Here is a 57,671-nt window from a genome sequence, read left to right on the forward strand (position 1 = left end):
GAATTTGTAATAAATTTTCAAACAAACTGTTGTGCTTCGTGATTCGTTTAGCCTATCTAAAAAGCGTTGCTTTTCAAGTAGTTAAAAGAACCACCTCAACCTGTGTCAGTGACCGTTTCCGATGGCTGTCTCAAGCGAGGAAGCGCATTCTACACTGGGGGCGCTGGGAGTCAACAGGGAGGCACGAAAATAGTGGAATTTTTATGAAAAAGTCCGAATTTCGAGGGGGCACCCCGCTTAACGCGCCTTACCGCTTGCAGGGCCTTCTATATAGCTATGTGAAAGCGCTCTTCGTAAGCGCGCATTAGTACTTTCTCTTTAAACAATAAAACCGCCTGACGGCGGTTTTATTGTTTAAGCATCGTTTAGTAGTAAGGCTTACTTTTCGCTCCTCTGCTTAATTCATCTAAAAACGAATGCTCCCGCCTCCACATCGATACCGATCTCAGTACCGGGCTCATATCTACCCGCAAGAATCTCCTGCGCCAGCGGGTTTTCTATCCACTGCTGTATCGCCCTCTTCAAAGGACGAGCGCCGTAGACCGGCTCGAAGCCAACATCCACCAGCTTATCTAATGCTGTTTGCGTCAATGTTAGTGATAATTCACGCTCATGCAGTCGTTTTCTTAATCGATTCAGCTGTATCTCCGCTATTCCGCGAACCTGCTCTTTACGCAGACTATGGAAAACCACTACTTCATCTATACGGTTGATAACCTCAGGACGAAAGTGCGTACCTACCACTTCCATCACTGCGCTACGCATTAGCTCATAGTCGTCGTCATCGCTAAAGTTCTGAATCAGATCAGAACCCAGATTTGAGGTCATCACTACAATCGTATTACGGAAGTCTACCGTACGACCCTGACCATCGGTCAGCCGGCCATCCTCCAGCACCTGCAGAAGAATATTAAAGACATCAGGGTGTGCCTTTTCCACTTCATCCAGCAGCAATACCGAATAGGGTTTGCGGCGAACCGCTTCTGTCAGGTATCCACCCTCTTCGTAGCCTACATAACCAGGAGGAGCACCTATCAACCGAGCGACGGAATGCTTCTCCATAAACTCTGACATATCTATCCGCACCATCGCCTCTTCTGTATCAAACAGAAAACCAGCCAGCGCTTTACAGAGTTCTGTTTTACCGACACCCGTTGGGCCAAGAAACAGGAAAGAACCATTCGGTCTATTTGGATCTGCCAGGCCTGCACGGGAACGTCGCACTGCATTCGATACAGCCAGTACAGCCTCATCCTGACCAATAACCTGCTTATGCAATGCATCTTCCATACGTAGCAATTTTTCCCGCTCACCTTCCAACATTTTAGATACAGGAATGCCGGTCCAGCGAGACACCACTTCTGCCACTTCTTCTTCACCCACACGATTTCTTAACAGCTGATTTTGTTGTGGCTGATCTTCTGCTTCCGATGCGGCTTGTAGTTGCTTTTCTAGCTCTGGAATTACACCATATTGAAGCTCAGACATTTTACTCAGATCACCGGAGCGCGTTGCCTGATCTAACTCTGTCCGGGCCTGATCCAGATTTTCTTTAACTTGTTGCGACCCTTGCAAAGCCACCTTTTCTGCTTTCCAGATCTCTTCCAAATCTGAATACTCTTTCTCTACTTCGCTTATATGCGCTTCTAACTCTTGCAAACGCTTTATCGCTGCCGGGTCTTTCTCTTTCTTTAGCGCTTCACCTTCCATCTTTAACTGAATTAAGCGCCGCTCCAATCGATCCATGTTTTCAGGTTTAGAATCGATCTCCATGCGAATACGACTACCCGCCTCATCAATCAGGTCGATCGCCTTATCGGGCAATTGTCGATCGGTGATATAACGTTGCGATAATTTAGAAGCAGCGATAATCGCAGAGTCCGTAATATCTACACCGTGATGAATCTCGTAACGCTCTTTCAGGCCGCGCAGTATCGCAACGGTATCTTCTTCACTAGGCTCATCCACCAGCACTTTCTGAAAACGCCGCTCAAGTGCTGCATCCTTTTCAACATATTGTCGATATTCATCTAAAGTGGTGGCGCCTACGCAATGCAGTTCACCCCGGGCCAAAGCAGGCTTAAGCATATTACCGGCATCCATCGAGCCTTCACCTTTACCTGCACCCACCATCGTATGAAGCTCATCGATAAACAGAATGATCTGACCTTCCTGTTTCGACAACTCATTGAGAACCGCCTTAAGCCGTTCTTCAAACTCACCTCTGAATTTTGCCCCCGCAATAAGAGCACCCATATCCAAGGACAAAACCTTCTTATTTTTAATGCCTTCAGGGACTTCACCATTGACTATTCGCTGCGCTAAACCCTCTACTATCGCGGTTTTACCCACACCCGGCTCACCGATTAAAACCGGGTTATTCTTAGTCCGGCGCTGTAACACCTGAATAGTTCGGCGAATTTCATCATCACGGCCAATCACTGGATCCAGCTTGCCTGATTCAGCCTGTTCGGTCAGGTCAACGGTATATTTATCCAACGCCTGACGTGCTTCTTCTGCATTAGGATCCGTCACACCTTCGCCTCCACGCATCTGAGTAATTGCCTGCTCCAGTGATTGCTTAGTCACCGCCGCCTGCTTTAAAAGTTTACCTACACCACTACGGTCATCCAGCATCGCCAATACAAATAATTCGCTGGCGATATATTGATCACCCCGTTGCTGCGCCAACTTATCGGTAACATTAAACAGCTTGCCCATGTTTGGTGAGAAGCGCAGGTCACCCTCGCTGTTTTGCACCTGAGGCAGATCATCCATCAATTGCTGCGCCTGACTGCGCAATAGATTCACATTTGCACCGGTTTGCGCCAACAGCGGCTTAACCGAGCCCCCCTGCTGATCCAGCAAAGCGATTATCAGATGGACCGGCTCAATGTAGTTGTGATCTTTACCTACGGCTAATGACTGAGCATCACCTAGAGCGGATTGTAATTTACTGGTAAACTTTTCGGGTTGCATAGACCCCTCCTGAAACGGTTGCATACTCAAACCAGCCGATGATGGATTATGCTTAGAAACCCGGACGGCGGTGAGTGAATTTCGCTTTCAGTAAATTAGATAGGGGTGAATTGAGTGTTTTTCAAGATATACATTAGAACAGAATGATATAGCGCAGTGTTTTAAGCGATGCTTAGTCTGGCCTTCCTCCTTTGCTACAACCATTGCAACTATGGCAGCCGGAACCAGGGCATTTAGCACTGAAAGTCCGGGCAATATAGCGCCACAGCCACCAACCTAGCGACGCTAGAATCAATAAGAGAACCGTCAGATCAAAGGTTGTCATATCACCTCCTTAAATCCAGATAGATGCCAGATTAAAAACAATCCAGGCACCGATCCACGCCAGTACTAACCCCATCAGAATAGAAACACCAACCCATCGCCAGCTGCCAGTCTCTCGCTGGATAGTCGCGATAGTTGCCAGACAGGGCATATATAGCAGGGTAAATACCATCAACGCCAGACCCGACGCAGGGGCAAGTGATTCACCCATTGCCGCCTGCAAACCGGCCATATCACTCATTCCAGTTTGATACACCACCACCAATGAGGCGGCAATAACCTCTTTGGCAATGAAACCCGACAGCAATGCAACGGTTTCTTGCCAACCAAACCCCATAGGCGCAAACAATGGTGCGACAAAATGACCAAGCTGCTCCAGCCAGGGCGTTCCATTCTGCGGGAAACTCTGTAACAACCAGATCAACACTGAGCCCACCAGAATCACGCCACCAATCTTACGTAGAAAGTCACCAGCTTTATCCCATACATGCAGTAACAATGAGCGAATCGAGGGCATCCGCCAGGGTGGCAACTCCATAATAAATGTTTCGTCATGTTGCTCAGGAATAGTCCTGGCCAATACTGCAGCGACACCAAATGCCACCAGAATACCCAGCATATATAACGCGAAAAGCACTGTTCCGGCTTGTTCAGCAAAGAAAATGCCTGCCAACAAGACATAAACAGGTAACCGGGCAGAACAACTCATAAACGGATTGATCAGAATAGTAATAAGCCGGGCTCTGGGCTCTTCAATTGTACGGGCCGACATTATCGCAGGCACATTACAACCAAACCCCATTACTAGTGGCACAAACGCTTTACCATGCAGCCCTACCTTACTCATCAGATTATCAGTCAGGAATGCAGCACGAGCCATATAGCCACTTTGCTCTAGTAGTGCGATAAAGAGAAATAACAAAACCACATTTGGAAGAAACACTAATACGCCACCGACACCTGCAATCAAGCCATCGACCAACAGGCTCTTCAATAGCGATTCCGGCATTAAAGACGCAACCTGTTCACCCACCCAGCTAACAGAAGTATCGATCCAGTCTGCGGGGTAGCCTCCTAAGGTAAATGTAGCCTCAAACATCAACCACAACAGCCCCAGAAAAACAGGAATCCCTAACCAGCGATTGAGGGCTATGCTATCTAACCAGTGATCTGCTGAAGACTGATCCCGATGTTCACTACTACTTTTATGCAGCAAGCCGTGAATGTATCCATATCGACCTTGCGCCACCATTTCGGCTGGATCTTCATCATGACGACTCCCCAACAGGGCTAAAGCACTCTGCGCTGCGCTTAGCTGGTTCGCATCAAAATTAAAATCATTTTCACCACTGGACTCCAGCCAACGCACCGCCATCCAACGTACTATCCCTAAAGCTTCAAGTTCGGATATAGCCTGTTCAAGATGGGGCTCATATTCAATATGAAGCCCTTGCTCAGCACATTGCTCCGTTCGACAGACGACTAACAGCTGCTCCAGTAACTCAGGCAGATACTTCTTCGACCGGCCATCACTGGCCAAAACAGGTAATCCAAGGCTCTCACTTAATGAGCCCAGGGCAACACTATGCCCCTGTTTCTCCAGCTCATCAAGCATATTCAACGCCAGCACGACGGGCAAGCCCTGCTCCATTAGCTGAGTAGTTAAGGCCAGGTTTCGTGCCAAATTGCTGGCATCTAAGACATTTAGAATCAGATCTGGAGGGCTATCAATCAGATAATCCCGCGCCACCTTTTCTTCGACCCGACTGTTTGAGAGAGAGTAAACACCCGGAAGATCAATAAAATGAAATTCAACACCCCGCCATTCACAGTTACCTTCTCTGCTAGTGACAGTAACACCAGCCATATTGCCGGTACGCTGCCGGGCTCCGGTGAGTTGATTAAATAGCGAGGTTTTACCACAGTTTGGATTACCAATAAGCGCAATCGTAAAGGCGCTATTATCAGAAGAGCTCAGATCAGTTCCATCAGAAAAGCTCAGAGCTGCGCTTTCATCAGGACTCATGCCTGCAACTCAACATGAATATAACCGGCTTCTTTGCTGCGCAAACAAACCTGCTGCTTACCAACAGAGTAAGTACGCGGACTGCCAAACAATGATGTCGCTGCTACAGAGATGGTATGACCTTTAAGCACGCCCAATGCAACCAAGCGCTGCCGCAATGCCACCGGGCCGGTAATAGAAATGATGCGGGCAGTCTGTCGGGAATTCAGCTGTGCAAGGGTCATATGATCACCAAATATCAATGAGAACCATTGTCATCTGATAATCAGAATCAATACATGACTTGAGTCAACCGGAAAGGAAACACCGTGCGCATAGGGGGGAGATAATAACGGAGCACTGGTAAAGCTTATTTTATCCAGATAATACTCGCCATCCGGCCGGTAATGCCATCACGACGATAAGAGAAAAACTCTTCTGACTGGCTGTATGTGCAATACTCACCGCCAGAAATACTGCTAACACCTGCTTTCAATAACCTTAATCGTGCCAGCAGGTAAATATCCGCAAGCCATTTTCCAGAATTAGCTGAAGGCTTAAAGGCTTGTTGTGATTCTGTCAGATGATTACAGAACTGCTGCTTCACCTCGTCACCCACTTCAAATGCCTCGGGTCCAATTGCAGGACCAAACCAGACAATGACATCGGCTGGATTTTCAAACACTGCGAGAGTCTGTTCAAGCACTCCATCTGCTAAGCCACGCCAACCGGCATGTGCAACCGCCACTTTACTGCCTGCGCTATCAGTAAAAAAAACAGGCAAACAATCGGCCGTCATGACAATGCAAGCCTGACCTGCGGTATCACTCCAACAGGCATCTGCCTCTGTTATACGACCGTTATCACAGGCTTTTATCGCGTCTGTACCATGTACCTGAGTCAACCACTGGGGTGGTTTAACCAACCCCAACTCATTCATCAGTAACTGTCGATTTTCCAGCACCTTTTCAGCACTGTCTCCAACATGGTTACCCAGATTAAGCCCAGCATAGGGCGCTTCACTTACGCCCCCTTGCCGGGTTGTGACAATCGCACCTATATGATCAGGAGCGGACCAGTCAGCACTGATCAGTTTCACTGTTCGATCTCATGCCTTACAGCATCACGCTGCAATCCATCTAATAACTTTTGCAGATCTTCAGGCAGATCAACTTCCCAGGCCATCAGCTCACCCGTTGCAGGATGAAACAATTCTAATCGCTTGGCATGCAACGCCTGACGCTGCAAATCACGTAACTGCCCCTGCAACTGTGTACTGATACCTTTAGGTAACCGGAAACGCCCGCCGTATAGCTGATCACCAACCAGAGGGTAGTTAATATAAGCCATATGAACACGTATCTGGTGGGTACGACCTGTTTCCAGCTTCAAACGGATGTGAGTATGAGCTCGAAAGCGCTTCAATACACGATAGTGAGTAGTCGCTTCTTTGCCTACCCCGACCACCGCCATCTTCTGACGATTGCGGGAGTGACGCCCCAAAGGCTCCTCAACCGTTCCACCACCGGTCATCACACCATTCACAACCGCTTCATATTCACGGCCCATGGTCCGTTCTTGCAGCTGAGAAACCAGCTCAGTTTGTGCCTGCAGGTTTTTAGCGACCACCATCAAACCGGTGGTATCCATATCAAGGCGATGCACGATACCGGCTCTTGGCACCTGGGCAATCTCAGGACAGTAATGTAATAAACCATTCAGCAGCGTGTCATCCCAATGACCCACCGCAGGGTGCACTACCAGCCCGGCAGGCTTATTGATAATCATAATATCGTCATCTTCATAAACGATATTCAGCGGCATCTCGACCGCCTTATATTGATCGATCACATCCAGAGCAGCATCAATGGCGACCAACTCACCGCCCATCAGCTTATCCCTCGGACGTTTAACCTCACCATCCACCGTCAGGCAGCCATCTTTAATCCAGGCAGTCAGACGGGATCGTGAATATTCGGGGAAAAGTTCAGCCACCGCCTGATCAAGGCGTTTACTAATCAATTCATCGGGCACTGTGGCACTTAATTGAACCTGCTCAGTCATTCTCGGTATCGATCTCAGATAAATAGATAGAAAATATGGGTAAAATGGCAAGAAAATGCTCAGACGCTTTGGCTTGCCTTTCGGTTATGTTTAAATAGGCCGAAATAAATTTTGCATAGTATACCCGAAACTAATTGCTACCGCTGTTATCAAACGGGATACCTTCATTTATAGCAGGAAAATTATTTATGCGTTTGGCCCGGTTGCTCGCTATTTTTTCTATCGCGTTATTTGCTTCAGGCTGCTCATGGTTTGGTGGTGACGAAGTTGAAGCGCCCGATGTTCCTGAACAGGAGCTATATGAATCTGCTCTATCCGCGATGGAGATCGATAACTTCGCGCTGTCTATCGAAAAGTTCCAGCTGTTGGAAGCCCGCTATCCGTTCGGTCGTTACTCTGAGCAGGCACAGTTGGAACTGATATACGCATACCATAAAAACTTTGAGCCGGAAGCGGCACGAGCAACGGCAGATCGTTTTATTCGTCTGAACCCGAATCATGAAAACATCGATTATGCGCTGTATCTGAAGGGTCTGACTGCTTTTGAAAAAGACCGTACTTTTTTCGAAAAATACCTGCCAATCGATGAAACCCAGCGCGATCCTGGCAGCGCCCTGGAGTCATTCCAGAGCTTTCATCAACTGGTATCGCGCTTCCCTAACAGCGAATATGCACCCGACGCGCAAAAGCGGATGACCTACCTGAAAAACCGTCTGGCAACTTATGAGATGCATGTAGCCCGCTATTATGTAAAAAGGGAAGCGTGGGTAGCAGCAGCCAATCGAGGCCGTTACGTACTTGAAAACTATCAGGAAACCCCTGCTACTCCCGATGCGCTCTCGGTTATGGTTCTGGCATATAATGAGTTAGGCATGACTGATCTGGCGGCTGATTCTCAGGCAGTTCTGGATGCAAACTTCCCCGGTTATCAGTCAAATATCGAGTTAGCCAAAAAAGAATCTCTGCTGAACTCAGCAACCTTCGGCCTGCTGGGGAGCAGCGAAGAACAGCCAGCAGTCACGACTACTCGTACGCAAACAGAAACCAAACAAAAGCGTTCCTGGTTTAGCCGGTTAACCTTTGGCGTATTTGATGACGACGAAGAGCAGGCTGAGTAACTGCTCCATAAATAAACAAGGCGCCTGATGGCGCCTTTTTTATTCCATTTTTTGCACAATTTTAGTGCAGGAAAACAGCAAACAAAAAAGAACTTCACAGCCTATCTTTCAGGCCATAGAATATTCCTGCACAGAGCCAACAACCATGAGACCTATAATGGACAGAGCCACGATAATCGCAGCGATGCGGGTTAAACCAGAGATCGATATCACCGCTGAGATCAATCAACGGATAAACTTTATAAAACGCGCACTCAAGCAAAGCGGCTGCAAAAATCTGGTTCTGGGTATCAGCGGAGGCGTTGATTCAACCACCTGTGGCCGTCTGGCGCAACTGGCGGTTGAACAACTCAACCAGGAACAGGCCACCAACGACTATAAATTTATCGCGGTTCGCCTGCCATATAACACCCAGCATGATGAGCACGATGCCCAAGCCTCTTTGCAGTTTATCCAGCCCAGCGAGAACATCTCTGTTAACATCCACGCCGGTGCCGATGGTCTGCACAACGCCACTCTCAACGCATTAAAGCAGCAAGGTTTAAAACCCGATAGCGCTGACGCAATCGATTTCGTTAAAGGCAACGTTAAAGCCCGGGCCCGGATGGTAGTTCAATATGAAGTTGCCGGACTGGTTGGCGGTCTGGTGCTGGGTACTGATCATTCAGCGGAGAATATTACCGGCTTTTATACTAAGTGGGGCGATGGCGCCTGCGATCTGGCACCACTATTTGGCCTGAGTAAACGCCAGGTTCGTTTGCTGGCCAAAGAATTAGGCGCACCGGAACAGCTGGTTGAAAAAGTCCCAACGGCAGATCTTGAGTGCGATGCGCCGCAGAAAGCAGATGAAGCGGCTTTAGGTCTGACTTATGACCAAATCGATGATTTCCTTGAAGGCAGACCTGTTTCAGCAGAGGTCGAAAATAAGCTGATTTCTATCTACAAGCGTACTGAGCATAAGCGCCAGCCCATTCCGACGTTATACGATTAAAAAGTATAATTAAGTCAGCGGTTTGAAATACATTTAAAAAAGGCCTCTTTACGAGGCCTTTTTTATACCCGGCCCTGTAACTGATAAGGCTGCGGATCAATAACCGGCGTCCGCTCTAACAGCAGGTCGGCCAATAACCGGGTAGACGCTGGCGCCAACACCAGGCCATTACGATATTGCCCCGCATTCAGGTACAAATTCTCAATACCTGGCACCGCGCCAATATAAGGAACGCCTTCAGGAGAACCCGGCCGCAGACCCGCCCAATGATGCTCCAGCTCAATATCTTTTAATGCCGGACAGATATCCAGTGCCGTTTTTCGCAACGATTCTTTGGCATCATCGGTGATCTGCTTATCAAACCCCACCCGTTCCAGTGTACTACCCACCAGAATCCGACCATCATTACGGGGAATCAGATAGCGCCCCCCCATCAACACCACCCGACTAATCAGGCCCGGCGGTGCTTTAAACAGCATCATCTGCCCTTTTACCGGCTCAACGGGCAACTCAATACCTAGCGAACCAAGTAATTCACCACTCCATGCACCTGCGGCAATAATCAGTTTCTCAGCCCTTAACTCAGCATCTGATAACTTCACGCCCACTGCCCGACCATTTTCAACGATCAGGTTGTCGACTTTGCTTTGCTCAACCAGTCGAATATTAGGTGTAATCTCCATACTACGACGCAGTGAACGCCCCAGTCGTGGATTACGAATACTGGCTACCTCAGGCATCCACAGCGCAGACTCGCAACCGGCGACCAGATTCGGTTCTTTCTGATATAAGAAATCAGCATTTACCCGCTCCATAGGACGATGGAATTTTCGCCCCCAGGCCAAGGCTTCTTCTTCATCATCAACCCCGACCATGAACATCCCTTTCAGGCGCAACTCCGGGTCGATACCGGTTTCTTCCAGAAGCAGCTGCGCCAGATGGATGTAACTGGTCTGCGACCAACTGGCCAGCGCCGTCACCGGCTCAGAATAACGCCATGGGTACAGTGGCGAAACGATACCGCCACCCGCCCAGGATGACTCCTGCGCGCAGTTGTTCATATCCACCAGCGAGACATCAGCACCCGACTGAGCCAGCTCTCTGGCAGTCAGCATTCCAATTACACCAGCACCGATAATCAGGTAGTCAGACATCTAAGGGCCTTAGTTTTATTTTCAAAGAGTCGAGTATATAAAAAAACGCGCCAGAGGCGCGCTTTATTAGACATAAATATGAGGTTTACCAATCTTCTTCACCTGCATCAGGAATACTATCAGCATCGGCATCCAGTTTTCGATTACCTCTGGAGTCAATTAGCAGATTAAGATCTCCCGCTTGAGCGCCTGTGGCAGCCGCAACCCCAACAAAGCAGTTAGGCAAAGTACAACCAGCCCCACTGACTATAGAAAGATTATAAAAACCCTCAGGAGATTGAGCAGGCGCACTAAGCCCGGCTATTGATGCAGCATAAGTTCGTTGATCATAGAAAAAGCGTTCTTGCCGTGCAGCCAGGTCCATCAATGCTGCCTGTCCATCTGCACGTCGAGAGTCCTGTAACATCGACAAATACGATGGATATGCGACTCCTGCAATAATGCCAACAATAGCAACGGCAATCATCAGTTCAAGCAAGGAAAAACCTTTTTCGTTATTCATAAATTTACTCACCAAACAACTTACGCCAGCTCATTTCACCACTGTAAATCGAACCTTCATTATCCTGTTCAATACGTACAGTTTTACCATCCGCGGTATTAACAAAAGCACTGGTACCATCACCATCTGCATCGTCGTAACCATCACCACGATGCAAACTTGGAGTTACCGCAGGCGAACTACCCACCTCAACTACCGATTGAACGTATTCGGTTGAGCTTTCGGTGTAAGTGCCTATTATCGGTTTAGCATTAGCGGTACCGGTTATATAATTCAACACATACAGGCGTGATGCTCCTTTATAGTTACAAGCGGCAGGTACTGGCTCATAGCCTGTATAGGTCAGAGTACCGCCAAGTAGGGCCGGACCTCCTATTACCTTATTTCCTGCACCAATGTCTTTCTTCCAGCCATGATAATAACCCAGGGCCGCGGTATCAGTTTTATATTGAGAAAGTATGGTTTCTAACTTTTTCTGATTATCGCCGCTACTTAAACCATCAACACTACTAACGCCGGTCAAAGATGAATTACCGGCCTGTACTTTCGCATTACTCACATCCACCAGGTCATCAGCAACCGTCCAGGTCAGATCTCCACTGCCACTACCCGTACCCACAACCCGGGGCTCCTTAATACCATAGTAAGTATGGACGGTAGTATCGGTAGCATCGGAACGATTGAAGAACCGACCTGTACCAGCATAGATCCAACGATTCTCCCTATAATCCAACCCTACACCTGGTTTGGAAGAAATAGGTTTACCTATCGGACTAAGTAAAGAAACAGCCCAGTTGGCAACAGACCGGTAACCACCGGATACGCCATTATCTTCGATTTGAATCCGATACATATCACCGGCCCAACTGCCAGTCTCTCCAGTCACTGAACCGAAATATACCGCATCGGCAACTTCATCAAGCTCATAGTCGACAACCACCGGTTCACTAATAAAGCTCTTACTGTTATCTATTGTGCTGCTGTTGTAGGACACATCAGGAAGGCTCATTTTCCCATTGGTACCAAAATCAGTTTCCAGCGAAATCTGGCCATCTGTATATTCCAGATCCAACAGATATAGCTTCGCACGATTAGTACTTTTCACATGCAAAAAGCCAGATGGGTCATTGGTAGGCCCTGAAGTAAGCATCAAATACCACTTATCAGTAGTCGAATTATACTTTACCCGCAACGGGTGAGGCCGAGCCACTGTAAAGCCAAGGTCGGCATCGGTAAATTCCAACATTAACTCAGGTGCACTCTCAGGGTCGGTTACATCAAAGATAAAGTAAGAGGATGTTATTCTTCGGTCAGCGGTCGCCGGATTATTATCATGATCCACTTCAACTCCGCCCCCACCCAGTCGCATTCCACCGACAAGTACGGTTCCCCAGCCATTCGGGTGTTCGGTATCAGGAGTAAAGATTTGCGCATCAAAAACCCGGGGAGTCATATCTACACCATAGATATGATCCCCCTTCACAGCACCATAGCTCTTGGCCGCCAAATATTTCAAGTGCGGCAGCATTGCCTGAGGAATATATGCCCACATCTCGGAACCTAGTTCATAGGTACTGTCATCACCATCTGAAGCTGAACCCGTTGGTGGGCCTTTATAGAATTTTTTATCGCTAGAATTATACCAGCCAGCGTTAAAAGCGTGCAGCATGCCATCATTGCCGCCAACATAAAGTACATTTCGACGATTCTTCCACTTCTTGCTATAGGCCAAATAACTAGAGTCATTGTGTAAAAGATCAAGTGCTTCAGCAGGAGTGCCGACCACAGTAGGAACTGAATAAATAATGTCTCCCAGGCGAAGAGTTTCTCCATCAAATGCCCGGCTGCGGTAAGCTGAGCTATCTTTACCTCGTACCCAGTTAACAAGATCAGCAACATCTGTGGAAGCAACACCCAATAGATTTTCATATCCGCTAAAGCTAGTCGGCATAAAATCAACCGCTTCAGAGTTATGAATCATCAGATTATCTGTCGTCCGATCACTATCGATCCCGGTAATAATGTAGCGCTGCTTACTAGTACTACCATAGCTTCGCTGTACTATAGCATTGGCATCGGTCATGCTATTTAGCCAGCTAGCCCCCTGCCATAGGTACTTATTATTATCCTCAAGTGATTGAAGGGTTTCATTAAAGACCCCCACATCGCAACTGACAGACTGCGCATTTGTTGGCTGCAACGACTTACTAGTAGATAACTTGACCCTTACAATCTCCTCACCATCATCAAAACACATATCTACAATCGGATCGTTGGCATAGCCATCCAATACCCGGTCACTATCACCATCAACCCGCATAAAGCCGGAGTTGTCCACCATCATGCCGTAAACGTTACCCACCCAGGCAACCTCTTCATTACCTTTAATGCGGGAGTCCTGGAACAAAGCAGTATAAATTGCACCTTCACCCGAGGTGGAGGAAGCTACAACCGACGCTGCACCACCGGACGATGATCTACGTAAAATTGAAGCAAGTGCGGCGTTAAGTTCAGCCACTAGCGCCTCACCGTCATCCGCCATAAAGAAAGTATCAGGGTTACAATCACCATCCTGATCCCACTCGGTTATATCGCACTCGAAAGTTGGATCATCAATCTTTTGCTGAAAATAAGTTTGAAAATTTGCCGGATGTTTAGGGGTAGGAATATGATCACCTTCACCTGTTTTATCCCCACCTACACCTTTATCAAAGAAACCACCATTTGCTGCAGCTTCTCGCATCCGGGTAGTTGAACCGTTATTCAGTTCCCCTTCGCCTAATGCCGCATAAACATAATATGATACGATTTCCTGATGCTCTTGCATTCCGGTATCAGTACGACAATCGTACTTACGCATATTCCAGGCAACATCATCAAGCATATCATTCTGGCCTGTCGCACCTACGCCATCGGTTTCAATCGAAGGGTGACCCGTTCCATTCCAATCGGTATAAGGGGCACCATCATTAAAATGAAGTACGAAGGATTTAGCACATTCCAGCTTTACACCATAATCAGCATAGTAATATGGATCCCAGTCAGAATTCACTTCATAGGCTGGTTTCGGACTTTGTGAGTTATAATAAGCACTACTGCCGGGCCTAGCGGGCGCACTCGAAGAGATACTACCCTGACCATAGTAACCCCAAATATCGTATAAGGTTTCAGCAATCGGTGTAGTACCCCAAATTAATGGATGCTCTTCAATCACCTTTACAATATTGCTCTCATTACCATACAGGCCATCGGGATCTTCATCGGTATAACGTATATCAGTACGGACACAGATATCTGTGGTAGTCCGTGCGGAAGGGGTCTTCGAGGTGTCCGGATAACATGGCCAGAAGGTACTGCCATGCACTGAGTTGCCGTTATACAGATTAGTTGGTGTTTTAGTATTATGGTTGTAATTATAAACAGCCAGACCAAAGCGCATAGTCTGAGCGTTATCCTGAATGACTCCTGTTGGCTCTTCATCAAGAGCTACCCGAATTCGAAAACCAGCAGAACCAGTCACAGCGATATAACCTACAGTTTCATCCGCATGCCCTGTTTCAGTATCTTCAGACTCTTCTTCATCAATCTGAATATCGATAATTGAAGTTGTCGGAGTAGAATCACCATATCTGATATTAGCAGGATCAGAGCCGCCGACTGTCTGCATCGCAGCACCAAAGAAAGGCACCGTAGAAAAACTATTCGCACTCAGATCTACATCTTTCCAACTATGAGTGACATTATTGATACTATTTATATTCAGCTTTACCCCAGTTGACAAAGTCGCTCCTGCGCTGATGGGGTCAATTGCTATATAGTGGATTTTTTCATTTTCTGGATGATTATTCGTATAGTCTTCTTCATTTTGTAAAATGGTATCAAAAGAACCAGCACTTATATTTTTTGTTCTAACGTGAACAGCACGGTTACTCCCATCTGAAGAAATACCCGTAAACACAACAGGCGTACCAGAAAAACCTGATAAGCTAACCGTTTCATAAGCATCACCATCATTCAATGTTTGCTTAGTTTCCCGTTCCCCGGCATATACATTAATCGTACTACTATCAGATAAAGTGAGAGTATGATTACCCTCTTCAGCTACCAAATAGACAATATTCTCTGTTGTATGATTCCCATCTTTGTAATCATACTCCTGCAAGCGTATTTTGAAGCCACTCGTCGTGACATCTTTAACCCTTGAAACAGTAGGATCTCCACCGTTATAGGATACTGAAAGCGCTACAACTATTGGTGGATCATCATAAGTATTCTGATAACTAATCGATTTCCAATTGTCTCCATTGGACCAATCCATTGTGACCTGGCCAATCTCCATATTGTTACCCAGGGGAGTTGCAGTAACCGCATTTCCAGCGCTAACACTTATAGAGCCTTCATTCATCAAGAACTCTGTATTATCCGGAAATACTGAAGGGGTGAACTCAGAAGAGTTACTATAGGCTTTGCGAAAACTATAGTCATAGGGCTCATGTTGACCGAGTAATACATAGCGTTTTTGGCCATCAATAGCATAAAGGTCAGCCGAAACCCGGCTTTCAACTTTACCACCGACCATCACTTTACGAATAACATCTATTCGGCGCATCGCCATCCAGTTAAGGAAGTTACCGTTCCACTCATCAGCGCCGAGAACCCCCTGAATATTACCAGCACCCGTCAGATCACCCGATGCAAGAAAGACCCCTGAGGCCAGATTATATTGGTACTTTTTCTCACTATCAAAGTAACCGTAATAACGTCGCGTTGGATTAAAATCATCGTGCAATCCGGTCCTCCAGTTTCCTGCTGGTACATCTCGATAGGCAACAGCTTTCATGGAGCCTGAAATATCCATGGCGATGACAACATTTGGTTCGCCCGATTCTGCAGCTAAGAACGGTGGTATGCCCGTGTAATTTGCAGAGGTATCTACCGCAGATACAGATGATGACAACGTGGCCAGGACTACCAGCCCACCAGCAAAGACTGCAGTCTTAATTTTATTGAGAATACACATTGATACTCTCCTGTCCTGTTTAGTTAACATAGCGATAATCCGTTGAAGTTGTTGCTGCTGCATTGGCAGCTGAACGCCCCTGACTCATAAGCATAAAGAAGTTATAAGTACCGCCACCAGCAGCCCCTTTTCCATCACCTTCATAGCCTGATAGTTGCGCTGTATTAGCACCTTCTGCAGCCCGGGTATCAGTTTTAATCACCATAATATTGGCAACCGCATCGACACCATCATTGGTATCACCATCAGCATTTCCGTCCAGAGCATACTGCAAGTCAGTGGTCAGAGTCGTCAGGTCTCCATAGATACCTGTTCTCAGATCTGCTGTTGATTCTTCATTACCCATGAACAACTCTCGGTTTGTATCTTCGACAGTAACACCCGCCGGAATAGTAAAACCAAAACCACTCCAGCCACGGTTTTTAATATATTGAAACAGCAATTCAGAGCCTGCAGTTTGGCGAGCAGTCTCAGCATTCTCAAAAGCGTCAACATGAAATGCAGTATTACTACTGATCTTATAATCCACAGTACTCAGATTCATTGAAGCTACTCCAACCAGAGTTATTACCAGCAAAAACAATAAGCCGGTCACAAGAATGTAACCAGTTTGAGCTCCTGAAAAACGCACGAAACGATTCTTGCTACTCATTTTCGGCTCCGGTTTCGTATTTGAATAACCCGACTGTACTGCTTACGATGGAACGTTTGTTGAGCTGAAGCGATAGTGGTACTGGCAGCACCACTCACCATATATCCATCATGGATATAGCTTCGGGTATCAGAAAAATTAGCATCTTCATCAGGTGTCCTGGCTAATATTGAAAAACGCACTGTCTGAACTTCGGTCCAGTCGGGAACGCTGGCTGCTGTATCAAATCGATCAACATCGCCATTACCATCAGAATCGCTGCCATATTGAAACTGAAGCGTTTCTATATTTTCGACTAACGGTTCTAAATTTAACTGTGTCGCATTTTGTGATGTCTTATGGATAGTCTGTCTGATCAGGGTAGGAATGCCATCATCACAAGCCCCCCCAATATTACTGCAAGGACTAACAAAGTAAGTTTCGATTACAAAGGGATAAATAACCCAGCCATCGGTTATCGGGTATGTGGCTGATACATCACTATCCCCCTTAAACATCGTCGCACCACTTCCTGTTCTGGAACGAATATACAATCGATTTAAATCATCACCTCCAGAATGATCATCCGCCATTCCGCTGGTTCCTGCATATTTAAGCGTTAACAAATCAGTACCCGGTTGATATTGTGCAACACTAATACAGCCGTTAGGAAAGTCTGGCACCAAGGCTATAGTGTTCGCTCCTTCATAACCACGTACACTATCACTCAAATCAGTAATCCAGGCACCATCACAACTACCCGTAGATGATACAAGCCCAGAGGCCATATCGACTTCACTACGCTCTACACCACCCCAGTGATCTGCCATAGTTATGCTCTGGGCCAGAAAATCAGTAGCAAAACGGCCGTTCTCCTGCATTGCCCCGATATTCGAAACCATCCGATTAGCCGTCTGACTAGAAACAACTACGCCGATGAGGCCCGCCATTAAAAACAATCCCATAGCCATAGAGACCATAAGCTCAATCATTGACAAGCCCAACTGACTACTGGCTTTTCTCTTGGAACTGCGTATCAAAGGCTTCATCTCAGCTCCTTACGGTTCAATACGAATGGCATAGAATTTAGCGACAGTATCACCGGCAGTATCCTGGTTCTTCTCGTTCCATCTAACAGTAATATTAAACGCATCACCGGTTCTGGCGATTGCCGCAGCACCATTGGATAAATTTTGAACAGCTATCTGCCAGTCATTCAGGTCCTTTGCAGCGATTTCTGCTGAGGTGCAGCCAGTACTACAATCTTTATCGGCAGCATTTCCAATACTATCGTAGGTCGATGCGGCAAGAGCATGGCGTCGATTCGCTCTGATTCTTTCGGCCATATCTTCAGCGAGAAACACTGCATCTGACAGTTGGCCAGAGCCACTAAGGCCCTGCATACTGCTATTTTGCATCAGAGCGAGTCCTAACAAACTGACTGAAAAAACTACCAGAGCTATTAATACCTCCAACATACTAAAGCCATATGCAGCTTTTCGGGAATAAGTTGATTTATGGGCAAACAAAGACATCGGTCGAAACCCTCCCCGTTAGGCTAATAGAAACCTGCCGCCCCTCTTCTCCAGTTCTGGAGTCACAGAACTGCAAAGTGCCTGCTGCAGTTGTTATCATTCCCCGAGAGGTATAACGAACATTGGCAAGCCCAGTAGTAATAGCAACATCAGATTGTTTATTGAACGTCATCACATTAACGCCACCCGAAACAGTTTCATCCACCGTCCAACCATTATTCCAATTGCCAGATATTGGCTGAAGAACAATTGATTGCCCAGTTTTAAGCGCTTCGCTTCGTGAGGCATGAATCGCGGCAACAAAGTGATTCACATCTGCAGTGATACGATTATTTCGAATCATCTCTTGAAAGCCGGGTGCCACAACTCCTGCTAGAATGCCCGCAACAGCAACGACCACCATCAGCTCAATCAGAGTAAAGCCCTGCTGAAATCTTTTGCGCAAAAAGTTCACCTATGCCATATCGTCCATTAGCGACAAATAAATAACAGCACAAATCCTTTTGCACAGACTACTGACTAATTTTTAAACAGTTTATTATTTTAAACAGCGTATTCCGGGTTACTAGCACAGGTGTACCCAAAACAGTTAGTGAAGTTAAAACAATTGTACGAAGTTGGCTAAGACTAAACCATAATGACGCGCACTTGAACTAATATCAGGTTTATCTTAGATGGGATGTTTAGCGGAGTAAGAAGAATGAGTGATTCATAATAAAACACCCACACTTCCGACAGTAATAATTAACTCAATCAGTGTAAAACTATTTTACTTTATATAACGCTCATACTAATGGGGCCTTATTAACTAATTATTTACCTAATCTCAATATCCTGACCAGTCAGATCTGAAGTCACACCTGAGCCGCTATAATCCGGGTAGGTGTTAGTGATTCGGAAACCTGACGGAAGATTAATCAGTGTAATCTGGCCATTAAAGCCGTCACTGACCACACAGCTATATTCAGCAGTATTCTCACCGTCCCGAGCTGAGGACAGAGTACCCAGAGAGCCTGGGCATTCGATGACATCTCCCCCCGACTCAGCCTGCACCGATGTTGAGCTCAGATCTGCACTGTTATTCTGATCCAGGTTTCTTACCACTCCGGTAATAGTAAACTGGGAGCTGCTGCATGATTCTTCGTTGCTCACTTCAAAATCAAACACGTCGGAGCTTCCCCCAGACAGTTCCACGAGGTTATAGCTGCTTACGGTACAGATTTGTAAATTCTCAGACGAACTGGTTAGCGCAATATTACCGCTCCATGTACCGGCCATATAGATACTACAGTCCCAGTCGGCTGTCGCCGCACCTGTATCATAATTATCAATCAAACAGTCTTCACCCTGGGATGTGGTCATAGCAAGGCTGTTCAACAGTGTTTCAGACAGATTGTCGCCTTGTAAACTGATAGTCCCTGTTAACGTATATCCGGTAGCGGCAACCGCTTCTCCAAGAGACGTTGGTAATATATCCGGACAATTGGTCTCGTCCTGAGCATCCACAATACAGACAAAATCACCGTTATTACTATAAAACTCATCCTTTGCCGGATCAGTGTTTCCTGTTAAGGAGCTCTCATGGGCAGAGCCTTCCAACGGTTCCAGACAATCACTGTCGGATACTGTTCCTGTAATGCTCGTCAGCAGGAAGTCGTGGGTACCATTATCATCGGAATCACCTGTGGTATCGCCGTACAGGGCTGCAGCCACCATACCGGCAGAAAGGTAGAGTCGATTGCCATCTGCATCCACCGCAGGTGTTGAATCAAGATTGACCTGTTTGGTATATCCGCGATAGGTTCTGGTAGCCATTAATTGCGGATGCCGGCTAGCGTCCGTACCATCATCAACCGCCACCGGGTCGCCGCCACAGATCCGGTCATTTGTATTAGGGTTATCGTCGCGAATAACACCAATGTTGCCATACCAGCCGGTACCGAAATAGCAGGTATAACTGAAGTAATCATACAGGTGAGTTACAGTGCCCGTGGCGCCGGAAGTAGTATTAGTGAGCGTATCAGCATCAACATCGAAATAGACCGATGTCATTGCTGTCGGAAAACCATCCGTATCAGTCAACGTTTTACGACATACCCCGGTATCGGAAGGTACAATCAGTATATCGGCTTCATCAACACTAAAACCGGAATCGATATAGACCCGGCCCACAACCCGGGTAAATGAATCACTGTTCTTTAGTAAAACCTTATCATCTTCTGAACTGGTCAGAATATACTCATCGCCATCATGATAGATCTTAGTCCCGATAGGCGTGTCGCTATCAGAAACTTCATTGTCCCCTTCATCGTCATTCTCATCGTACGTCTCTATGCCATCGCCATAGGTAGCCGAACCATCCGGTGGATCAATCAGCCCTCCACCTTCAAGACTACCGGCGACCAATCCACCAAGAGCATCGCTGTCCGACACCGCGATCAGACTGTTAAGACTGACTGACTGATCTCCTTGTTTATCCGTCCAGCTCACCGCAACTGAAATAGCTGCATGATCAGGGTCAGTGACAAATGCGATCGTAGAAACCAGATTGTAGCTGGCATTCACACCGGGGATAGTCCGCCCAGTTTCTTCGGTTATTGTGGTCAATCCATCGCTTTCAGCATCTTCTCGCAGAATTTCCAGCTCTTGCTGCGCCAACTGTAAAGCTTCGGTTTTTGCTTTAACCTGTCCGGAATCGGAAAACAGGCCATTACCAAACATTGCCAGGGCAACCAGTCCAAACCCCATAATAAAGAGCCCTATGACCACCTCGATAAGGGCAATACCGGTCTGGTGTCTAAGCAGTTTCATATTTTCACCCCATTATTCTGTTGTTACCCTCAGATAGCCGTTAGCACTCACGTAAAGTCATTACTGGCGCCAGCTCAGATCAATAATTCAGGCTTCGCCAATAATATCTGAGTCAGTTCCATACAAAGCTGGGAAAATCAGTCCAGGTTCCGGGTAACCCGACCCCCTTCCCCGCAGTATTAAGATTCCCCAACAGGCTACTGTCATAAAAAACATCCAGACTACCGGTACCGTTTACATCCCCGCGCACCACCGCAGCACCATTAATATCCAGACTACCTGTTCCGGTCCAGTTTCCGGTCACAAACAGAATGCCATTGATGGTAACGTTACCCGCACCGAACATATTGCCATCTACTATCAGCACTACCGGCTCATCTGCGGTACCAATTTCAGGACTGCCGGTAAAACTTGCATCACCATCAACCCAGATGACTGTGGCTTTCTCACCATCCAGAGTTGATAAGCTGGTTTCAACGGGATCAATTACGATACCCGCCGCTGACGATCGGTAGTTGCTTTCACTCAGCCCGAAAAAGTTCTGAAAGTAGTCAGTATCTGACAACGTGGACAAGCTGGTATCGTTATCGACTATATCGATGCCTTTATTACTGGCGTTACTCGCCTCGATACCACCACCTGAACTCGGATGCTTAATAATCGTGTTCGCCGCCATCGCGGTGAAATCAACCTGCTCGCCACTCCAGATAGTTGTATTTGATTCCAGGTTGGTAATAGTCCCGCTGCCCTGAAGATCGATAAATCCCCTCGCAGTCAGCGGATTAGACGGCGGCAATGCTAGCGCAGGAGAACCCGATGCTATGATAGAAAGAGACTTAACCGCGGACTGATCATCACTGCGCCCCTGAGCCTCGATGGTTAAAACTTTGAGATCACCCATCTCCACATCATCATTAAACCGAACCCGAAAAGAGGGGCCTGCAGCACTCGCAACATCGGTCCAGCTACTGAAGCCACCCGGAAGATCATAATAATCCCCTGAGCTGTTCGTCGTACCACCAGCACCATTGTTCGCCTGAAAATAGCCAAGCCCGTAACTCAAGCCTGCCGAAGCGGCCTCAAAGGCTTGCTTAGCCCGCAGTTCGTTCGCGATAATCCGCTGCTCGGTAACTACCGTCTGTGCCGAAACCAGTACGATCAGGGTAACGGACATCAACATAACGATTGATACCATCAGGGTTGCCATACCCCGCTGTCTAGCTGCTGATTTCAGATACTTGTTCATTATCACTATTCCCTTATCAGGCTATTGCCCAACTTAACCGAGGTCGTCAGGGTCTTACGCACCGAACTGTCATTGGACAGCTCCGCCGTTAACTGAATTTCCACCTGCATAGTTTCGACGAACAAATCGGTACCATCGGACGCAGTTATTGTATTCACGGCCCCACTAACCAGGTCAAAACTCAAACCGGTTACATTAATCACATCTATATCGGAAAGCGCGGCCCAGCTTCCGGTGTCACAAGTAAAGGCTGATTCACCATTTACCGGCCCTGTTCGCATCTGTACTTCACCGTTTTGCAGGCGATAACCAAACATCTCCATATTGTCGTAATCATAAATAGCCGCATCATTGAATGGCGCTGTTGCAAAGCCACAACTGGCACAATAACCGATACGGGCATCATCAGAGGCACCGTCAACAATCGCTTCCACATCGCCCTTGTTGCCATCTAAGTTGTAACTGTACAGAGCACAACTATCGGTCAAACCACTCGCCGCCGAACTCACCGTTTCGCCTATGCTGATACCGGGAATACCTACGACGTTATCAACGTTTTCAGTAAATGGATTCCGATCGCCGTTACCCCAGTCAGCTTCAAACCCCTCTGCACCCCAGTAGCCCGCACGGCGGATATCATTACTCATCCAGTGCAGCATACTGTTCAGATCATTTTCCAGACGCGCCTGACTAAGCAGCTCCCGACTACCAACCAACGTAGAGACAAAAACCTGCAGAACCCCTGCGGTAATAATCAAACCGACGGTCATCGCGATCATCAGCTCAATCAGGCTTAATCCCGTCTGCTGCCTATTCTTGTTAAAATTATCAGCATTCATTTTTATCACCTAGCATCCCGGATATTGATCCAAATCATCAGAGCAGATTTCAATCCGCCCCAGCACCGTCATACTGACCTTCGCATCGTCGCCGGTCACAGAAGTTAGCGTAACCTCCCCGGCATCACTTACGTTGCCACGCGGATATAAGAACGACGTTTCCTCACTGGTAAAAGAGGTGGTAATTGATATATCGGGAAAATCAGACGCTTGCAGCATTGCCTGAGGCATACCTGTTAAAGTGCATTGCGCTCCTGTCACACAATTACAGAGCGCATCCTCACTGATCGCCATGCACCATGATCCGCCTTCTGCAAAATCAATGCTTATGGTCTGATTCCTTGCCAGGGATACACTTCGGGCCAGCTGCATCTGGGTGTATATCGCTTCAGTAGCAGATACCAGACGAGCCCCCTTCCAGTAGGACGACATATTAGGCACAGCTATAGCTAGCAACACTGCAACAATTGCAAGCGTTACCAGCAGTTCGATCAGGGTGAACCCACGCTGCGGCTTAAGCATCGAATCAGCGATTCCAACAATCTGCATCGGCATACCCCGCTGTATGATTAGCCCCGCCTTGATCCACAGCGAAGGTTCCGCAGCCATCCCCAATCTGATTACCTGCGGGTGTTGCTGTAACAATAAAACTATTTGCCGCTGAGCTGGCCACGGCGATAGAATAAAAACTGTCCGGTGAGGTTGTTGATACGCCTAACGAAGCTGCAGTAGATGCATAAGTAATATTGTTGGCCCGGAATTTCTCCTGCTCCAGTTGAGCTGTAAGCAGAGTAGACATAGCATCTGTGCGTCGGGCCTCTCTGACAAATTCCAGATAAGAAGGGTACGCAATAGCAGCCATAACCCCCACAACCGCTACCACGATCATCAATTCAATCAGTGTAAAACCATCAGATCTTTTAACCACTGGAACCTCCTCCTACTTTCCTTGTCGTTAACTGACAAAAAACGTATAGCAAATTCCTTTTTAATGTTTGATTAAAATTTAGACAGTAAAAAACCGGTCTCCCAGTCAGGAGTACCCAAAATAGTTATCTGAGGTGAAACGAGCGTATGAATAGGCTTATGAGTAAACTACATTAGAAATGTAGTAAAATAGCTTAGTTTGAGACCAGACTAAAAAAATAGCCATTCTGCCTCAATAACTTATGTCCATTAATTTGGAAAAGTGCAGTTAAGTTATTATTTCTTTATTGTTGCGCGACCAATGGATGAGATGGTCAATTTAAATGGGTTAGATCCATCGGCCTTTTTGAGGGTAAAACTACCCGCTCCTGTACCGCCCTCAGAATTAATTGTCATCAAATAAGTATTTTTCTTCCAATCCAGAGTGATATTCTCTGGAAAAAGAACAAACTTCAATTTTTCATCTCCAGACTGAAACTTACTGCCTCCTGCTTTATTTATATAAATCAGAACGCCTTCTGACCAGTTGTTTGTACATTGAGTTGGTTTAATACGCTTAATCGGGCAGATACTAACCCCCTTCCCCCTATGAACAGCTTCCTGCCTGGCAAAGGTGTAGGCACTTATCAGTTTAGAAAAAGCTGTTTTTTGCTGGGTATCATGTACAAAGTCACCTAATGCAGGGGCTCCAACGGTTACCAATATTCCCATTACTGCCAGAGTAACCATCAACTCAATTAGAGTAAAACCTTTGCCATGAAGGTAGTCTTTAATACTCTTTTTCATAACTCCCCATCCTTGGGTTTAGTCATATCTCAGTTCCAACAACCAGCCTTAACCGGCCGTTTATCGCCCTGTTGATCAACTGAAATCTGCCCACAATCATCATTCAGTTGACCGTTCAACGGAGTTGCCTCAACAGCAAAGCTTGCAGCACCACCTACGACCAACGCAGGATTAAATGCAAACCGGTATCTGCCTGACATCCCTCCTTCTGAAACACAACCAGCTTCCAATAGATCATCGACTTTATTTCCATCGCTATCTATTAGCAGATATGAAAACGAGGTGCTATAGCGTTGCTCCATCTGTTGAGATACTTCCAGCAAACACATTTGAGCAGTATTACGCCAACTTTCAGTTACATACTGCGTATAAGCTGGATATGCTATCGCAGCAAGCACGCCTACAATTGCAACACTGATCATCAACTCTATCAGGCTGAAACCCCGCTTATTTTCAAAAATACTTTGCATCCATGCTTACCTTAACTGCTGCCAGCTCTTACGGCCTTTAATAATAGTTCCAGGTTTATCGACCATGTACTCCTGCTCAAGAGTTGATGTTATCAAACTCACATCTACATCTTCTTCACTATCATCTTCGTCATCTTTTGGTTGTTCCAATATAGCAACACCAGTATCAATCCCTTTAATCCCACTTAAACCACCGTCAACATTACCTTCACTATCTGGCTCCAGAACATCATCAGTAGCATTGACCCTGCCATCACGGTTTGTATCAAAATATCGGTAATTAATACGACTACCACTTGCTGTATCCAGAATCATTAACCAACCATCTAAGTCATACTTATCCTCATCACAGTAGCCACCATCTCCGACAGGATTATATATTCGCGTCGGAAAAATAACCCTATCCCGCCAAATGATTGACTGAGTCACTACCCGCTCCCCCGTGGCTTCCTTATTGTAGGCAATATCTAAATACCAGCCCTGATGATGAAGCTGCATTGGTTTTTTCGATGAGATTCTTACTTCTCGAATCAGGTCACCATTGGTATAAGTAGTTTCGTCTTCAATGGCTTGCTGCAATAGAGATGTCTTTGCTACTTGCGTTCCGACATCGTAAATCCCGTAAAAACTCTGAATCGACATATCTTCAGGATCATTTTTTTCAAAATCTTTGCCTGTACCAAAGAGAATAAGTCTGTGATTATTTACATCAGTAATTGTGACTGCAGTGGAAATGGGCTGATAGCTACTTTCTATACAATCATTGTCCGCATCTGATTTATAGCAGGCCTGAAAAAGTTTAATAACTCCATGGCCATTCCATTCATCAGGATCACTAGAACTAACATCTATTCGCCACAAGTTTCCTTTAAGGTCTCCACCATAGATAAAATCCGCTTTTCCATCACTCTCACTATCATAGGACGTCAGTGTCGATAGCCCCGCCTGGCCATTTTTAATTGGGATCTTCTTTGCCTCAGCGGTAGCTATATCGACAAGGTATACAAAATCATGCCCCTTGCCTGTAGTCGGACCATCTTCCGCAGACAGATAACCACTACCGAATGCCGCATACCATCTACCATCATTTAACTGAACTATCTTTGGTTGACTAAATGTATGACCGAGATCTGAATCCTCAAACTCCCAGAGAAAAATATCTGATGCATTTTTTTTACTAAATAAAGCGGGCTTCGTAATATCTAAAGCATAAACGGACCTGCCGCCAGAATTTAACCCACCTACCAATATTTTTCTGGGCTTATCATTGATGAGAACCTCTTTAATAACGGGTGTAGCATCAACATAAAACTGATGTTCGTACTTATAATCAGTTAGCAAAGGCAATTTAGATAACAAGGAACCTGGAACATACGCTAGCTTTTCAACACCATACCTGGCATCAAACCCATGCAGCATGCCATCATTAGATCCGATATAGACCATTCCGTCGTTTTCATCCGACACAAAGACCGCAGTGGAATGGATAATATCCCCTAACTTATGCTTGCCCCACGCTCTGAAAGCGGTGCCGCTTAGCTCTTCTCCACGGATAAACCTAACGACGTTTTTACTGTTGATTGCTCCTTTTACCTTGTCATACTCAAACGGCACGGCGGAGGCTTTACTCATATTGGTAATTATCACTCTCTCTTCGGGAGAGGGTAATTTCAGACTTGCTTGCCAACTTGCTGTTTGATTTATCTGACCGTATGTTGGACTGCTTTCATCACCATCAATATTGTAAGCTGCTAATTCACCGGTCCAGGCACCTTCTTTATAACTACTACTGAATAGCTGCAATCCTTGCCGCAGCTCTCCTGCTGACAGAGAAACAGGGCTAGTTCCTATAACATCACGCGAAAGTATATCTGTCAGAATATCTCTAAAGCCTGAGGTTAACTGTTCGCTGGTAACTGATTTAAACGAAATGCCATCACCGTTTTCTGCAGCTTTGTCCATCATGCTTATAGCAGCATGACTAAAATTACCAAAGGAAATAGTATAAGTACTCAACGACTGCTGATCTTTATAATCATCACTCAAATCTATCTGGGCACCGAATAGTGCTAAATCATCCAGGTAAAAAGAACTATAGTTGTTGACGACACCGGCCTCATCATTGTCCTTTTTATCCCAGTTAGGAATATTACTTCCAGCGAGCGCGTCAATACTGCTATTTATCGCTTTCCCTTCAAACATATCCTCTCTAGGAGCACCATCTGAGAGTACGACCACATAGTTCTTCTGACACTGATGAGTTATCGGGCTAGAGTATTGAGTACCAAGAGCAAAAAAACCATTCATGCCTCTGAAATAACGTGTTATTTCATAATAGGTTTCTGCAAGAGGTGTATTCCCTCCTGCCGACATCTTATTCAATACGCCTTCAAGGGCTTTTTTCGTAGAGCCGCAGCTTGCCTCAATACTGCCGCCATTATCACCCTGAAAACGAGACAACCCCAGTCGACTTTGAGACATAATCACCGGGTCATTGAGTAGCGCTTGCACCGCAGTTTTAGCTGCTTCAAATTTCGAAGTCCGATCGGTATCTGAAACTTGTCTATTCATACTTCCAGACGTATCCAGCAGTAGCATTACATTAGGCTTTTCTCCCACCAGCCCCTTCGTAGTCGGAGGATAATTATTCAGATCCCAGCCATCTGATAATACTGGTACGCTAAACATTATCAGCAACACAGATGAGCAAGTTATAATATTTCTTTTAGCAAACATGCACACTCCCTGTGCTTTCTATTTAACTACCACCGACCTCAGAATTACTTCAGTATTTCCCGATGCCCCACTGCTATATGCCAGAATTAAATACTCAGAAGGTGATAACAGCTCAACGGTCACCTTAACCTGCTGATCCAATAGATCATTACCTGCTAATTCACTAAAATCTGTTGCATCGTAGGCATGTGCTAACCAGTTAACAAACTGAGTACTATCTAAAATATCTTGTTCAGTAAGAGGCTTTTTACCTTTCTCTGCATTAGCGATGCCATCATATGCAGATAGAACTGCCGGTCTTTTTTTTGTATAAACTGCCGTCGCTGCGCTGTTGTTAAGAATCCAGTTTTCAACAACAATTAGAGCGTCTTCCGCGGCATGAAAAGCAATACTTTTATCCTGCATATTGCCAGCCATTCGCTCCTGCAACGTAATATTCTGAAGCGCTGATGCCGCAGTAATACCCATTGCCAAAACAATAACCAGCGCAATCATTAAAACTGTTCCCCGCTGCTCAGGCGATTGAGATGCTAGCGCAGTTATCTTGTTTACCCCGCTCATAACACCTTATTCCGTAGCACAACAGTTGTCGTAAAAATCCGGTACAACGCACGATCATTGATAACAAAAGGATCTGGAAGCGTTTGTTTCTTCTTCAGTACCTGCTCCGTGCTAGAGACTAAAAAGCTAACTCTTACCGCTACAACCCTGGTCCAGTCTTTAACATCGCTTACCAATTCAAAGCTATCGACAATCTGATCACTATTGCCATCAACGCCATATTCAAGGGCTATCTGGCGGACACCGGATACTATCGCCTGAGGCTTGTTTTTATGAAACTCTGGGTCATAACGATACAAAGAGTCGCCAACACCAAGGTTCGCGATATAATAAGCAATATCACCACCTTCATCATGAACAGGGATATAAAGCACAGGACTTGAAATCTTGTCTTTTTTAGCCAGCAATACATCTTTTGCATTACTATCAGCATACGCAGCATCAGCATTAACAAACCCAACAACTGCAATTTCATCAGCTGTAGTACCCAGGCCCGCATTTCGCAGATCATAGGCTGCTTGATTCAGGACAAACCGACCAATTTCCTGTACTTCAGACATCGCTTCCTGCATCCGATAATTCATGCTATTAGCCACATATGCTGTCAACAGGGCACTGATCATCATCAATCCTATAACGGTAGATATCATTAACTCTATCAGAGTAAAACCAGACTGATCTGCTCGACTAGCGAAACTCATAGAAGGATCCTTAACAGATAGCTCTCACTGCAACTATTGTTACGATCTTTAGTCCAGCAGATAGTAATAGACGCCTGACGATTAACGGCATCGACAGATATAGCACCATCCCCTTCTGGCAACAGCGTTGATACCGAGTTAATCCAACCAGAGAGGTCCTGACTTGCAATAGAAGAGCCTGCAACAGGGTCTGCTTTTAAATTTAGCGTATAGCTGCCATCAATGACTGCCTGTGTGTTCAAACGCATACGCTCAGCCATATCATAAGCAAGACTAACTGCCTGAGAGCGACTGTAAGCATGGAGGTTTTGTTGCGCTACCCGAGCCTGAACGCTAAGCGTTCCCAGAACGGAAATTGATACAAGAACAAGTGAAACTAATACTTCTATCAGGGTAAATCCCTGAGAAGAAAGGGAATAGCTGTGGGTTACCCGTCGGTTCAAATACCGACCAGATAATAAGCTTGGAATATATCTTCTTAGACTCATTTCACAACATCCTTGTTGTTGAAGCGAGTAGAGTCTAGTTATAAAAACAGAATCTGGCCAGATTCTGTTATAAAATCAGCTGGAAAGTTAGACCATCAATTAACATCAATAATTTTTACTTCAAACTTAAGATTTTTACCCGCCAATGGGTGATTAAAATCTACCATCACTTTGCTGTCATTAAATTCAGCAATAACACCCGGCAGCTCACCGTTACCAGCATCGGCAAAGGAAATAACCAAACCCGGTTCCAGCGCCATATCACCGAACTGTTCCCGGTTAATACGTTGCATATTGTTAGGATTCGGCATCCCAAACCCCTGTTCAGGGGCGATATCATAAATAGCTTCTTCACCGGCTTTCATACCCAGCAATGCTGTTTCAAAGCCAGGTAATAGCTGACCATCACCCACGACAAAGGTTGCTGCAGGGCCTTCAAAGTTGGAATCGACTACCGAACCATCTTCCAGCTTAATCGCGAAGTGAAGCGTAACTTTTGAATCTGCAGCGATCTGTTGTTGCGACATTATGCAGCACCTTTGGTTGAATTCTTATCCGGCTCAGAAAACCAGATCATATCGATAATCAGCATACCTGCGCCAATAGTTATAGCAATATCTGCCAGGTTAAAGGCGGGAAAGTAATACTGATCATAATGTAACGAAATAAAGTCGATCACATAGCCATGCACGATGCGGTCATAGAGGTTACCCAATGCGCCGCCGAGCACAGATGCAAGACCACAGCCCAGCCAACGCTGTTGTCGAGGGGTTCGGGCCAGCCACACGACCAGCACCCCGCTCATAACGATAGCGATAGTAGCAAAGAACCAGCGCTGCCAACCGCCTGCATCAGACAGAAAACTAAACGCAGCGCCTTTGTTATAGAGCAATGTCAGATCAAATATCGCCAGCTGCGGGTGCGCAACACCATAAGGTAGCTGCGCATTAGCCAGATATTTGGTCAGCAGATCAGCCACTACAATCAGAACAACCAGCCACAGCCAGATCAACGCATTACGTTGCTTTGCCATCAAATAGTCCTTATTCAAAAGCGCTTAAACAGGTGCTTTTATGCATAAGCCCGCTGTTCACCGGCACCGGCAACGTTCTCAACACAACGATTACACAGTTCTTCATGCTCAGAAGTGCTACCCACATCTTCACGGTGATGCCAGCAACGGCCACACTTCGCTTCGGTCGTTTTAACAACCTGAACCGACAGCCCTTCCAGCTCAGTTGCAACGGCATCGGTCGCCTCGCTCGCCGGGCGTACTGCCGCCTGCGAAGTGATTAACACGAAACGCAATTCATCTTTCAGCTTATCCAGCTGAGCCTGTAACTCAGGAGAACAATACAGAGTCACTTCCGCTTCCAGGCTGCCACCGATATCGCCGGCATTACGCTGATTTTCCAGCTCTTTATTGACCGCAGTTTTAACTTCCAGAATCTGCTGCCAGTAATCACGGCCCAGCTCTGCGCTATCATCCATCTTGCTCAGGCCTGTATACCAGGTTGATAACTGAACAGACTCAGCCCGCTCGCCCGGCAACTCTTTCCAAATCTCATCCGCAGTAAAGCTCAGAATTGGCGCTATCCAACGCACCAGCGCTTCTACAATATGGAACAATGCCGTCTGACAAGAACGACGCGCGGTAGAATCTTCTTTGGCGGTATACTGACGATCTTTGATGATATCCAGATAAAAACCACCCAGATCCAGCGAACAGAAATGGGAGATTTTCTGGTACACCTGCAGCATCTGATACTGATCGTAATGACCTTCCAGCTCATCCTGCAAAGATGCAGCACGATCAACGGCCCAGCGATCCAGCGCCACCATATCTTCCGGAGCTACCATATCGGTAGCCGGATCAAAACCGTTCAGGTTGGACAACAGAAAACGCGCAGTATTTCGAATTCGACGGTAAGCATCGGACGTACGCTTCAGAATCTCATCGGATACGGTCATCTCAGAGCTGAAATCGGTCGACGCAACCCACAGACGCAGAACATCTGCGCCGTATTTATTCATCACTTCCTGCGGCGATACCACGTTACCGACGGACTTAGACATCTTACGGCCGTCACCATCAACGGTGAAACCATGAGTCAGTACTTGCTTATATGGTGCGCAACCGTTGATAGCAATACTGGTTTTCAGGGATGACTGGAACCAACCACGGTGCTGATCGGAGCCTTCCAGATAGAGATCCGCCGGGAACTCCAGTCCTTCGGTAGGGCGCAGAACAGAATGATGGGTTACACCGGAATCAAACCATACATCCAGAGTATCCAGCACTTTCTCATACTGATCAGCCTCACTACCCAGTAGCTCTTCAGCGTCAAGATCAAACCAGGCATCGATACCGGTCTGCTCAACTTTCAGCGCTACCTGTTCGATCAGGTCCGCAGTTTGCGGATGCAGATCACCCGTAACCTTATGTACGAACAGGGCGATAGGTACACCCCAGGTACGCTGGCGGGAAACACACCAGTCCGGGCTCTGCTCAACCATACCTTCGATACGGTTCTGGCCCCAGGCAGGGAACCATTCAACCTGCTTGATAGCATTCAGAGCATCGGCTTTAAGACCTTTCTCTTCCATGCTGATGAACCACTGCGGTGTTGCGCGGTAAATCAATGGCGTTTTAGTACGCCAGCAATGTGGATAACTATGACTGAACTTATTCTTCAGAATTAACCGGTTATTAGCTTCCAGCGCCGCAACGATACTGTCTTCAACTTTATAAACATGCTGACCGGCAAACTCACCCGCCGCTTCAGTGAAAACACCGTTACCGGCCACTAAGTTCAGCGTGCCGATACCGTAAGCACGACCGACATTGAAATCTTCCACACCGTGATCCGGTGCGGTGTGTACTGCACCGGTACCCGCATCGGTGGTTACATGTTCACCCAGAATGACGGGCAGCGGCTTATCGTAGAAAGGATGCTGTACCTGCTGGTTCTCCAACGCAGCGCCCTTACAACGACCAACAATGCTGTAATCTTCAACACCGTAACGCTGCATGGCATCTTCCACCAGCGCTTCAACCAACAACAGACGTTCAACACCGGTGCCGGTATCACACTGTACCAGCACGTAATCCAGTTCAGCATTCAAAGATACCGCCTGGCTGGATGGCAACGTCCATGGCGTTGTTGTCCAGATTACAACCGATGCGGCACCTTCCCCTGAAACGTCGTCAAACGCATTAAGGAATGCAGCTTCGTCAACCGGCGCATAACGCACATCTATCGCCAGTGAGAACTTATCCTGATACTCGACTTCCGCTTCAGCCAGCGCCGATCCGCCTACAACACTCCAGTAAACCGGCTTATAACCTTTAACCAGATGGCCATTTTCAGCGATACGGCCCAGAGCACGGATAATATTTGCTTCGGTATCGAAATTCATCGTCAGGTATGGGTTTTCCCAGTCACCCTGGACACCCAGACGGATAAAATCTTTCTTCTGCCCCGCAACCTGACGCGCGGCGTATTCGCGGCATTTCTTACGGAAATCACCGAAAGAAAGTTTTACGCCCGCTTTACCGGCCTTTTTCTCAACGTTGTGCTCGATCGGCAGACCATGACAGTCCCAACCAGGAACGTAAGGCGCATCAAAACCCGCCAGCGTACGTGACTTAACGATAATATCTTTCAGAATTTTGTTTACTGCGTGACCGATATGGATGTCACCATTAGCGTATGGAGGGCCATCATGCAGAATATATTTTTCACGACCTGCGCTGACTTCACGAATCTTTTTATACAGATCCATTTTCTGCCACTGTTTCAGCATCTGAGGCTCTTTCTGAGCCAGATTGCCGCGCATAGGGAACTTAGTATTAGGTAAGTTCAGAGTCGGTTTGTAATCGGTCATTTTCGTATCGCTTCTGGATCTTTTTTAGTTGGCCTTAGCGGCACCTGCCAGGAAGTATTCCCTGACCTCTCGAATATCAGTTTCTATCTGCTGTTTGAGTTTTTCCAACCCGTCGAACTTTTGTTCCGGACGGATAAAGGCTTTAAACTCTACCGCCAACAGCTGGCCGTAGATATCACCATCAAAATCAAATAAGTGGGCTTCCAGTACAGGTAACGTGCCATTAACGGTCGGGCGCATTCCCACATTAGCAACACCTTCTGCCTGAAGCCCTTCGCCGGTCAATGTAACGGCATAAACCCCGGTCAGTGGACAAGGAAAACGATGCATTCGAACATTAGCTGTTGGCACGCCAATAGTACGACCCAGCTTCTGGCCATGCATTACTCTTCCGGTTACCCGGTAAGGCCTGCCTAACAATTTTTCAGCCAAAGCCAGCTGGTTACTCTGCAACGCCCGTCGGATTCGGCTACTGCTCACCCGTTCGTCGTCGACATCATAGGTTTCGGTATTAACCACACTGAAGCCATAATGCCTGCCACTACGCTTTAACATGCAGTAATCGCCGCTGCGGTCACAACCAAAGCGGAAGTCATCGCCAACGACAAAGTGCTGCACTGCCAAACCCTTGAGCAACAACTCATCAACAAACTGATCGGCAGTCATAGAGCGTAAGCGTTCATTAAACGTAAGACATAACACCCGGTCTACACCCTGAGCTTCCAGCAACCGTACCTTTTCATCAAAGCGCGTTAAGCGGGGTGGTGCATCATGGCCAGAAAAAAACTCACGAGGCTGTGGCTCGAAAATGATAACAACCGTCGGCAAACCTAACTCTTTGCCTTTTTGCATCACCTGAGCAAGCACCTGCTGATGACCCAGATGTACACCATCAAAGTTGCCGATCGTCGCTACACAGCCTTTATGCTTGTCGCGCAGATTATGCAAACCCCGAATTAATTCCATGTCACCCAGTTCTCATCAACAAATAAAAATAAGCGCGAAATTATACCCTAATTACAGGCCTCATAGCCATTAATCTGGATGATCTATAACCTAAGGAACCTGCGAACAATTCCCTAACGCCTCAGGCTTACAGAGCGTTTCAGATTCGAGGCAACGATTGCAGGCATGCTGGTTGCCGTCGAGAATCGTTAACAAAGGAACTGGGGCACTCTGTAAGCCCCGAAGGGTGGGCATTAAATCGACTTTCTGCTTTGCCAGGTAACTTGGAAAGGACTTGTCATTCCGCTGCGCTACCTTTCTTACATTAAGTCAATTTACTGCCCACTGAGAAAGTATTGGACTTATTCGCAGGCTCCCTAATTCAATGTCGCAGATCTTTTGCCCGCATACCCAGCAGAGCCAAAACGATTAAATAGACTGCAGCACCACCCAGAACCAGTATCGCCATCTGCGCTACACGCTGCCAAAGATCATAGGCAAGCCACTGATCAGGCGTACCCGCCAACCACACTAACAGGCCAATCATCGACGCATTTGCCAATAGCAGCTTGAGCAGAAACGCCCCCCAACCCTTCTGCCAGACAAACACACCCTCTTTCAGCAACCCACGTAACAACAAACCGGCATTCAGGAAAGCCGACAAGGTTGTGGCTAACGCCAGACCCACATGAGCCAACGGTCCGATCAGCGCAAGGTTAAGCGCCATATTCACAACCATAGCGATAATACCGACCTTAACCGGCGTTTTAGTATCCTGACGCGAGAAATAACCCGGCGCTAACACTTTGATCAACATAAAGGCCAGCAAACCACAGGCATAAGCCCGCAAACTCATCGCCGCCATAGTGACATCACTATCGGTCATCGCTCCGTAATGGAATAACGTTGCCAATAAAGGCTCTGCCAATACCAGTAAAGCCATCGCAGCCGGAAAACCTATCAGCAACACCATCCGCATCGCCCAATCCAGCGTTCTGGCAAATGTCTCAGTATTTTTCTCAGCATGCTTACGGGATAAGCTTGGCAGTATCACGGTCGCTATCGCTATACCAAACACGCCTAACGGCAGCTCAGCTAAGCGATCAGAATAATACAGCCATGAAACACTACCGACCTGCAGAAAAGAGGCCAGCAGGGTATCCAGCAACAGGTTAATCTGACTCACAGACACGCCAAATAGCGCCGGCACCATCAACCTCATTATCCGACTAACGCCCTCATCCCGGAAACCCAACCGCGGACGGGGTAACAACTGCAATCGCCACAAGAATGGCAGCTGAAACAACAGCTGCACTGAACCGGCTATCAATACACCTAAGGCCAACGCCATCACCGGCTGATCAAATACAGGCTGCAGCCAGATCGCCGCACCGATAAGCGACAGGTTAAGCAACACCGGCGTAAATGCCGGCACCGCAAACCGCTCATAACTATTCAACACACTACCCGCCAGGGCAGTTAGAGATATGAGTAACAGATAAGGGAAAGTAAATCGCAGCATATCCACTGCCAACTCATATCGCAGCGGATCATTCAAATAAAAACCCGGCGCAAAAACGGCCGCCAGAACCGGCGCACCCAACACCCCGATACCGGTGACAAAGACCAACACTAAACCAAGACTACCGGTTACCCGGTCAATCAGCGCTTTTACTGCCTGTAGATCCTTAAGACTGCGATACTCAGACAAAACCGGTACAAAAGCCTGTGCAAAAGCACCCTCAGCAAACAGGCGCCGCAGAAAGTTAGGGATTTTAAACGCAACAAAAAACGCATCAGCGCTACTGCCGGCACCAAAGAAATTTGCAACCACCACATCCCTTACCAACCCCAACACCCGGGACAGCATCGTCATCACACCAACCACTGCACTTGATCGAAGCAGACTACGCCCCTTACCGGCTTCAGGTTGCTGCGGGTTATCTGGTGTTGATTCTGACTTACTCAATGGCCCATTCCTGTTGCCGTTATCGGTTTGCCGAAGATAATACCGGTTAAAATGCAAAAATGCTTGCACAGCCTCTCATCACAAACGCACCAGGGAGAACCAACTCCCCACTATTTATTAGTATTTATATGTTGACAGCTGCGCCGCAAACATGAATAATCTCGCGTCTTAAATTTCGATGATCGGACTGCTTAAAATAAGCATCTGATACATCTTATTAACAATTAATCTTTCCAAATTTAGAGGAGTCGGATTGTGGCTAATTCCGCAGGATCCCGTAAACGCGCTCGCCAATCTGAGAAGCGCCGTCAAAACAACGCGAGCCTGCGTTCCATGGTTCGTACCTACGTTAAAAAAGTAGCTGCTGCTATCGAGTCTGGTGACTACGCTGCTGCAACTGCAGCTTTCGTTGCAGCTCAGCCTGTAATGGATGGCGCTGTAAGCAAAGGCATCTACAACAAAAATCAGGTTGCTCGCAAGAAGAGCCGCATGAACGCTGAGATCAAAAAACTGGCTGCATAATCCAGTTTCTCGCAATAAAAAAACCGGCTTATGCCGGTTTTTTTGTGTCTGAGACAAATTCAGTTTAAAAAGCCTTTTAACTCTTTGAGAGCAAGGCTTTTGGCATCTAACAAACGGAGTCATCGTACCCCTGCGGTATTACTCGTGTAAATGAGTATTGATAGATACAAAGTAACGCAACTATCGGTAACTTAACTCTCGGTAACACAACCCTCGAAAAGACAGACAACTGTTAGGCTAGCACCAGGTTATCACGGTGAACCAACTCAGCCTCGCCCACAAACCCCAGCAATGACTCAATACGCTTACTCGGATTACCGATAATCTTCTGCGCATCTTCGATGCCGTAGTTTACCAACCCCCGGGCAATAACTTTGCCGTGCTCATCCGAGAGAACCACCATTTCACCACGAGAAAACGAACCCGTTACCGCACGAACTCCCGCCGGCAATAAACTCTTGCCTCGCTCAACCAGCGCAGCAACCGCCCCCGCATCCAGCGTCAGCGTACCACGCGCCTGCAGGTGACCCGCAATCCACTGCTTACGCGCTGCCATAGGTGACTGCTCAGGCACCAACAGTGTACCCAACTGCATACCTTCACGCAGTTTTAGTAAAACTTCATCTTCACGACCGCTGGCAATAACCGTTACCGCACCAGAACGTGCCGCCAGCTTAGCCGCACGCACTTTAGTCGCCATTCCACCCTGACCCAGCACACCACCGTCACCCGCCATCGCATCCAACGCCGCATCACCGGCCTTAGCCTCACTAATCAGAGTAGCATCGGGATTACTGCGAGGGTCTGCAGTACAGAGACCATCCTGGTCAGTCAATAGAATCAACGCATCGGCCTCGATCAGGTTAGCAACCAAAGCCCCCAACGTATCATTATCACCAAAGCGGATCTCTTTGGTTACTACCGTATCATTCTCATTAACAACCGGCACAACACCCACTGACATCAGGGTTTTCAGTGTCGCCTGAGCATTCAGATAACGCTTTCGGTTTGAGTGATCTTCATGGGTAAGAAGGATTTGGGCGGTATGGGTTTTATGGCGCTGAAAATTAGTCTCATAAGCCTGCACCAACCCCATCTGACCTACCGCCGCTGCGGCCTGAAGCTTATAAATCTCATGGGGACGGGTCTTCCAACCCAGCCGGACTATCCCTTCTGCGATAGAGCCCGATGAAACCAACACGATCTCAACACCCTCGCGGCGCAAATGAGCCAGCTGATCTACCCAGCGACTAATTGCCGCCAGATCCAGGCCTTCACCATCATTTGTAAGTAACGCACTACCGATCTTTACTACCCAACGACGGGATGTTTTCAGTTTATTTCGCGCTTCGCTCACTGCTGATCACTCTCTCAAGGGGCTATCGGCTTTTACAGATCGCCCTAATGCTTTACGTATTCCACTTCAACGTCATAATCATCATCGTCGAAGTCATCAAAATCATCGTCTTCGCCACGGCGCTTAGCACGCACTTCTTCACGCATCTGCTCGATTCGCTCACGACCTTCACGGTCAATTGCCCGGCGTAACGCGGCCTCTTCCTCAATCAGATCGGGATTCTCAGCAAGCTGCTCAGCCAACTGATCCAGGAAGCCCTGAATATCCTGCACCAACTTCTGGGTACCCATCTTATTGATAGCCGAAATCCGATACACAGGACCTTCCCAGCCCAACGCATCAACGACCGCCTGACAACGCTCTTCCTGCTCGTCTTCAGGCACCATATCCAGCTTATTCATGACCAACCAACGCGGCTGAGCCGCCAGGGTAGGACTGAATTTTTCAAGCTCTCTAACGATGACCTGAGCAGATTCAGCAGGGGTAACATCATCCCAGGGCGCCATATCAACCAAGTGCAAAAGAATACGATTTCGCGCCAGATGCTTAAGGAAGCGAATACCCAGACCCGCACCTTCAGCAGCGCCTTCAATAATGCCGGGAATATCGGCAATCACGAAGCTACGATGCTTCTCGGTACGTACCACACCCAGATTAGGGACCAGCGTAGTAAAAGGATAGTTTGCCACTTTAGGTGTTGCCGCAGATACCGAGCGAATAAACGTCGATTTACCCGCATTAGGCAGCCCCAGCAAACCAACATCCGCCAGCACCTTCAGCTCTAACTTAACATTACGGGTCTCACCCATACTGCCATTCGTTGTCTGACGCGGCGCACGATTCACGCTGCTTTTAAAACGCGTATTACCCAGACCATGAAAACCACCCTGAGCAATCTTCTCGATCTGACCAATCTTAGTCATATCTGCCAACACTTCATCAGTATCAACATCAACCACCGTGGTACCCACAGGCACCTTCATGATCAGATCTTCACCTTTCGCACCGGTACAGTTACGGCTCTGACCACCCTTACCGTTTTCTGCACGATAGCGCGGCTGAAAGCGATAATCGATCAGGGTATTCAGCGAATCATCCGCTTCTACGAATACCGAACCACCGTCTCCGCCATCTCCGCCATCGGGACCACCTTTGGCTACATATTTTTCTCGACGGAAACTCAGGGTACCATTACCCCCTTTTCCGGCTTCGACAGTTATCGTCGCTTCATCTACAAATTTCACAATTCACCTCCAGACTTACTGGACTCAGGTGCAACACATATGCCATTCAAACCAGCTGTTGAAAACACACCCCTTCTTCAAGGATAGACTTTCAACAACAAGCTTAATCAGCTACCAGAAACAAAAAAAGCCCCGCAACCGCGGAGCTTTTTTAATATTAAAGCCGAATTAAGCGGATTCTACAGTGATGTATTTACGCTTTTGCGGGCCTTTAACAACAAACTTAACAACACCGTCTGCCTTAGCAAACAAAGTGTGGTCTTTGCCGATACCTACGTTTTCACCAGCGTGGAACTTAGTACCGCGCTGACGAACCAGGATGTTACCTGCAAGAACTGCCTGACCACCGAAGCGCTTAACACCTAAGCGTTTCGACTCGGAATCGCGACCGTTACGCGTACTACCTGCTGCCTTCTTATGAGCCATTTTTCACTCTCCTATCAAACAGTCTTAGGCGTTGATGCCTGTGATTTTAACTTCGGTGTAATGCTGACGGTGACCCATCTGCTTCATGTGGTGCTTACGACGCTTGAACTTCATGATATGAACTTTCTTAGCGCGACCATGGCTAACAACCTCAGCTGTAACCTTGGCACCTTCAACTACTGGCGCGCCGATTTTAACATCATCGCCATTAGCTACCAGCAAAACACGATCAAACTCAACGTTAGAACCAGCTTCTACAGCCAGCTTTTCCAGTTTTAGCGTATGACCTTCCTGAACTCGGTATTGCTTACCGCCGCTCACAATTACTGCGTACATTTTAATCTCCAGTTTAAAACCCAGCCTGCTACTAAGAATAAGACGCCTACTTTTAATGGTTGAACCATATGGTAGGGAGCGAATTTGGATGGGTTAGGGCGCGAGATTATATAGAAACAGTTGTCCTGACTCAAGTACAAACACAGATATAGTTCTACTTTCTTGACACCCGGATACGCACCCCCTAGCATGCGCCATACATTTTCAGAGAGACAGTACTCAGTTCCCATGCTGCCACATCAGTTAAATCCAATCATCGAGCCGCAATTTGAAGCGGTAAACGACTATATAATCAACCACTTACACTCAGGTGTACCTTTGGTTGAAAAAATCGGTCATTACATCGTCGAAAGTGGCGGCAAACGTATCCGTCCTTTATTAGTATTACTGGCGGCTAATGCAGCAGGCTATAAAGGCGAGCATCATATCTCGCTGGCAGCGGTTATTGAGTTTATTCATACCGCAACCCTGCTACATGATGACGTTGTGGATAACTCCGACCTGCGGCGCGGCAACGATACCGCCAACGCAAAATGGGGCAACGCCCCCAGCGTCCTGGTGGGTGACTTCCTATATTCCCGTGCGTTTCAGATCATGGTTGAAATTCGCAACATGGAGATTATGGAAGTTATCTCCAATGCAACCAACATCATCGCTGAAGGCGAAGTACTGCAGTTGCTGAATGCCAAAAACCCGGACACCACAGAAGATGCTTACATGCAGGTAATTCTGGGGAAAACAGCAATGCTGTTTGAAGCCGCCACCGAAGCCGGCGCTATTTTGTCCGGTGCAGAAAAAGAACAGCAAGAAGCCCTGCGTCTTTATGGCCGCCACATAGGTATCGCTTTCCAGATCATTGATGATGTGATGGATTACCTGAGCACAGCAGAAGAGATGGGCAAGAATGTTGGCGATGACCTTGCCGAAGGCAAAGCAACCCTGCCATTGATCCATGCGATGCGTGAAGGCAATGAAGAACAACGCCAGCTGATTCGCCAGGCTATTCGCAAAGGCGGCCTGGAAGACCTGCAACCCATTATGGATATCGTTCACGCAACAGGCTCTATCGATTACTCTCGCAACACTGCATATGCAGAAGCGGATAAAGCCATTAAAGTACTGGATGCACTGCCCGACTCATCCTTTAAAACCACACTGATTCAGCTAGCAGATCTGGCCGTTAAGCGTAAAAGCTAAACAGCTGACAGCAGCAATAAAAAACGCGCCCTGATCATGGCGCGTTTTTTTTGTACGCTTAGTCATTAATTAGCGCTGAATTTAACGATCGCGCAACAGATACACGCTTTCAATTTCCTGGCGCCCACCACGACCTTCCATCTGCTCAGCCGCCAGCCGCTTAACGCTAAAGCGACCTTCATAAAGCGCTCGTACCTCGGTTTCAGATACCGAGAACGGTGGCCCTTCAGCCGATTCAAACTCCAGGGTTACCAACAACACTGACACCCCTGTTGGTAATTTCAGCTTTAACTCAGCCGCATATTGCTGACGCATCTCTGCAGGCAAAGCGATCAGTGCAGCACGGTCATAAACCCAGTTCACATTGTCATAACAACTCTCGGGCAACTTAAAAAAATCACCACACCAAAGCGCTAACCCATCAACTTCACGCACCGAGAAGTCAGCATTGCAGGCAACTGATACATCGACCCCTTGCGCACTAAAGAACTCATTACAGGCCAGTTCACTCAACTCCACCCCTATCACGTCATGACCCTGTTCACGCAACCAAAGCATATCGAGACTCTTACCACATAGCGGCACCAACACCTGCCCCTTTCCAGAGGTTGTCATTTGTGACCAGTAATTTTGTAAAAAAGGATTAACCCGATCAAGGTGAAAACCGATACGCCCGGTCTGCCAGCGCTCATGCCAAAATTCACTCTGCATTGCTAAGAATCTCCGAAAAAATGCTGTTATCTACCGGAATTTTCCGTTTTTGATGACAGAAGTCGTGATACTGGCCGACTAACCCGGTATAATTGCCTGATATTTTGGCTAAAAAAACAGTGGATATACAGCTCAAATGACAAAACCTTCCTCATTTAATCGAGAAGAACTTCTTCAGTGCGGTAACGGCGAAATGTTTGGCGAGGGCAATGCCCGTCTGCCAGTTGGCAATATGCTGATGATGGACCGTATAACAATGATCACCGGCGAAGGCGGTAAATATGGCAAAGGCTATATTGAAGCTGAGTTGGATATCCATCCTGACTTGTGGTTCTTCGACTGCCACTTCCCAACTGACCCGGTTATGCCTGGTTGTCTGGGACTTGACGCTATGTGGCAGATCGTAGGCTTCTATTTGGGCTGGCGTGGCAACAAAGGCCGCGGTCGTGCTCTGGGATCAGGCGAAGTTAAATTCACCGGTCAGATTCTGCCTACCGCAAAGAAAGTAACATACCGCATCGACCTGTCACGCGTTATCGAACGCAAACTGGTAATGGGCATCGCTGATGGCTCCGTTTCCGTTGACGGCCGCGAGATCTACACTGCTAAAGATCTGCGTGTTGGTCTGTTCGTATCTACCGATAGCTTCTGATCGAGTGCTGCCTGCCAGTCAGGCAGCTGATCAGCTGTACCGATCAAATAATTTTTAAAGAGGGCATCCTATGAGACGTGTCGTTGTTACCGGAATGGGCATCGTATCTTGCCTGGGCACAGACAAAGAAACCGTTTTGGATTCACTGCAACAGGGCCGTTCAGGCATCAAGTTTCAGGAAGAATACAAAGAAATGGGCTTTCGCAGCCAGGTAGCTGGTAGCGTTGATCTGGATTACACCAGCCTGATCGATCGTAAACTGGTTCGCTTTATGGGTGATGCTGCTGCATACGCTTACCTGTCTATGGATCAGGCGATCAAAGATGCTGGTCTGACAGAAGATCAGGTTTCCAATGTACGCACCGGCCTGATTGCAGGTTCTGGCGGCGCATCATCTGCTGATATCGTTGAAACAGCCGATATCCTGCGCACCAAAGGCGTACGTCGCGTAGGACCTTACCGCGTAACCCGCACTATGGGTAGTACGGTATCCGCTTGTCTGGCAACCCCTTTTAAGATCAAAGGCGTTAACTATTCCATCACCTCTGCCTGCGCTACCAGCGCCCACTGTATCGGCAATGCGATGGAACAGATTCAGCTAGGTAAACAGGACATCGTCTTTGCCGGCGGCGGCGAAGAACTACACTGGTCCCTGAGCGTCATGTTTGATGCGATGGGTGCTCTGTCCAGCAAATATAACGACACACCTGAAAAAGCATCCCGCGCTTACGATGCAAACCGTGACGGTTTCGTTATCGCTGGCGGCGGTGGCATGTTGGTACTGGAAGATCTGGAACACGCTCAGGCGCGTGGTGCCAAGATTTACGGTGAGCTGGTTGGCTACGGTGCTACATCAGATGGCTACGACATGGTTGCTCCATCAGGCGAAGGCGCGCTGCGCTGCATGAAACAGGCGATGAGCACTGTTGATGGCAACATTGATTACATCAACTCTCACGGCACATCGACTCCTGCTGGCGACATTCAGGAACTGAAGGCAATGAAAGAAACCTTCGGTGCAGATATGCCTCCGGTAAGCTCTACCAAGTCACTGACTGGCCACTCTCTGGGCGCCACTGGTGTTCAGGAAGCGATCTACAGCCTGCTGATGATGGAAAACAAGTTCATCTGTGCTTCAGCCAACGTAGAAGAACTGGACCCTGAAGCGCAAGGCCTGCCAATCGTAACTGAGCGAAAAGACAACGTTGACCTGCAACGTGTTATGTCTAACAGCTTCGGTTTCGGCGGCACTAACTCGACCCTGGTATTCCAGAAGTTCGAAGGCTGATCCTCTAGCTAAAATAAAAAACCCGCCAAATGGCGGGTTTTTTATTATCTGACTATTGGCAACAGACTACTTATCAACAACCTTAAGATCATACATCTGTGCTTCAAGCCAACCGACAGAATCGGTATGAATCTCATCAACACTTCGATCCACTGAAGCTACCGGCTTACCTACTCTGACCGTTATCGTACCCGGATACTTAACGTAACTCTTACCTGGCCAGAACAGACCCGCATCATGCGCCAAAGGCACCACCGCTACCTGGGCACTGGCAGCGAGCATCGCGCCACCTTTATTAAACTTACCCAACTTGCCTGTTTCAACCCGCGTGCCCTGAGGGAAAATAACCACATTAATATCATCTTCCAGACGCGCCTTACCCTCGGTTAGCAACTGCTTCAACGCCCCCCGACGCTTACTTCGATCCAGCGCGATCGGTTGCAACATCCCTAACGCCCAACCAAAGAAAGGTATCTTCAATAACTCCTTCTTTAAGACCGCACTTTGCGGACGAATCAGGGTTTGAAGGAACAATGTTTCCCACTCACTGGAGTGATTTGCCACCACCACGTAAGCACCCTCTTTTGGCAAATTTTCACGACCTTCAATCCGATACTTTACGCCGCAACACAGCCGCAACCAAAACATGGAAAAGTAGTTCATCAGCGTGAATAACTTAAAGCGTGGTCGAAACGGCAGCGCCCAGCCAACCATCACACAGAAAGCGGCAAAGACCAGGGTAACCGGATAAAAGCCAATATAAAAAAGCGTCGCCCGAAGATACAACAAAGCAGAGGGTTTATTAGTCATAGCCTGATTACTTTCCTGTTCGACATTGGCTGCCGATTCTACAGAGGGCTTCAAGCGTCCACCTTGTAATGGCCACTCTTACCACCTTTCTTTTCTAACAGCTTCACATCGGAGATAATCATCCCCTTATCCACCGCTTTACACATATCATAGATAGTCAGTCCGGCAACCGATGCTGCCGTCAATGCTTCCATCTCTACGCCAGTCTGACCGGCAAGCTTACAGGTAGCGGTAATCAGCACCGTATTGCTCTCTTCCCGGGGCTCAAGCTCAACAGTTACTTTGCTCAACATCAGCGGATGGCACAATGGAATCAGATCAGAACAGCGTTTAGCCGCCTGAATACCTGCGATACGGGCAACTGCCAATACATCACCCTTCTTATGCTCACCAGCGGTGATCATCTGCAGGGTTTCCGGCAGCATAGTCACAACCGCCTGGGCAACCGCTTCACGGGTAGTGACTGATTTTTCAGACACATCCACCATGTTGGCGTGGCCATTTTCATCAATATGGGTCAGACGGCTCATGCTGCCTCCTGTTGTCTGTTTTTATTAAGTACTGGATTAGCATACATCTGCTGCAGAATTTCTGCTGCGGTGGCATCCAGACCTTCTACCCGGGATTCAAATGCCTGACGATCTGCATCAGAAATCTCAGCAGAATCTACACCTGCCGCTATCAGGTTTGACGGATGTAGATAGTAATTATTAATAATCTGACGATCGATCTCCACCGCCAGCTCATCGGGATTATCAATACCGGTAATCACATCGCCAAAGGCCACATGCACATGCCCTTTCTCGCCAGTAATTCCTGCGACGATACTCTCGATGTCTTCAAACTGTGACTTCTCATAATTTCCATCCTGCCGCTTTGCAGCTAGCTCAAGGGCTTTAGCCCGGTCACAGGGATCAAATTCATATGAGATAGATACGGGTACTATCTTAACCCGCTCCAGAAATTCCTCAAAAGAGCGCTGCTTACGGTGCGCCATATAAAACATTTTCAGAATCGCAGGATCGGTGACATCGTTACCGTCTTTGGCCCGCCCTTCTCGCTGCGCAATCCAGATACTGGCTTCATCATGCACCAGAGAGTGATCGATATACGATGACAACTGCCCTAACGCCGTCAGTACGGCCCGACCTTTTGCCGAACGATTAACGATAAAGCTTTTATTTAATCGCATCAGATCAGAAACATAGGGCTTACGCAGTAAGTTATCGCCGATAGCGATACGCAACGTATCCAGCTTATTCTGATACATAACCCAGTTTACAAATGCAGGGTCCATCGCAATATCGCGATGATTGGAAACAAACAGATAAGCCTCATCAGGATCAAGATTTTCATAGCCTGTACAGCTCAACTTAGTTGTACTGCGGGCGATCATCTTCGACATATAGCCGGCAACCAGATTCTGGAAATCCTGGACACTTTCTATATCATCTGTTTTCTGTGCCAGAAAGATTCGCACCATCGGTTTAAGTAGCCAACCAAAGGCACTTGCCGTACGAGGAAACTGATAACGTGTAATCGCCGAAATCAGTTCGTCATCGCGAATCAGCCGGTTCAGGACATCGCCCACTTCATTATCATGGTAAGGCCGGATGTTCTGATAAGGATCATTTACAGCACTGGCTGACATTCTGCCTCCAAAGGCACTAAGAAAAGCCGGTATTTTACAGGGAGAAGGGAATAATTTCAGCGCAGAATGATACTTTTTTGATTCAAAGTAAATTTTGACAAGGAATGACTATCCACCGGTCATATTCATAAAGCGAACAATCTGAGGTTGCTCTTCAGACAGATCAAAATGGTGCTGCTCGGGTTTCAGATCCATCGCCTGAATCATATGCTGTTTAAGTACTTCAATATTATCGGGATGATCACGCATCACCTGACGCAGATCCATCGAGTGCTCATTACCCAAACACAGCAGCAGCCGCCCCTCTACAGTCATCCGCACCCGATTACATTCACTACAAAAGTTATGACTATGGGGTGAGATAAAGCCAACCCGACTATCGCTGTCTGGCATCCGATAATAATGGGAAGGTCCACCGGTTTTTTCAGTTGAATCAATCAGATCATAACGCTGGGATATAATCTGATGCAACTCATCACTTGAACAATAAGCTTCTTCCCGGTCATGCTCAGTAATAGCTCCCAGCGGCATCTCTTCAATAAAGGTAATATCTACGCCCTTGTGCCGAGCAAACTCCACCAGGTCCAGTACTTCGTCATCGTTACGACCTTTTAGCACTACAGCATTGAGCTTTATCCGCTCAAATCCTGCAGCTATCGCCGCATCAATACCCTCAAGCACCTGATTTAGCTTTCCGGTACGGGTTAAACGCTTAAATTTGTCAGCCTGTAGACTATCCAGGCTTATATTCAGACGATCGACACCCAACCGCTTAAGATCGTTCGCCATGACCGGCAACTGAGAGCCATTAGTTGTTATTAACAGTTCAGCAGGCAGCTGCCCTAGCTGTTCGATCAGACCCAATATTCCTTTACGCACCAAAGGCTCGCCGCCGGTCAGGCGGATCTTGTTAACACCCAGCTCAACAAACGCCCGGGAGACCTGATATAACTCCTCCAGTGACAATACTTCATTGCGCGGCAGAAACTGCATCTCTTCCGCCATACAGTAAACACAACGAAAGTCGCAACGATCGGTTACAGAAAGACGAACATACTCAACCCGACGACCAAAGCGGTCGACCAGCTGGTCTGCCAAGTTATTTATATGGGTATCGGCATGGTTATCTTTCATTTCAGAACTGGCATCCAAAAGCTATTTGAGCAAAAATATACCCGATCATTTTAATCGGTTATTCAACAAAAATTAAGTGAGTTTATCTACGATGTATATGGTACTTAAGCATACCCATATGACCTGCGCCGCTATCAGCATTCTTTTTTTCTCAATAAGAGGTTACTGGATGCTAACGGATTCACATATTTTACAGCAACGCTGGGTCAGAATTCTGCCACACATCGTTGATACACTCCTGCTCGCTAGCGCCATCGCTCTGACTATTCTGCTCAGTCAGTATCCCTTCAGCCAGAGCTGGCTGACGGCAAAACTATTTGCCCTGATCGCTTATATTCTACTGGGAACTATTGCGCTGAAACGCGGCAAAACCAAAGCCATGCGAATACTGGCGTTAATGCTGGCATTAACCACTGCAGGCTACATCGTATGGGTCGCCCTGAGCCATTATCCATGGCCCTGGCTGCTGTAATACTAAGATAAAAACCGAATAGTAAAACACACCACTGAGTCAGACCGACTCAGTGAATTCTTCGTTCTGATACTGTTCACGAATCATCACAACCAGCTCACTGCGCCAGGGAATCTGACGAATGCCAAAGTTATTGAGCAATTTGGTGCACACCAGTACCGAAGATGCCGGGCGTTCTGCATCACTACAGAGTTCAGATGAGCTGATAGGTTTAAGCTCTTCAGCTTTAAGTTTTTCATACTGACTCGCCGCAGCCAGAACCGCTTCTGTAAACCCATAACGGGAGGTCACTTCAGCACCACAGTAATGATAGGTACCCCAGTTTTCAGCACCGTTATGCAACTGCTTTAACATCGCCATGATGACACGCGCAATATCAGTTGCAGAAGTAGGACAACCACGCCGATCATCTACAGCGCTGATACACTTCTGCTCCCGCGCTTGCTGCAGTGAGCGGCGCATATAGTTATCACCTACCGTACTGAACACCCAGCTAACCCGAAGAATCACATGCTGAGGTAAGGCGGTACGCAATCGCTCTTCACCCTGCCATTTAGTCTCGCCATACAATCCAAGCGGGCTGGCCTGATCTTCTTCGGTATAGCCACTTTCATAATGCCCATCAAATACATAATCAGAAGATAGATGAAACAGAGGTATAGAGAGGTCACCGCAAGCTAAGGCAAGATTTTCAACACCATCAGTATTCAGTGCCACACAGCGCTCAGACTGAGTCCCGGCCCGGTCAACGGTATTAAATCCAGTGGTATTGATCACGTAATCAGGCATATGCAAATCCAGCTGCCGCTGCACCTGTTCAGGGTCACTTATATCAAATTCATGATCAGTGAGCGCAACGACCGAAAAAAACGGATCCGTTACTGCTGCCTGATTAAGGAAATACCCGATCTGGCCATCAGCACCGGTAATTAATATCCTGGCCGGCGTGGTCAGAAAATCCTGCTCCATTATTCAAAAACTCCAAATATTCAGACTAGGGAACCTGCGAATAAGTCCCGGATTTTCTCTGTGGGCAATAAAACGGCTTGATGCGCGAAAGGCAGCGCAGTGGAATGACGAGTCCTTTTCAAGCTGCCAGACAAAGCAGAAAGTCGTTTTAGTGCCCACCCTACGGGGCTGTCAGAGCGACCCAAATTCTTCGTTAACAATTTTCGACAGGCAACCAGCATGCCTGCAATCGCTGCCTTGAACTTGAATCGCTCTGAAAGCCAGAGGCGTTCGGGACTTGTTCGTAGGCTCCCAAATCTCAACGATACCACAACCGCTAAGATTACCAATACGAAACCGCCCTTCAAACACAGAAAACCCCGCAATAGCGGGGTTTTATCAAAATCGATCTAAGCTATACCTTAGAACGGGATATCATCATCAAAGTCATCCATTCCCGGTGCAGCCTGAGGTGCGGCGTTTTGCTTCGGCTGCTGATATGGCTGCTGCGGAGCCTGTTGCTGCTGTTGCGGCTTAGGCTGATATTGCTGCTGTGGGGCCTGTTGCTGTTGCGGCGCCTGCTGCTGATAACCACCTTGCTGCTGTGGTGCTTGCTGTTGCGGAGCTTGTTGCTGATATCCGCCCTGACCTTGCTGCTGGAAACCACCTTCACCCCGGCTATCCAACATCTGCATTTCGCCTGCAACGATCTCAGTCGTGTAACGATCCTGCCCTTGCTGGTCTTGCCATTTACGGGTACGCAAAGAACCTTCCAGGTAAACTTTAGAACCTTTACGCAGGTATTCACCGGCAATTTCGGCCAGACGATTGAAGAAAACTACCCGATGCCACTCAGTACGTTCCTGCTGCTGGCCGGTCTGCTTATCCTTCCAGGATTCAGAGGTCGCAACGGTGATGTTAGTTACGGCATTGCCGCTCGGCATATATTTAGTTTCAGGGTCGTTACCCAGGTTACCAACCAGAATGACTTTATTAACACCGCGTGCCATTGATCTCTCCGAAAGTCTTAATTTTTTCTCATCAGACCAGTTAATTAAGCCGGTCTCTGTAATGAGTCACAGCATATCATAAATATACCGCTAAAATATCCAGTTCAGGTGTTGATGAAGAGCATAAATCTTTATAATTAGTCCTTTTACATCTGACACGGAAATACCGATGGACAAGATACTGGTTCGTGGCGCAAGAACCCATAATCTGAAGAATATCGACTTGGAAATCCCACGGGATAAACTGGTTGTTATTACTGGATTATCTGGTTCAGGAAAGTCGTCACTGGCGTTTGATACCCTTTATGCGGAGGGACAAAGGCGCTATGTAGAATCTCTCTCGACCTATGCCCGTCAGTTTCTTTCGATGATGGAAAAGCCTGATGTAGACCATATTGAAGGTCTCTCACCAGCAATCTCTATTGAGCAGAAGTCTACCTCACATAACCCCCGCTCCACGGTGGGAACAATTACCGAGATATACGACTATCTGCGTTTGCTGTACGCCCGGGCTGGTGAGCCTCGCTGCCCCGATCATGACCTGCCTTTAGCCGCACAGACAGTCAGCCAGATGGTAGATCAGGCATTAGAACTGCCTGAAGGCACTAAACTGATGCTACTGGCCCCAATTATTCAAGGCCGCAAAGGTGAGCACTTACATACCATAAGTGAACTAAAAGCTCAGGGGTTTGTTCGCGCCCGCGTCAATGGCATTGTCTGTGATATCGACAGCATTCCCGAGTTAGATAAAAATAAGAAGCACAACATTGAGGCGGTGGTCGATCGGTTTAAAGTGCGTGGCGATCTTCAGATTCGACTGGCTGAATCATTTGAAACCGCATTGAACATGGCCGACGGTATTGCCACGATCAGTTACATGGACGGCGATGGTGACGATCTGGTTTTCTCTGCCCGCTTTGCCTGTCCAACCTGCGGTCACAGTATCCAGGAGCTAGAACCGCGGCTATTCTCATTCAACAACCCCCATGGCGCCTGTTCAGCATGCGACGGGCTGGGCGTTAAACAATTTTTCGATCCTAAAAAAGTTGTACACGACAATAGCCTGACACTTTCAGAGGGGGCTATCCGTGGCTGGGATCGTCGCGCACTATACTATTTTCAACAGCTGAAGGCCGTAGCTGAGCATTATGGCTTTGATATGGACACGCCATTTTCAAAGCTCAGCGGCAAACAGCAGAATGCTATCCTGCACGGCAGCGGCAAAGAGTCTGTCGCCTTTCGCTATCTGAATGACCGCGGCGACGTCATTAGCAAATCCCATCCGTTTGAAGGTGTTATCAACAACCTTTCACGCCGCTATCGTGAGACAGAATCGGATATGGTTCGGGAAGATCTGGCTAAATATATCAACATGCAAGAGTGCCCTTCATGTGATGGTAGCCGGTTGCGCCGGGATGCCCGCCACGTATTCATCGATAACAAGACCCTGCCAGAGATTGTAAAGCTATCAATCGGAGATAGCTGTGACTACTTTGATGGCTTACACCTGACAGGTAAACAGGGTGAAATAGCCGAAAAAGTTCTCAAAGAGATACGTCTGCGACTCGAATTTCTGGTTAATGTCGGGCTTGATTATCTGTCTCTTGAACGTAGCGCAGACACGCTATCCGGTGGTGAAGCCCAGCGTATACGACTGGCCAGCCAGATAGGCGCCGGCTTAGTCGGCGTGATGTATATTCTAGACGAACCGTCGATTGGCCTGCACCAGCGCGATAACGAACGCTTACTCAGCACACTGATCCACCTGCGAGACCTGGGCAACACTGTCATCGTCGTTGAGCACGATGAAGATGCCATTCGCCTGGCCGATTACGTTATCGATATCGGTCCGGGAGCCGGCGTTCACGGTGGCGAAATTATCGCCCAGGGTACACCTAAAGAGCTGTTAAAGTCCGAGAAGTCGATGACCGCTGACTATCTGTCCGGGCGGCGTAAAATTGAAGTACCACAAAAAAGAAATATCCCAGATGGCCGCTGGTTAAAACTGCATGGCGCGTCGGGTAATAACCTGAACAATGTCAATCTGGATATCCCCCTGGGTTTGATGACCTGTGTCACCGGCGTTTCGGGCTCAGGTAAATCTACCCTGATCAATAGCACCCTTTACCCACTAGCAGCTACTGAGCTGAACAATGCCACAACACTCGATGCGTCACCGTATCGCGAGCTTGAGGGCATTAAACAGCTGGATAAAGTAATCGATATTGATCAGAGCCCGATCGGTCGCACTCCGCGTTCTAATCCGGCCACCTACACAGGGATCTTCACCCCGATTCGTGAACTCTTTGCCGGCACACAAGAAGCCCGCTCACGCGGCTATAAGCCAGGTCGATTTAGTTTTAACGTTAAAGGTGGACGCTGCGAAGCCTGTCAGGGCGACGGTGTTATCAAGGTAGAGATGCACTTCCTACCTGATATCTATGTACCTTGCGACGTCTGTAAGAGTAAACGCTACAATCGTGAAACCCTGGAAGTGAAGTACAAGGGTAAAAGCATCGATCAGGTACTGGAGATGACGGTTGAAGATGGCCGGGAGTTCTTTGATGCCATCCCAGCGCTGTCACGCCGACTACAGACCCTGATCGACGTAGGCTTGTCCTATATCCGCTTAGGCCAGGCAGCCACCACACTGTCCGGCGGTGAAGCCCAGCGGGTTAAACTGGCCAAAGAGCTGAGTAAGCGCGATACAGGTAAGACCCTTTATATCCTGGATGAGCCGACTACCGGTCTACACTTCTATGATATTCAGCAACTACTCAACGTACTAAATCGCCTAAGAGATCACGGCAACACTATCGTCGTTATCGAACACAATCTGGATGTAATCAAAACAGCCGACTGGATCGTCGACCTGGGTCCTGAAGGTGGCATTAAAGGTGGCGAGATCATCGCAACCGGTACACCGGAGGAGGTTGCCGAAGAGCCTAAGTCCTATACCGGGCAATTCCTGAAACCGATGCTTGTTCAGCCTTAAATAAACAAGCAAACAGAATGACTTAACGCCGACTAGTATTCGCCCCTTTAGCGTTTACTAGCCGTTAGGTTAGAAACAAAAAACACCCTTTTGGGTGTTTTTTTAGGCCTTTTACTCGCTACTGACTGAATGTAATGCACTAACAAGCCGTCTTTGGAAGCGAAGACATGCATGGTTCTGTATTGCACTTTTTACAGACAATAAAAAACCCGGCATAAGCCGGGTTTTTTTAAGAGGCGAAGAGATTAATCTTCAGAATCTTCTACCGCAACTGCATCAGCTGGACGGTCAACTAGCTCAACAAAAGCCATCGGCGCGTTGTCACCAGTACGGTAACCACACTTCAGGATGCGGATGTAACCGCCTGGACGACCCTCGTAACGAGGACCCAGTTCATTAAACAGTTTACCAACAGCTTCTTTGCTGCGAGTACGGGCGAAAGCCAGACGACGGTTTGCAACCGAGTCAACCTTTGCCAGTGTGATCAGAGGCTCAGCAACACGACGCAGCTCTTTAGCTTTAGGCAGCGTGGTCTTGATAAGCTCATGTTCGAACAGGCTTACAGCCATGTTCTTGAACATTGCTTTACGGTGCGCACTTGTACGATTAAAGTGACGACCTGATTTACGATGACGCATCTTTATATCCTTGCCAAACTGTTAGGTTTAAAACCGCAGATCAGGAAGCGACTTTATCGTCGTTTCTGATGCTCGCAGGAGGCCAGTTTTCCAGGCGCATTCCAAGCGACAGACCTTTAGACGCCAAAACGTCCTTGATCTCGGTTAGCGATTTCTTACCTAAGTTCGGAGTCTTAAGCAGTTCTACTTCGGTACGCTGAATCAGGTCACCGATATAGTAGATCTGCTCTGCCTTCAGACAGTTGGCGGAACGTACAGTCAGCTCCAGATCATCAACCGGACGAAGCAGGATCGGATCGATCTCTGGCTCTTCCGGCTCATCGTTAACCTGATCCTTACCACCTTCCAGATCTACAAATACAGCCAGCTGCTGCTGCAAGATAGTAGCAGCGCGACGAATGCATTCTTCTGGATCGATAGTACCATTGGATTCAATGTCAATAACCAACTTATCCAGGTCGGTGCGCTGCTCTACACGTGCACTTTCTACTACATAAGACACCAGTTTGACTGGGCTATAGGTAGCATCAAGCAGCAAACGGCCGATAGTACGAGACTCGTCTTCTTCAGATACACGCGCGTCAGCTGGCACATAGCCACGGCCGCGAGCGATCTTCAGTTGCATGTTAAGGCTTGCACCTTCGCTCAGATGAGCGATGACATGCTCTGGATTAGCGATTTCAACGTCCTGGTTCAGCTGAATATCAGCTGCAGTAACAGGACCCGCTTCGCTTTTTGACAGAGTCAGGGTAACTTCGTCGCCATTATGTAGCGCAACCGCAACACCCTTCAGGTTAAGCAGGATTTCGATAACGTCTTCCTGCACACCTTCGATGGTGCTGTACTCATGCAGTACACCTTCGATCTCTACTTCAGTGATGGCACAGCCAGGCATTGAAGAGAGAAGGATACGGCGTAGCGCATTACCCAGCGTATGACCAAAACCGCGCTCCAGTGGTTCTAGAGTAACTTTTGCACGAGTAGTACTAATTTCCTGAACGTCAATATGACGCGGACTTAGAAACTCGTTAACTGAACGCTGCATAGTTCCACCAATTAAGAAGTCAATTATTACTTAGAGTACAGTTCGACAATCAGCTGCTCGTTGATGTCGGCAGACAGATCGCTACGCTCTGGCAGGGACTTGAAAGTTCCTTCCATCTTCGCAGTATCTACTTCTACCCACTCAACAGCGGTACGCTGAGAAGCCAGCTCAAGTGCGCCTTTAATACGCAGCTGAGTTTTTGACTTTTCACGTACTGCAACCACGTCACCAGCTTTAACCTGGAAAGACGGGATGTTTACAGACTGACCGTTAACCGTAATCTGGCGATGAGAAACTACCTGACGTGCTTCTGCACGAGTAGATCCAAAGCCCATACGATAGACAACATTGTCTAGACGCCCTTCCAGCAGCTGAAGAAGGTTAGTACCAGTCGCTCCAGAGCGACGGGCAGCTTCCTTGTAGTAGCTGCGGAATTGCTTTTCAAGAACGCCGTAAGTACGACGAACTTTCTGTTTTTCACGAAGCTGTAGACCGTAGTCAGATAAACGACCTCTACGAGCACCGTGTACTCCTGGAACAGCTTCAGCTTTACACTTGCTGTCCAGGGCGCGCACGCCACTCTTCAAGAAAAGGTCGGTACCTTCACGGCGAGACAGCTTACATGTTGGTCCTATATAACGAGCCATATTCTTACTGTCTCCGGCTTAAACGCGACGTTTCTTCGGTGGACGACAACCGTTGTGAGGAATCGGTGTCACGTCCGTGATGTTGTTAACCTTGTAACCACAAGCGTTCAATGCACGCACTGCGGATTCACGGCCTGGGCCTGGGCCCTTAACAAAAACGTCTAAATTCTTTAGACCATACTCTTGAGCAGCTACACCCGCACGTTCCGCAGCAACCTGTGCAGCGAATGGTGTACTCTTACGAGAACCACGGAAGCCGGAGCCACCCGCAGTTGCCCAGCTCAGGGTATTGCCCTGACGATCAGTAATAGTAATGATCGTGTTATTAAAAGAAGCATGGATGTGAGCGAATCCGTCAACAACCTGCTTTTTAACCTTCTTACGTGTGCGATTACCTGGCTTAGCCATACTGGAAATTCCTATCGCTTACCACTTACTTACGGATTGGCTTTCGTGGACCTTTACGGGTACGCGCATTAGTCTTAGTGCGCTGACCACGTAGAGGCAGACTACGACGATGTCGCAGACCACGATAACAGCCCAGATCCATCAAGCGTTTGATGTTCATGGATACTTCACGGCGAAGATCGCCTTCAACTGTTAACTTAGCAATTACGCCACGTACGTTATCCAGTTGATCTTCTGACAACTCTGCAATCTTGGTGGATTCTTCAATCCCACAAGTGGAGCAGATGTCCTTCGCTGTCGTGCGGCCAATTCCGAAGATGTAAGTCAATGAAATTACCGCATGCTTATTGTCAGGAATATTGACGCCAGCTATACGGGCCATTCAATTTACTCCAGCTTATTAGCATGTCACCTGCTTTAATAAACAGGCACTGCAGATTCTTCTATTAATGGAAGGCGCGAGATTCTACCCTCTGATCAAAAATAAATCAAGGGCCTCGCACCTACCACTCCCAGACCAGGCGTTAATTAACCCTGGCGCTGCTTGTGTCGTGGTTCAACCTTGCAGATAACCCGCAAAGTACCGTTACGACGTACGATCTTGCAGTTACGGCAGATTTTCTTTACAGATGCACGTACTTTCATGATCAACTCCAATAGCAGGGGCTAGCGCAGCAGGCCAGCACCACCACCTTTAAGATTCGACTTCTTCATCAGGGATTCATACTGGTGAGACATCAGATGCGATTGTACTTGTGCCATGAAATCCATCACAACAACAACTACGATCAGCAGCGACGTACCACCGAAGTAGAAAGGTACATTCCAGGCCACAACCAGGAACTGGGGCATCAGAGATACCGCAGTGATGTACAGAGCGCCAAACAGTGTCAGGCGTCCCAGTACGTTATCGATGTACCGAGCAGATTGCTCCCCTGGGCGAATACCCGGGATGAATGCACCAGACTTCTTCAGGTTATCGGCTACATCTTTTGGATTGAATACAATCGCAGTGTAGAAATAACAGAAGAAAATGATACACACAGAAAACAGCAGGATGTACAACGGCTGACCCGGACCCAGCGCTAATGCGACATCCTGTAGCAATTCCATACCTTCAGTCTGACCAAACCATTGGCCAAGTGATGCAGGGAACAGCAAAATACTTGAAGCGAAGATCGGCGGAATTACACCGGCCATGTTGACCTTCAGCGGCAGATGACTGGTCTGTGCAGCATACATACGACGCCCCTGCTGACGCTTCGCATAGTTTATAGTGATGCGGCGTTGACCGCGCTCCATAAACACTACGAAACCGACAGTAGCTATCGCTAGCACAGCAATGGCCAGCAGCGCCAGGATATTCAAATCACCCTGACGTGCTGATTCAAAGGACTGACCGATTGCACTCGGCAAACCAGCCACAATACCAGCGAAGATCAGAATCGAAATACCGTTACCGATACCTCGTTCAGTAACCTGCTCGCCCA

54 protein-coding genes (1 of these 54 running past the window's edge) are annotated in these 57,671 nt (G+C 47.6%); 8 read left to right on the forward strand and 46 right to left on the reverse strand.

Annotated elements, in window-relative coordinates; translation table 11 throughout:
* Nucleotides 1–402: 402 nt before the first annotated feature.
* The 5 genes from clpB to rluD form a co-directional block, all read right to left on the reverse strand.
* Nucleotides 403–2,979 carry an ATP-dependent chaperone ClpB gene (gene clpB, locus EHS89_RS17540; protein ID WP_124927480.1) on the reverse strand — a complete coding sequence of 859 codons (2,577 nt, stop codon included), beginning with the start codon at nt 2,977–2,979 and terminating at the stop codon, nt 403–405.
* 334 nt (nt 2,980–3,313) lie between these two features.
* On the reverse strand, nt 3,314–5,329 hold the full coding sequence (gene feoB / locus EHS89_RS17545; RefSeq protein WP_124927481.1) for a ferrous iron transport protein B: 2,016 nt from the start codon (nt 5,327–5,329) through the stop codon (nt 3,314–3,316).
* Complete coding sequence (locus EHS89_RS17550) at nt 5,326–5,553, reverse strand: FeoA family protein (RefSeq protein WP_124927482.1); 228 nt, start codon at nt 5,551–5,553, stop codon at nt 5,326–5,328. Before EHS89_RS17550 ends, feoB begins: the two co-directional genes overlap by 4 nt.
* Nucleotides 5,554–5,678: 125 nt before the next feature.
* On the reverse strand, nt 5,679–6,407 hold the full coding sequence (pgeF, locus tag EHS89_RS17555) for a peptidoglycan editing factor PgeF (protein WP_124927483.1): 729 nt from the start codon (nt 6,405–6,407) through the stop codon (nt 5,679–5,681).
* Nucleotides 6,404–7,372, reverse strand: coding sequence for a 23S rRNA pseudouridine(1911/1915/1917) synthase RluD (gene rluD, locus EHS89_RS17560; protein ID WP_124927484.1), 969 nt, complete (start codon nt 7,370–7,372; stop codon nt 6,404–6,406). The genes pgeF and rluD overlap by 4 nt, the downstream gene beginning before the upstream one ends.
* A gap of 188 nt (nt 7,373–7,560) precedes the next feature.
* On the opposite strand from rluD, the gene EHS89_RS17565 reads away from it, so the two are divergent.
* Nucleotides 7,561–8,490, forward strand: a complete 930-nt coding sequence (locus EHS89_RS17565) for an outer membrane protein assembly factor BamD (protein ID WP_124927485.1) — start codon at nt 7,561–7,563, stop codon at nt 8,488–8,490.
* Nucleotides 8,491–8,647: 157 nt separating this feature from the next.
* Nucleotides 8,648–9,481 (forward strand): ammonia-dependent NAD(+) synthetase, encoded by an 834-nt coding sequence (nadE, locus tag EHS89_RS17570; RefSeq protein ID WP_124927486.1) that lies wholly within the window; start codon nt 8,648–8,650, stop codon nt 9,479–9,481.
* A 62-nt stretch (nt 9,482–9,543) separates the two neighbouring features.
* Here the strand turns inward: nadE and thiO are convergent, their stop codons facing one another.
* The 23 genes from thiO to murJ form a co-directional block, all read right to left on the reverse strand.
* Nucleotides 9,544–10,635 carry a glycine oxidase ThiO gene (gene thiO, locus EHS89_RS17575; protein WP_124927487.1) on the reverse strand — a complete coding sequence of 364 codons (1,092 nt, stop codon included), beginning with the start codon at nt 10,633–10,635 and terminating at the stop codon, nt 9,544–9,546.
* Nucleotides 10,636–10,720: 85 nt separating this feature from the next.
* Nucleotides 10,721–11,137: a type IV pilin protein gene (locus tag EHS89_RS17580; RefSeq protein ID WP_124927488.1), complete on the reverse strand. Its 417-nt coding sequence runs from the start codon at nt 11,135–11,137 to the stop codon at nt 10,721–10,723.
* Between the two features lie 4 nt (nt 11,138–11,141).
* Nucleotides 11,142–16,157 (reverse strand): pilus assembly protein, encoded by a 5,016-nt coding sequence (locus tag EHS89_RS17585; protein WP_170167541.1) that lies wholly within the window; start codon nt 16,155–16,157, stop codon nt 11,142–11,144.
* Nucleotides 16,158–16,176: 19 nt separating this feature from the next.
* A complete protein-coding gene (locus EHS89_RS17590; RefSeq protein WP_124927490.1) occupies nt 16,177–16,809 on the reverse strand; it encodes a pilus assembly PilX family protein in 633 nt (210 codons plus the stop codon).
* Complete coding sequence (locus tag EHS89_RS17595; protein WP_124927491.1) at nt 16,806–17,837, reverse strand: PilW family protein; 1,032 nt, start codon at nt 17,835–17,837, stop codon at nt 16,806–16,808. The genes EHS89_RS17590 and EHS89_RS17595 overlap by 4 nt, the downstream gene beginning before the upstream one ends.
* 9 nt (nt 17,838–17,846) lie before the next feature.
* Complete coding sequence (gene pilV / locus EHS89_RS17600) at nt 17,847–18,323, reverse strand: type IV pilus modification protein PilV (RefSeq protein ID WP_124927492.1); 477 nt, start codon at nt 18,321–18,323, stop codon at nt 17,847–17,849.
* Nucleotides 18,304–18,768 (reverse strand): GspH/FimT family pseudopilin, encoded by a 465-nt coding sequence (locus tag EHS89_RS17605; RefSeq protein WP_170167542.1) that lies wholly within the window; start codon nt 18,766–18,768, stop codon nt 18,304–18,306. Before EHS89_RS17605 ends, pilV (EHS89_RS17600) begins: the two co-directional genes overlap by 20 nt.
* Before the next feature lie 371 nt (nt 18,769–19,139).
* Nucleotides 19,140–21,134, reverse strand: coding sequence for a type IV pilus modification PilV family protein (locus EHS89_RS17610; RefSeq protein WP_124927494.1), 1,995 nt, complete (start codon nt 21,132–21,134; stop codon nt 19,140–19,142).
* Nucleotides 21,135–21,246: 112 nt separating this feature from the next.
* Nucleotides 21,247–22,380, reverse strand: a complete 1,134-nt coding sequence (locus EHS89_RS17615) for a pilus assembly PilX family protein (RefSeq protein ID WP_124927495.1) — start codon at nt 22,378–22,380, stop codon at nt 21,247–21,249.
* A gap of 5 nt (nt 22,381–22,385) precedes the next feature.
* Nucleotides 22,386–23,219: a PilW family protein gene (locus EHS89_RS17620; RefSeq protein ID WP_124927496.1), complete on the reverse strand. Its 834-nt coding sequence runs from the start codon at nt 23,217–23,219 to the stop codon at nt 22,386–22,388.
* A 9-nt stretch (nt 23,220–23,228) separates the two neighbouring features.
* Nucleotides 23,229–23,768: a GspH/FimT family pseudopilin gene (locus tag EHS89_RS17625; protein WP_170167543.1), complete on the reverse strand. Its 540-nt coding sequence runs from the start codon at nt 23,766–23,768 to the stop codon at nt 23,229–23,231.
* Nucleotides 23,746–24,147, reverse strand: coding sequence for a type IV pilin protein (locus tag EHS89_RS17630; protein WP_229753787.1), 402 nt, complete (start codon nt 24,145–24,147; stop codon nt 23,746–23,748). The genes EHS89_RS17625 and EHS89_RS17630 overlap by 23 nt, the downstream gene beginning before the upstream one ends.
* A 275-nt stretch (nt 24,148–24,422) precedes the next feature.
* On the reverse strand, nt 24,423–24,932 hold the full coding sequence (locus EHS89_RS17635) for a GspH/FimT family pseudopilin (protein ID WP_124927498.1): 510 nt from the start codon (nt 24,930–24,932) through the stop codon (nt 24,423–24,425).
* A gap of 29 nt (nt 24,933–24,961) precedes the next feature.
* Entirely contained in the window at nt 24,962–25,402 is a 441-nt protein-coding gene (locus EHS89_RS17640; protein WP_124927499.1) for a type IV pilin protein, read from the reverse strand.
* A gap of 6 nt (nt 25,403–25,408) precedes the next feature.
* Nucleotides 25,409–28,138: a PilC/PilY family type IV pilus protein gene (locus EHS89_RS17645; protein WP_124927500.1), complete on the reverse strand. Its 2,730-nt coding sequence runs from the start codon at nt 28,136–28,138 to the stop codon at nt 25,409–25,411.
* Between the two features lie 18 nt (nt 28,139–28,156).
* Complete coding sequence (locus EHS89_RS17650) at nt 28,157–28,699, reverse strand: pilus assembly PilX family protein (protein WP_124927501.1); 543 nt, start codon at nt 28,697–28,699, stop codon at nt 28,157–28,159.
* On the reverse strand, nt 28,696–29,400 hold the full coding sequence (locus EHS89_RS17655; RefSeq protein WP_124927502.1) for a PilW family protein: 705 nt from the start codon (nt 29,398–29,400) through the stop codon (nt 28,696–28,698). Before EHS89_RS17655 ends, EHS89_RS17650 begins: the two co-directional genes overlap by 4 nt.
* On the reverse strand, nt 29,397–29,888 hold the full coding sequence (pilV, locus tag EHS89_RS17660) for a type IV pilus modification protein PilV (protein ID WP_124927503.1): 492 nt from the start codon (nt 29,886–29,888) through the stop codon (nt 29,397–29,399). The genes EHS89_RS17655 and pilV (EHS89_RS17660) overlap by 4 nt, the downstream gene beginning before the upstream one ends.
* A 95-nt stretch (nt 29,889–29,983) precedes the next feature.
* Complete coding sequence (locus EHS89_RS17665; RefSeq protein ID WP_124927504.1) at nt 29,984–30,415, reverse strand: FKBP-type peptidyl-prolyl cis-trans isomerase; 432 nt, start codon at nt 30,413–30,415, stop codon at nt 29,984–29,986.
* The gene (gene lspA / locus EHS89_RS17670; protein WP_124927505.1) at nt 30,415–30,921 is read right to left on the reverse strand and encodes a signal peptidase II; all 507 of its coding nucleotides are present in this window, start codon (nt 30,919–30,921) and stop codon (nt 30,415–30,417) included. The genes EHS89_RS17665 and lspA overlap by 1 nt, the downstream gene beginning before the upstream one ends.
* A gap of 38 nt (nt 30,922–30,959) precedes the next feature.
* Entirely contained in the window at nt 30,960–33,776 is a 2,817-nt protein-coding gene (gene ileS, locus EHS89_RS17675; protein ID WP_124927506.1) for an isoleucine--tRNA ligase, read from the reverse strand.
* 24 nt (nt 33,777–33,800) lie between these two features.
* A complete protein-coding gene (ribF, locus tag EHS89_RS17680; RefSeq protein ID WP_124927507.1) occupies nt 33,801–34,742 on the reverse strand; it encodes a bifunctional riboflavin kinase/FAD synthetase in 942 nt (313 codons plus the stop codon).
* 361 nt (nt 34,743–35,103) lie between these two features.
* Entirely contained in the window at nt 35,104–36,690 is a 1,587-nt protein-coding gene (murJ, locus tag EHS89_RS17685; RefSeq protein WP_211340367.1) for a murein biosynthesis integral membrane protein MurJ, read from the reverse strand.
* A gap of 255 nt (nt 36,691–36,945) precedes the next feature.
* Here murJ and rpsT point away from each other — a divergent pair, with 255 nt between their 5' ends.
* Nucleotides 36,946–37,212 (forward strand): 30S ribosomal protein S20, encoded by a 267-nt coding sequence (rpsT, locus tag EHS89_RS17690; protein ID WP_124927509.1) that lies wholly within the window; start codon nt 36,946–36,948, stop codon nt 37,210–37,212.
* Between the two features lie 232 nt (nt 37,213–37,444).
* Here the strand turns inward: rpsT and proB are convergent, their stop codons facing one another.
* From proB to rplU, 4 genes are all read right to left on the reverse strand, one after another.
* Complete coding sequence (gene proB / locus EHS89_RS17695; protein ID WP_124927510.1) at nt 37,445–38,569, reverse strand: glutamate 5-kinase; 1,125 nt, start codon at nt 38,567–38,569, stop codon at nt 37,445–37,447.
* Between the two features lie 44 nt (nt 38,570–38,613).
* Entirely contained in the window at nt 38,614–39,813 is a 1,200-nt protein-coding gene (gene cgtA, locus EHS89_RS17700; RefSeq protein ID WP_124927511.1) for an Obg family GTPase CgtA, read from the reverse strand.
* Between the two features lie 168 nt (nt 39,814–39,981).
* Nucleotides 39,982–40,239 carry a 50S ribosomal protein L27 gene (rpmA, locus tag EHS89_RS17705; protein WP_124927512.1) on the reverse strand — a complete coding sequence of 86 codons (258 nt, stop codon included), beginning with the start codon at nt 40,237–40,239 and terminating at the stop codon, nt 39,982–39,984.
* Between the two features lie 24 nt (nt 40,240–40,263).
* Nucleotides 40,264–40,575: a 50S ribosomal protein L21 gene (gene rplU, locus EHS89_RS17710; RefSeq protein WP_124927513.1), complete on the reverse strand. Its 312-nt coding sequence runs from the start codon at nt 40,573–40,575 to the stop codon at nt 40,264–40,266.
* A 228-nt stretch (nt 40,576–40,803) separates the two neighbouring features.
* Here rplU and ispB point away from each other — a divergent pair, with 228 nt between their 5' ends.
* Entirely contained in the window at nt 40,804–41,772 is a 969-nt protein-coding gene (ispB, locus tag EHS89_RS17715; protein WP_124927608.1) for an octaprenyl diphosphate synthase, read from the forward strand.
* Between the two features lie 81 nt (nt 41,773–41,853).
* Here the strand turns inward: ispB and EHS89_RS17720 are convergent, their stop codons facing one another.
* Complete coding sequence (locus EHS89_RS17720) at nt 41,854–42,483, reverse strand: thiopurine S-methyltransferase (protein WP_124927514.1); 630 nt, start codon at nt 42,481–42,483, stop codon at nt 41,854–41,856.
* Nucleotides 42,484–42,619: 136 nt separating this feature from the next.
* On the opposite strand from EHS89_RS17720, the gene fabA reads away from it, so the two are divergent.
* Nucleotides 42,620–43,135 (forward strand): bifunctional 3-hydroxydecanoyl-ACP dehydratase/trans-2-decenoyl-ACP isomerase, encoded by a 516-nt coding sequence (gene fabA, locus EHS89_RS17725; protein ID WP_124927515.1) that lies wholly within the window; start codon nt 42,620–42,622, stop codon nt 43,133–43,135.
* Nucleotides 43,136–43,205: 70 nt separating this feature from the next.
* Nucleotides 43,206–44,423, forward strand: a complete 1,218-nt coding sequence (fabB, locus tag EHS89_RS17730) for a beta-ketoacyl-ACP synthase I (RefSeq protein ID WP_124927516.1) — start codon at nt 43,206–43,208, stop codon at nt 44,421–44,423.
* Between the two features lie 66 nt (nt 44,424–44,489).
* Here fabB and EHS89_RS17735 read toward each other — a convergent pair whose 3' ends face one another.
* The 4 genes from EHS89_RS17735 to moaA all read right to left on the reverse strand — a co-directional run bounded on the left by EHS89_RS17735 (nt 44,490) and on the right by moaA (nt 48,018).
* On the reverse strand, nt 44,490–45,287 hold the full coding sequence (locus EHS89_RS17735; protein WP_124927517.1) for a lysophospholipid acyltransferase family protein: 798 nt from the start codon (nt 45,285–45,287) through the stop codon (nt 44,490–44,492).
* Complete coding sequence (moaC, locus tag EHS89_RS17740; RefSeq protein WP_124927518.1) at nt 45,284–45,763, reverse strand: cyclic pyranopterin monophosphate synthase MoaC; 480 nt, start codon at nt 45,761–45,763, stop codon at nt 45,284–45,286. The genes EHS89_RS17735 and moaC overlap by 4 nt, the downstream gene beginning before the upstream one ends.
* Nucleotides 45,760–46,884: a 1-acyl-sn-glycerol-3-phosphate acyltransferase gene (locus EHS89_RS17745; RefSeq protein WP_124927519.1), complete on the reverse strand. Its 1,125-nt coding sequence runs from the start codon at nt 46,882–46,884 to the stop codon at nt 45,760–45,762. Before EHS89_RS17745 ends, moaC begins: the two co-directional genes overlap by 4 nt.
* A 108-nt stretch (nt 46,885–46,992) precedes the next feature.
* Nucleotides 46,993–48,018: a GTP 3',8-cyclase MoaA gene (gene moaA / locus EHS89_RS17750; protein WP_188885298.1), complete on the reverse strand. Its 1,026-nt coding sequence runs from the start codon at nt 48,016–48,018 to the stop codon at nt 46,993–46,995.
* 97 nt (nt 48,019–48,115) lie between these two features.
* Here moaA and EHS89_RS17755 point away from each other — a divergent pair, with 97 nt between their 5' ends.
* Complete coding sequence (locus EHS89_RS17755; RefSeq protein WP_268239407.1) at nt 48,116–48,490, forward strand: SirB2 family protein; 375 nt, start codon at nt 48,116–48,118, stop codon at nt 48,488–48,490.
* A 39-nt stretch (nt 48,491–48,529) separates the two neighbouring features.
* Here EHS89_RS17755 and rfbD read toward each other — a convergent pair whose 3' ends face one another.
* Entirely contained in the window at nt 48,530–49,459 is a 930-nt protein-coding gene (gene rfbD / locus EHS89_RS17760; RefSeq protein ID WP_124927521.1) for a dTDP-4-dehydrorhamnose reductase, read from the reverse strand.
* A gap of 401 nt (nt 49,460–49,860) precedes the next feature.
* Nucleotides 49,861–50,448, reverse strand: coding sequence for a single-stranded DNA-binding protein (gene ssb / locus EHS89_RS17765; protein WP_124927522.1), 588 nt, complete (start codon nt 50,446–50,448; stop codon nt 49,861–49,863).
* 169 nt (nt 50,449–50,617) lie between these two features.
* Here ssb and uvrA point away from each other — a divergent pair, with 169 nt between their 5' ends.
* Entirely contained in the window at nt 50,618–53,443 is a 2,826-nt protein-coding gene (gene uvrA, locus EHS89_RS17770) for an excinuclease ABC subunit UvrA (protein WP_124927523.1), read from the forward strand.
* Between the two features lie 245 nt (nt 53,444–53,688).
* Here the strand turns inward: uvrA and rplQ are convergent, their stop codons facing one another.
* From rplQ to secY, 7 genes are all read right to left on the reverse strand, one after another.
* On the reverse strand, nt 53,689–54,081 hold the full coding sequence (rplQ, locus tag EHS89_RS17775; RefSeq protein WP_124927524.1) for a 50S ribosomal protein L17: 393 nt from the start codon (nt 54,079–54,081) through the stop codon (nt 53,689–53,691).
* Nucleotides 54,082–54,121: 40 nt separating this feature from the next.
* Nucleotides 54,122–55,126: a DNA-directed RNA polymerase subunit alpha gene (locus EHS89_RS17780; protein WP_124927525.1), complete on the reverse strand. Its 1,005-nt coding sequence runs from the start codon at nt 55,124–55,126 to the stop codon at nt 54,122–54,124.
* Nucleotides 55,127–55,152: 26 nt separating this feature from the next.
* Nucleotides 55,153–55,773 carry a 30S ribosomal protein S4 gene (gene rpsD / locus EHS89_RS17785; protein ID WP_124927526.1) on the reverse strand — a complete coding sequence of 207 codons (621 nt, stop codon included), beginning with the start codon at nt 55,771–55,773 and terminating at the stop codon, nt 55,153–55,155.
* A gap of 18 nt (nt 55,774–55,791) precedes the next feature.
* Nucleotides 55,792–56,181 (reverse strand): 30S ribosomal protein S11, encoded by a 390-nt coding sequence (gene rpsK, locus EHS89_RS17790; RefSeq protein WP_019622838.1) that lies wholly within the window; start codon nt 56,179–56,181, stop codon nt 55,792–55,794.
* Between the two features lie 25 nt (nt 56,182–56,206).
* Nucleotides 56,207–56,563 carry a 30S ribosomal protein S13 gene (rpsM, locus tag EHS89_RS17795; RefSeq protein WP_124927527.1) on the reverse strand — a complete coding sequence of 119 codons (357 nt, stop codon included), beginning with the start codon at nt 56,561–56,563 and terminating at the stop codon, nt 56,207–56,209.
* A 146-nt stretch (nt 56,564–56,709) separates the two neighbouring features.
* Complete coding sequence (gene rpmJ, locus EHS89_RS17800) at nt 56,710–56,826, reverse strand: 50S ribosomal protein L36 (protein WP_083935407.1); 117 nt, start codon at nt 56,824–56,826, stop codon at nt 56,710–56,712.
* A gap of 21 nt (nt 56,827–56,847) precedes the next feature.
* Nucleotides 56,848–57,671 carry the 3' portion of a preprotein translocase subunit SecY gene (gene secY, locus EHS89_RS17805; protein ID WP_124927528.1) on the reverse strand. It continues 505 nt past the right edge of the window, so 824 of the gene's 1,329 nt are visible here — the last part of the coding sequence; its start codon lies beyond the right edge, outside the window — the gene reads right to left on this strand; the stop codon is at nt 56,848–56,850.

This window comes from Amphritea balenae (assembly GCF_003858655.1).
Classification (GTDB): Bacteria; Pseudomonadota; Gammaproteobacteria; order Pseudomonadales; family Balneatricaceae; genus Amphritea; species Amphritea balenae.

What these genes read in the sequence shown, in the direction of transcription:
- clpB (WP_124927480.1), bottom strand. Translation starts at nt 2,979, where the DNA reads ATGCAACCCGAAAAGTTTACCAGTAAATTACAATCCGCTCTAGGTGAT.
- feoB (WP_124927481.1), bottom strand. Translation starts at nt 5,329, where the DNA reads ATGAGTCCTGATGAAAGCGCAGCTCTGAGCTTTTCTGATGGAACTGAT.
- EHS89_RS17550 (WP_124927482.1), bottom strand. Translation starts at nt 5,553, where the DNA reads ATGACCCTTGCACAGCTGAATTCCCGACAGACTGCCCGCATCATTTCT.
- rluD (WP_124927484.1), bottom strand. Translation starts at nt 7,372, where the DNA reads ATGACTGAGCAGGTTCAATTAAGTGCCACAGTGCCCGATGAATTGATT.
- EHS89_RS17565 (WP_124927485.1), top strand. Translation starts at nt 7,561, where the DNA reads ATGCGTTTGGCCCGGTTGCTCGCTATTTTTTCTATCGCGTTATTTGCT.
- nadE (WP_124927486.1), top strand. Translation starts at nt 8,648, where the DNA reads ATGGACAGAGCCACGATAATCGCAGCGATGCGGGTTAAACCAGAGATC.
- thiO (WP_124927487.1), bottom strand. Translation starts at nt 10,635, where the DNA reads ATGTCTGACTACCTGATTATCGGTGCTGGTGTAATTGGAATGCTGACT.
- EHS89_RS17580 (WP_124927488.1), bottom strand. Translation starts at nt 11,137, where the DNA reads ATGAATAACGAAAAAGGTTTTTCCTTGCTTGAACTGATGATTGCCGTT.
- EHS89_RS17585 (WP_170167541.1), bottom strand. Translation starts at nt 16,157, where the DNA reads ATGTGTATTCTCAATAAAATTAAGACTGCAGTCTTTGCTGGTGGGCTG.
- EHS89_RS17590 (WP_124927490.1), bottom strand. Translation starts at nt 16,809, where the DNA reads ATGAGTAGCAAGAATCGTTTCGTGCGTTTTTCAGGAGCTCAAACTGGT.
- EHS89_RS17595 (WP_124927491.1), bottom strand. Translation starts at nt 17,837, where the DNA reads ATGAAGCCTTTGATACGCAGTTCCAAGAGAAAAGCCAGTAGTCAGTTG.
- pilV (WP_124927492.1), bottom strand. Translation starts at nt 18,323, where the DNA reads ATGTCTTTGTTTGCCCATAAATCAACTTATTCCCGAAAAGCTGCATAT.
- EHS89_RS17610 (WP_124927494.1), bottom strand. Translation starts at nt 21,134, where the DNA reads ATGAAACTGCTTAGACACCAGACCGGTATTGCCCTTATCGAGGTGGTC.
- EHS89_RS17615 (WP_124927495.1), bottom strand. Translation starts at nt 22,380, where the DNA reads ATGAACAAGTATCTGAAATCAGCAGCTAGACAGCGGGGTATGGCAACC.
- EHS89_RS17620 (WP_124927496.1), bottom strand. Translation starts at nt 23,219, where the DNA reads ATGAATGCTGATAATTTTAACAAGAATAGGCAGCAGACGGGATTAAGC.
- EHS89_RS17625 (WP_170167543.1), bottom strand. Translation starts at nt 23,768, where the DNA reads ATGCAGATTGTTGGAATCGCTGATTCGATGCTTAAGCCGCAGCGTGGG.
- EHS89_RS17635 (WP_124927498.1), bottom strand. Translation starts at nt 24,932, where the DNA reads ATGAAAAAGAGTATTAAAGACTACCTTCATGGCAAAGGTTTTACTCTA.
- EHS89_RS17640 (WP_124927499.1), bottom strand. Translation starts at nt 25,402, where the DNA reads ATGCAAAGTATTTTTGAAAATAAGCGGGGTTTCAGCCTGATAGAGTTG.
- EHS89_RS17645 (WP_124927500.1), bottom strand. Translation starts at nt 28,138, where the DNA reads ATGTTTGCTAAAAGAAATATTATAACTTGCTCATCTGTGTTGCTGATA.
- EHS89_RS17650 (WP_124927501.1), bottom strand. Translation starts at nt 28,699, where the DNA reads ATGAGCGGGGTAAACAAGATAACTGCGCTAGCATCTCAATCGCCTGAG.
- EHS89_RS17655 (WP_124927502.1), bottom strand. Translation starts at nt 29,400, where the DNA reads ATGAGTTTCGCTAGTCGAGCAGATCAGTCTGGTTTTACTCTGATAGAG.
- pilV (WP_124927503.1), bottom strand. Translation starts at nt 29,888, where the DNA reads ATGAGTCTAAGAAGATATATTCCAAGCTTATTATCTGGTCGGTATTTG.
- EHS89_RS17665 (WP_124927504.1), bottom strand. Translation starts at nt 30,415, where the DNA reads ATGTCGCAACAACAGATCGCTGCAGATTCAAAAGTTACGCTTCACTTC.
- lspA (WP_124927505.1), bottom strand. Translation starts at nt 30,921, where the DNA reads ATGGCAAAGCAACGTAATGCGTTGATCTGGCTGTGGCTGGTTGTTCTG.
- ileS (WP_124927506.1), bottom strand. Translation starts at nt 33,776, where the DNA reads ATGACCGATTACAAACCGACTCTGAACTTACCTAATACTAAGTTCCCT.
- ribF (WP_124927507.1), bottom strand. Translation starts at nt 34,742, where the DNA reads ATGGAATTAATTCGGGGTTTGCATAATCTGCGCGACAAGCATAAAGGC.
- rpmA (WP_124927512.1), bottom strand. Translation starts at nt 40,239, where the DNA reads ATGGCTCATAAGAAGGCAGCAGGTAGTACGCGTAACGGTCGCGATTCC.
- rplU (WP_124927513.1), bottom strand. Translation starts at nt 40,575, where the DNA reads ATGTACGCAGTAATTGTGAGCGGCGGTAAGCAATACCGAGTTCAGGAA.
- ispB (WP_124927608.1), top strand. Translation starts at nt 40,804, where the DNA reads ATGCTGCCACATCAGTTAAATCCAATCATCGAGCCGCAATTTGAAGCG.
- EHS89_RS17720 (WP_124927514.1), bottom strand. Translation starts at nt 42,483, where the DNA reads ATGCAGAGTGAATTTTGGCATGAGCGCTGGCAGACCGGGCGTATCGGT.
- fabA (WP_124927515.1), top strand. Translation starts at nt 42,620, where the DNA reads ATGACAAAACCTTCCTCATTTAATCGAGAAGAACTTCTTCAGTGCGGT.
- fabB (WP_124927516.1), top strand. Translation starts at nt 43,206, where the DNA reads ATGAGACGTGTCGTTGTTACCGGAATGGGCATCGTATCTTGCCTGGGC.
- moaC (WP_124927518.1), bottom strand. Translation starts at nt 45,763, where the DNA reads ATGAGCCGTCTGACCCATATTGATGAAAATGGCCACGCCAACATGGTG.
- EHS89_RS17745 (WP_124927519.1), bottom strand. Translation starts at nt 46,884, where the DNA reads ATGTCAGCCAGTGCTGTAAATGATCCTTATCAGAACATCCGGCCTTAC.
- moaA (WP_188885298.1), bottom strand. Translation starts at nt 48,018, where the DNA reads ATGAAAGATAACCATGCCGATACCCATATAAATAACTTGGCAGACCAG.
- EHS89_RS17755 (WP_268239407.1), top strand. Translation starts at nt 48,116, where the DNA reads ATGGTACTTAAGCATACCCATATGACCTGCGCCGCTATCAGCATTCTT.
- rfbD (WP_124927521.1), bottom strand. Translation starts at nt 49,459, where the DNA reads ATGGAGCAGGATTTTCTGACCACGCCGGCCAGGATATTAATTACCGGT.
- ssb (WP_124927522.1), bottom strand. Translation starts at nt 50,448, where the DNA reads ATGGCACGCGGTGTTAATAAAGTCATTCTGGTTGGTAACCTGGGTAAC.
- uvrA (WP_124927523.1), top strand. Translation starts at nt 50,618, where the DNA reads ATGGACAAGATACTGGTTCGTGGCGCAAGAACCCATAATCTGAAGAAT.
- rplQ (WP_124927524.1), bottom strand. Translation starts at nt 54,081, where the DNA reads ATGCGTCATCGTAAATCAGGTCGTCACTTTAATCGTACAAGTGCGCAC.
- EHS89_RS17780 (WP_124927525.1), bottom strand. Translation starts at nt 55,126, where the DNA reads ATGCAGCGTTCAGTTAACGAGTTTCTAAGTCCGCGTCATATTGACGTT.
- rpsD (WP_124927526.1), bottom strand. Translation starts at nt 55,773, where the DNA reads ATGGCTCGTTATATAGGACCAACATGTAAGCTGTCTCGCCGTGAAGGT.
- rpsK (WP_019622838.1), bottom strand. Translation starts at nt 56,181, where the DNA reads ATGGCTAAGCCAGGTAATCGCACACGTAAGAAGGTTAAAAAGCAGGTT.
- rpsM (WP_124927527.1), bottom strand. Translation starts at nt 56,563, where the DNA reads ATGGCCCGTATAGCTGGCGTCAATATTCCTGACAATAAGCATGCGGTA.
- rpmJ (WP_083935407.1), bottom strand. Translation starts at nt 56,826, where the DNA reads ATGAAAGTACGTGCATCTGTAAAGAAAATCTGCCGTAACTGCAAGATC.